The sequence below is a fragment of the Peribacillus sp. NPDC058002 genome (assembly GCF_042886655.1).
GTDB classification, from domain to species: domain Bacteria; phylum Bacillota; class Bacilli; order Bacillales; family DSM-1321; genus Peribacillus; species Peribacillus aracenensis.
On record NZ_JBHVQU010000023.1, the window covers coordinates 1 to 43,597 of the forward strand.

Sequence of the window (43,597 nt, forward strand, 5' to 3'; positions counted from 1 at the left end):
AAATAGATGTTCTCCAAAGTTGGAATGGATTAACATTGGAAAAGCTTTTTAGGGAGCGGTGGAAGGCCCCAAAGAAATTAGTCCATGAATGGAGGATGAGTAAAGAAGTGACAGTGAACGGAAATTCCGTCGCATGGTCAACTGTTCTTAATGAAGGGGATACGATCAGCATCCCTTTATTGGATCATGCTGAAAATGAAACAGTTCAAGCGACAGACTTAGGAATTTCCATCATATATGAAGATGATGTGTTGTTGATTGCCAATAAACCGGCTGGAATGGATACCCACCCTTCTCAACAGGGTGAGTCACACTCCCTCATCAATGGAGTGGCGCACCATCTTCAAAAAACTGGCCAGTCCTGTATGATCAAGCATATTCATAGGCTTGATCAGGATACCACCGGTGCGGTCCTTTTTGCCAAAAACCGCCTCATAGGGTCCATGCTGGATAGAATGTTGGAAGAAAGGGAGATCAAACGGACATATCTAGCTTTAGTCGAAGGAAACATTAAAAAGAACGAAGGCGAAATCAAAGAAAAAATTGGCCGCGACCGACACCATGCCACGAGACGAAGGGTTTCCTCTACAGGCCAGACGGCAGTCACCCATTTTCAGGTACTCAATCGCGATCCCAAGAAAAACTTGACGCTTGTCAGCTGTACACTGGAAAGCGGCCGAACCCATCAAATCAGGGTGCATTTCAGTCATTTGAATCACCCCTTGGCCGGAGATACCTTGTATGGCGGAAAAAAGACATTTCCGCGTCAAGCCCTGCATGCAAGGAAAATCGAATTCATCCACCCCATTTCAGAAAAAAAAATGAGCATTGAAGCTCCTTTCATGGATAGACCTGAAATATTCGATGTCACCATTTAAACTGAATAAACACCGTTCCATTGGGAACGGTGTTCTTATTACTTCCATTGGTATGAAATTGTTGCCCATATTTTTTTTGTGCACCACCTGCAGGACTTTCCACGATTGGGGCGAATTGGTTTAAAGGCATGCCAGGACGAAATCTGTCCATTTTTGCAAAAAAAAATAGCTGGCCACTTGGGCCAGCTTAATCTTTGCATTTATGAAGCTTTTCTCATGCCTTTTAAGATAAGGCTTAAGACGAAAACAAACACGATAGCACCAATCAATGCTGGAATTATAGCGAAATCCGCTACTGAAGGGCCCCAGTTCCCAAGAATTAATGAACCTAACCATGCACCAACAAAACCAGCGATAATATTACCGATAATTCCAAATGGTACGTCACGTCCAACGATCATACCTGCTAACCAACCAATGATACCTCCGATAATTAATGACCATAAAAATCCCATAATATATTTCCTCCTTAGTATTAGTTATTTTTCAATTTCTGCAGCAGACTCCAAGAAATCAAATCACTTCCATATTGTCATGCCTTTTTTCAGTAATTTTAACTTTTACATTCAAATGGTATGATGCCGATAATGCACAATATCTAATGAATGTGAATGTTTTAGTTATTGGGTAGATTTAGCTAGCTATAGCCCTTGAGTAACTGATTGGACAATCCTCATGTTAGTGAATTTTTTCTTTTTGTTTGCCGCTGTACTCATTATTTTCCCCGTTTAATTAATCTAAAACCTAATTTTTTTAAAAAATATTTGGCAACGAAAACAGGATTATTAGACATATTAAACGGGTATACCATAGGCTTAACTTTGTCACATAGTTAGTATAAGCAATAACTGTCTCAATTATGTTCATGAGGAAAAATAAAAAAAGGATGCCCCATTCGGGACACCCTTCTATCAGTATTTTTTAGAACAAAAGTTCATCGGGATTGCTGCCGAACCGTTCATTTTTGTTCAAGGCATCTATTTGATTCATTTCATTCAGGCTTAATGAAAAGTCAAATACCTCTGCATTTTCCTCGATACGGGACGGCGTAATCGATTTAGGTATTACAACTAGATCATGTTGCAGATGCCACCTAATCAACACTTGGGCTGAGCTTTTCCCGTGCTTCTTCGCTATATGATTAATTGTCGGCTCTTCCAATAGGTTCCCTCTGCCCAGCGGGCTCCAAGATTCTACCTTTATTTCATGTTTTGCACAGTAGTCACGAATTTCGACTTGAGTCAAAAGTGGATGCAATTCAATTTGATTGACGACCGGTTTCACTTCACTGTTTGCAAGTAACTTCTCCAAATGATGAACATGGAAATTACTTACACCGATTGATTTCACCTTTCCATCCTTATAAAGCTTTTCCAATGCCCTCCAGGTTTCCAGATATTTATCTTTTCCCGGCCAGTGGATCAGGTATAAATCCAAGTATTCCAAACCAAGGCGATGTAAACTATCATCAAATGCCTGGAGCGTCGTTTCGTATCCTTGCTCTGTATTCCACACTTTAGACGTAATGAACAATTCTTCACGTGGCACTCCGCATTCCCGAATCGCCTGGCCAACACCTTCTTCATTTTCATAAATGGCCGCCGTATCAATCGCACGATAACCAACTTCGATCGCTTTCTTGACGGATTCAACCGTTTCATTGCCATTTTTCACTTTAAATACACCGAAACCCAACTGTGGCATTTTAACTCCATTATGTAAGGTGATCGTTTCCCCAATATTTGAAATCATTCCATCATTCCCCCTTACTTTTATTTACCAATTATACATCCCTCCACCCCCTATTTCTAACCATAAGCCTCGGAATTTATAGAGCCTTCTTAAGCGAAAACTCCCCCTTACATACCATTTATATATATTAAAGGGATCATTTTATCTTTTAAATCATTCACTAAGTTAAATATTTTGTAAAAAAATGACGAAACATCTATCCTTATAGGTATGAAATTCGTTACAATTGAATAGTTCGGCTTAAAACCAAGTAAAAAAGAAGGTGCCAAATTTTAAGAATAATCAAATGTAAAACTCCCATTCTAATATTGAGGAGTTGCAAACTGTCCTGCCCATTCATTGGCGACAATCCATATACACTTTACATACTTGAAATCAAGGGAGTCCTCCATGTATGAATAGCCTACTCATCTTAACCGCGCTAATTATTATTTTTGCTTTGGTCTTTGACTTTATCAATGGCTTCCATGATACTGCTAACGCCATCGCTACAGCAGTATCAACCAAGGCGCTTAAACCACGTCATGCAATCATCATGGCTGCGGTCATGAATTTATTAGGAGCACTGACCTTCACCGGTGTAGCGCATACCATTACGAAGGATATCGTTGATCCTTTCACATTGAACAATGGTTCTTATGTAATCCTTGCCGCCCTGCTTTCGGCAATAATATGGAATTTAATCACTTGGTATTTTGGCATTCCAAGCAGTTCCTCCCATGCGATCATTGGTTCAATAGCGGGAGCTGCCATCGTGGCTAGTGGATTCGATACGATTAAATGGAGTGGATTCACTAAAATTGTACAAGCATTGATTCTATCCCCTATCCTTGCCTTCACGCTTGGATTCATTGTATACAGTATCTTCAAGGTAGTATTCAAAAATAATAATTTAGGAAAAACCAATAAACGATTCAGGAGAATACAAATTCTCACGGCGGCCATACAGTCTTATACACATGGAACGAATGATGCTCAAAAATCCATGGGGATCATCACGATGGCTCTAATCGCAAACGGTTATGCCTCTACCTCTGAAGTTCCTTTCTGGGTACAACTATCCTGCGCAATAGCCATGGCGCTTGGTACATCAATCGGAGGCTGGAAGATCATTAAAACCGTTGGCGGTAAAATCATGAAAATCCGCCCGGTTAACGGTGTGGCTGCCGATATGACTGGAGCATCCATCATTTTCGGTGCAACCTTCCTGCATATGCCGGTCAGCACGACACATGTCATTTCTTCTTCAATACTTGGGGTCGGTTCTGCACACCGCATCAAAGGGGTAAAATGGGGAACCGCAAAAAACATGTTGATCACTTGGTTCATTACATTGCCAATTTCCGCTTCCTTAGCTGGAATCATTTACTATTTAATTGCTTTATTTTTATAGAATCTTTTGCCTTTCCATATTGGAAAGGCTTTTTTTCTACAGATTACCCCTTATAATTGTAGGGTTTTTCCCATTTTTTAATTTTCATTGTGTTTTTATATAAAGTTTTATTAAGATTTTGTAAATTTTCGTCGAAAAACCTTCCCGAATACTACATGAATTCGTTACAATCAATTTGTTAATACTAAGCGTACGACTAAAGTGCGTAAATTTGCATGACTAATTGGGAGGCTTTAACATGGCTTTTAAATCAAAAAAAGACAAATTCGCAGTAATGCTTTTTAACATCGCTCAAAACCTTAAAGAAGGTGCTGACTATTTCGCGGATTATAAACTCAAAAACATCTCCGATCTCAAAGTATTTTCAGATACGATGAAAGACTATGAGCATAAAGGCGATTCAATGGTTCATAATGTGATTAAAGAGCTGAACAATGCCTTCATCACTCCTATCGAACGGGAAGATATACTTGAATTGACCATGAGAATGGATGATGTCATAGACGGTTTGGAACACTGTGCAGCATTATTCGAGATGTACTCAATTGTCAATGCAGATGAGTATATGCTTAAGTTTGTGGATGCAATCAAACAGTGTACGTATGAGATTGAAAATGCTGTCGATACACTATCCACTAAGAAATTACCAATGATTCGTGAAAATGCAATCAAGATTAAAGATCTTGAATCAGTTTGTGACGGAATCCAACGTCAATCAATCAAAAACTTGTTTACAGTTGAAAAAGATCCAATCAGGATCATTCAATATAAAGAAATTTACGAAAGCCTTGAAGAGATCGCCGATCACTGTCAAGCAGTGGCCAATACACTTGAAACAATCATAATGAAAAACGCCTAAGGAGTACCCCAATAAATGGATACTTTATTAATTTTAACAATATTAATCGTTTTCTTTGCTTTAGCATTTGACTTCATCAATGGTTTTCATGATACAGCCAATGCAATTGCGACTGCCGTTTCAACAAAGGCCTTGAAGCCTAGGCATGCCATCATCATGGCAGCCATCATGAACTTCGTCGGAGCTATGACATTCACTGGAGTAGCGAAGACCATAACGAAGGATATCGTGGATCCGTTCACGCTTCCGAATGGTTCGTATGTAATCATGGCTGCTCTGCTTGCCGCTATCATATGGAACCTTCTTACCTGGTATTACGGAATACCAAGCAGTTCCTCCCATGCATTGATTGGTTCGATTGCAGGTGCCGCCATTGCTGCAGCAGGCTTCTCCGGCATTAAATGGGAAGGATTCATGAAAATTCTTCAAGCTTTGATCTTCTCCCCGCTAATTGCTTTTGCAATCGGGTTTATCGTATACAGCATCTTTAAAGTAGTATTTAAAAATAATAACCTGACAAAAACAAACCAAAAATTCCGTACTATACAGATTGCTACTGCGGCACTTCAATCGTATACCCACGGAACGAACGACGCACAAAAAGCGATGGGTATCATCACGATGGCCCTCATTGCGAATGGTTATGCATCAAGTACCGATATCCCCTTCTGGGTTCAATTCTCCTGTGCGCTAGCAATGGGGCTTGGAACTTCCGTCGGCGGATGGAAAATCATTAAAACCGTTGGCGGTAAAATCATGAAAATCCGTCCGGTCAATGGTGTTGCAGCCGATTTAACCGGGGCTTTCATCATTTTCGGCGCGACAGTCATACACATGCCAGTCAGTACAACCCATGTTATTTCGTCTTCAATCCTTGGTGTTGGATCTGCGCATCGTGTCAAGGGCGTTAAATGGGGAACGGCAAAAAGGATGATCATCACTTGGTTCATTACCATTCCCATCTCGGCAACATTAGCTGGTTTGCTTTATCTTTTAATTAACTTCTTATTCTAAAATAAAATCCCTTCCGGTTTCCACGGTAGGGATTTTCTGTTTTTAACAAAGGATTTATCTATGCTTATTAATAGGAAACGTTTAAAATTCAAGAAGAAGGAATTTTTTTTAGCGAGGGGCAAATAAAAATGAAGGAATTCGAAAAAAATAGAGATATTTTTAAAGACCTTTATGGAGATATGATGGAATTTGCCGATAGAATCAGTTCTGTTTTGGGTTGCCCCATTACGATCGAGGACGGTAACCACCGCTTACTTGCTTATAGCACACACGATGATACTACGGATCAGGCTCGTATCATGACTATAATCGGAAGACGTGTCCCTGAAAAGGTCATCAACAGTTTATGGAAAGATGGCTTCATCCCCGCATTATTGAAAGAAGATGCCCCCATTAAAATCGGGGCCATCAGTGATGTCGGTCTCGGTAACAGGGTTGCGGTTTCCATCCGGAAAAATAATGAAGTACTTGGATTCATTTGGGCTTTGGAAGTAAATGAACCTTTCTCCGGAGAAGATATGAAATTTCTGCAATTCGCTGCCAAGGAGGCGAAGAACCAGTTACAGCAATTGCAATTGAAAAAGAAAAGGAAAGAAGCAGGTCATCAAGAGTTCCTTTGGCGCATGTTGACCGGGCACTACCAAGAAGAATCGGAAATAATTGAACATTTCAAGAAATTTTCCATCCACGTTCCAGTGGTTTTTTCCATATTGGTATTCGAATTTCCTAAAGAGATCAATCGCGAGGTGGAGCGCTACATTTCATACATGTTAACGACCACTCAGAAGATAAACAGTTCCTTATTTGCCATTGACCATAACAAGCTCATTCTTTTCGCGGGAGGCAACCAGGAAAACAGCCCATCTTTCACTTCATCGATTTATGAGTTCATTCCTTTTTTCATTCTGGAGATGAAACAGCGTTTCGGTGTTGAGCATATCCTTGGAACGGCTGGCAATATGTATAAAAACTTAATGGATGTTAAATCAAGTTACGAAGAAGCTCAATACACCCTTAAAATGAAGAGTATTTTCCCAGATGACATGAAACTCATTTTACATTATGAAGAACTTGGCATGTTTCAAATGATTGAATCACTCGCAAGCAACAAACAGCGTCGTGTTCATCCATCCATCCTTAAGCTAAAAGCATATGACATGAAAAACCAGACGGAATTGCTGCGAACGCTCACTGTCTATCTAGAGAAAGACTGCAATCCAAATGAATCTTCAAGTAATCTTCATATCCATGTGAATACATTGAATTACCGATTAAAAAGAATCTCTGAAGTGGGAAATATTCGACTAAAAGACCCGATTCAAAAAATGTCCCTCTTCCTTAACATTAAACTTAATCAATATGATGAATTTCACAAGAAAAATTAATGATATATTCCCTGATATGGAATACTAGAAGTGTGGAAAGGTTGATCATATGAAACTTGAAACAAAAGAAGAGCTTGAAAACGAATTAACAATCATTGAAAAATGGGAAAAAGATCAGAAAGGACTATGGTTTTGGGAACGGATCGGACGGATTCCCTTCAAGCTATTGGATAAGTTGACACCGGATTTCATTCAGAAAAAATTGGGTGTCATGCTTGATGAAATCGGCAGCTACATTCAGAATGGCGGAAAATATTTAACGAAAGAAACTCATATTCTAGGTCAGCTGCAAGCCAAGGTTCCAGAGTTGGAAATTAAAGCCCTGAAAGATGTTTCAGTCATCCCCCTCAAAATCATGGATAGCGTGAGTCAGGATATTAAAAATTCAGGCAGCAAATTGGCAACGGTTCAAGGTGCCACTACAGGGATTGGCGGAATTTTCACTTTGGCCATCGACATCCCCCTTCTTCTCGGCATGTCGATCAAAACGCTTCAGGATATCGCCATCACATATGGCTTCAATCCTAGAGACCGCCAAGAACGTATTTTCATCGTCAAATGTCTGCAATTCACAACATCGGATGTTGTCGGCAAAAAGGCTCTATTAAATGAATTGTCGAAAATGGACCAGACCGATTCCCAATCAAAAAGGGAAATAGCATCCGAACTGCAAGGTTGGCGGGAAGTCGTTTATACATACCGTGATCAGTTTGGCTGGAAAAAACTTATGCAAATGGTTCCTGTTGCCGGGATAATCTTTGGCGCCCTTACAAATCGTTCCATGATTGCCGATATAGCCGATACGGGAATCATGCTATATAAGAAAAGAAGGATTTTAGAGCGTATTCAAGAACCTATTGCAAAGAATTGAATTCAGCTTTTTAAAAGGTCTTGTTCCTGGCTAGCCCATATTTTTGACACTGCGTTTGTGGAATTCCACAAATACACCTTTTTCAATTTTCTGATTTCCACATACTAACTATTTCTTTTTCCAACTATACTTGTTATACAAATAGTAAAAACATATTATTGGAGGGATTAAGATGAGAATAGGAATTCCAAAAGAGATTAAAAACAATGAAAACCGTGTAGCTATCACTCCAGCCGGGGTTGTGGCATTGGTCAATGCAGGTCACGAAGTATTAATCGAAATGAACGCAGGTCTAGGAAGCAGCTTTACAAATGAATCATATCAAGAAGCTGGTGCTGTTATAGTCGAGGACGCTGCTAGCGTTTGGTCAAGCACAGAAATGATCATGAAAGTAAAAGAGCCTATCTCATCTGAATATAAATATTTCCGAAAAGATTTAATCCTTTTCACATATTTACATCTTGCGGCTGAACCGGCATTAGCTCAGGCCCTAAAAGAAAGCGGTGTCTTGGCCATTGCTTATGAAACGGTTGCAGTAAACCGCACACTACCATTACTGACACCAATGAGTGAAGTTGCAGGACGCATGGCTGCACAAATCGGTGCTCAGTTCCTTGAAAAAAATAACGGCGGCAAAGGAATACTCTTAAGCGGAGTTCCTGGAGTTAAACGTGGTAAAGTCGCTGTTGTCGGCGGAGGTATGGTTGGAACGAATGCTGCTAAAATCGCAATTGGATTAGGAGCAGATGTTACCATTCTTGACTTAAGCCCTGACCGCCTTCGTCAGCTTGATGATATTTTCGGAAATGAACTGACTACACTTATCTCCAACCCTTATAATATTGCGGAAGCAGTCAAAGATGCCGATTTAGTGATCGGTGCTGTATTGATTCCAGGTGCAAAAGCTCCTAAGCTCGTTACTGAAGAAATGGTTAAATCGATGTCTCCTGGTTCAGTCATTGTCGATGTTGCAATCGACCAAGGCGGTATCTTTGAAACGGTCGACCACATAACAACACATGATAACCCTACTTATGTTAAACATGGAGTAGTGCATTATGCAGTGGCGAATATGCCAGGAGCAGTGCCTCAAACTTCTACAGTTGCATTAACTAACGTAACAGTACCATTTGCACTTCAAATTGCAAACAAAGGTGCCATCAAAGCGATCCTTGAAAATGATGCACTTGCAAAAGGCGTCAATGTAGCGAACGGTGAAATCACGTTCGAAGCAGTTGCCACAGACCTCGGCTACAACTATGTAAGTGTTGAAAATGCCTTAAATTCAAATAACATTAACGCTTAATAAAAAACAAGACTCCAGACACAACCTTGTCTGGAGTCTTGTTTTTTTGTACGAGAATCTCGTTGAAAGCTGTACTTCAGGCGATTTAGCTAGATATAGGTCGAATTATCAGATCGGACGGACCATTTTCCGATTATAGCCCGAATGAAAGACGAAAATCATTTTTATGCGAATATATGTTTAAATTCCGTGATATATAATTGGCATTTTCGCCTTGTCCCCATATAATAGACAAGATTTCCACTATATTTTATATGGGATCAAGTCTGTTTGTTGTTATTACTAATCTACAAAATAGTATATTCCTCTTAATCTATGAAAATCTTCCCAGGATTCATTATTCCTTTCGGATCCAATGCCTGTTTGATCGTTTTCATCACTACGTAAGCTCCTCCATGCTCCCTTCGCTGATACTTCGATTTTCCAAGTCCTACTCCATGTTCACCCGTACATGTACCGCCTTTTGTTAATGCATATTCGACGATTTCTTCATTTAACCTCTTCGCTTCTTTTACTTCTTCAGGATTTTTCAGATCGATCATGAACAATACGTGATAATTCCCGTCACCTACATGTCCTACAATCGCACCCTCCATTTTGGATTGTTCGACTTTCTTCCTTGTATCCAGTATGGCATTAGATAATTCATGAAGGGGCACACTTACGTCGGTCACCATCAGCTTCTTTCCAGGTGCGCTGTGAATGAATGCGTAAGCGAGGTTATGGCGTGCTTCCCATAAGGCATTCCGTGCTTTTGAATCGGTTTCAAACTGAATATCGCCACAGCCAAAATCACTTACGATTTCCTTGGCAAATTTGACGTCCTGTTCCAGTCCGGCAAAATTCCCATGAAACTCGAGGAATAAAGTTGGCTTGACATCATAGGATTTGTCCATGAATTGATTAACCTTTTTTATGGACTCGGCATCAACCAATTCAATTCGTGCAATCGGAATTCCAGCAAGCATGATCCCATTAACCGCAGATACTGCCTGTTCGACGGTTGGAAATGAGGCCCTTCCAGCCATTGTGACTTCAGGAATGCCATATACCTTTAATGTCAGTTCAGTAAATACACCTAGCGTACCTTCAGAGCCGACAAACAAGCCATTCAAATGAATGCCTGAAGATGACTTTGTCGCTAAACTTCCGGAATGAATGACTTCACCGTTTGCTAAAACCACTTCCAGATCCCTGACTTGATCCCGCATTATCCCATATTTGACCGAGGTCGTACCACTTGCATTCGTAGCTGCCATCCCTCCCAATGTAGCATCCGCACCAGGATCGACGGAAAAGAACAAACCGTAATTTTTTAATTCTTTATTGAGTTGCGTCCTTGTCACACCTGGTTGGACCTTCACAAGGAAATCATTTTCCCTGATTTCCAATATTTGATTCATCAAGGACAAATCCAGGGAAATTCCACCCTTGACAGGAACGACATGCCCCTCCAAACTTGAACCCAATCCAAAAGGAATGACCGGTATTTCATGCTCATTCGCAAACCGCATGACTGCGCTTACCTCAGCAGTATCCCTTGGGTATATGACCATATCCGGTAAATGCGGGGTATGGTAGGATTCATCATGGCTATGCTGTTCCAATAATGTTTCATTCACCGTTACTTGTTCTTCCGTCAATATCTTCCTTAATTCTTCTATATAACCATTCATTATGCTGCCCCCTCTTTTTTTACCAAACATTCTGAAAATATCACACAAAATGAGATTGCCTGCCAATAGGCAATCCATCTTTCTTCACTTACTGAAGCCTTTCGTTTTATCCGTGCAGGACTTCATTGCTTGCAGAATGCTGGATCTTAGCTGATTCTCTTCTAAAGACGCTACCGCAGCTATCGTTGACCCTCCCGGCGTGCAGACATCATCCTTTAAAGCAGCAGGATGCCTTTCCGTTTCCAGTACCATTTTAGCAGCCCCCATTACAGCTTGTGCTGCCATTCGGTACGCTTGTTTCCGTGGAATGCCATCACGGACCCCCCCATCAGCCAGCGCCTCGATGAACATGTATACATAAGCAGGCGACGAACCGCTGATGGCCGGTACTGCGTCCATCAAATCTTCATGGAGGATTTCCGTTTTACCGAAACTATTCAGCAAAAAAGTCACATCCTCTATATCAGCATCGGTAATTTCAGCATTGATGCTCATGGCCGTCATGCCTTCACCGACAAGCGAAGGAGTGTTTGGCATCGTCCGGATAACCTTCACTTTTTTTCCGAAGCTGCTCTCCACTAAAGATATAGTGATCCCAGCTGCCATGGTAATGATTACAGCTTCTTCTTTCACATGATTCTTCACTTCTTCAAGCACTTGTTTATGCATGGCAGGTTGGATCCCTAGAAAGAGAATGTCTGCAAAACCAGCAACCTCTATATTATCCAAAGTGCCTTTAACGTTATATTTCGTGGTGATTTTAGTTTTGGTTTCCGCACTCGCAGTACTGACCATGATCCCTTCAGGTGAAATGACCTCTGCAAGCAACATGCCCTCAAGCATTGCCTCACCCATTTTGCCGCATCCAATAAACCCGATTTTTTTATTCATATCTTACACTTCCAATCATAAGTTCATCTATATTCCTTCTTATTATATCGGATATCATAAATGGAAACACGTTGGAAATATTAATCAGGAAGGATTTGGTGGTTTCTGGTCGAATTACTTAATTGTTATGGATGAATCTTGATATCAACTTCAATTGAAATTTTCAGTGAAAAAACCGTTGACTAAATGGTCATTTCGGATTTATAATTTTGACCTATCAGTCACAAAATGAATAAGGAATAAAATTCCAGGAATGGAGAAATCATATGCAAACGGAAAAAAAAGCAGTTAATACCAAGCTAGTCTTAACAGGATTGATCATAGGAATGTTTTTCAGTTCATTGGAACAGACGATCGTCGGTACGGCCATGCCGACAATTATCGGGGAATTGAATGGTTTTACCATCTTTGCATGGGTGACGACTGCCTATTTAATAGCCTCAACGACTGTCGTACCCATTGTTGGAAAGCTATCTGATTTATATGGCAGGCGTTCCCTTTATCTGCTTGGTACGATCATTTTCACGATTGGTTCTTTTTTATGTGCCACAGCCACTTCGATGGAGCAATTGATCATTTATAGAGGGCTGCAGGGAATCGGCGGCGGGATGATCATGCCTTTATCCCAAACGATCATCGGCGATATATTCTCTGCAGAACAAAGAGCCAAATGGCAGGGTGTATTTGGAGCTCTTTTTGGTTTAAGTTCCGTCATCGGTCCTTTTCTGGGCGGCCTGATCGTTGACCATATCAGCTGGCATTGGATCTTTTTGATCAATGTACCGACGGGCTTACTATCTGCCATTTTGATTTATGTGGGATTGAAACATGAAGCCATAAGGAAAGCAGAGAAGGTGAATATCGATTACCTGGGGATTTTCACCTTGATTCCTGGTATTGTGCTGTTACTGCTGGGCTTGACTTTCGGTGGTGATAAATTTGAATGGTTATCACTGGAATCTTTCTTGATTTTCGGTAGCACCATTGTCTTCATTACTCTATTCATCATTTTTGAAAGAAGAGCAGTCGAACCGATCCTTGATTTATCCCTTTTTAAAAATAGAGTTTTTTCCACCACGAATATTTTGGGATTCCTGCTTGGCCTTGGCATGTTCGGGGCAATCATGTTCGTCCCGCTTTTCATGCAAGGCGTACTGGGAGTTTCACCAACAAAAGCGGGATCGACCATGACTCCGATGATGGTCGGCATGATTCTTTCCAGCATCATTGGCGGGCGGTTACTATTGAAATTCCGTTTTCGTACCGTGCTTACCTTTGGAATGGCCTTTGCAACGCTTGGCTTCTTCCTAATGAGCATGATGGACAGCAGTACGACTATATTCACTGCGTACTCATTCATGGCCATCCTTGGAATAGGTATGGGTCTTGTCATGCCGACATTGATGATTGCCGTTCAAAACGAGTTTCCAAAATCCCAGCTAGGGTCGGTTACAGCGGCTTCCACATTCTTCCGATCTATAGGAGGAACGATGGGCATAACGATCTTGAACGCTGTCATGAATCATAATCTCCAGCAAAATATGGATGATGCGGTCGTAAGCCAAAAGGACCCTATATTGCATGCGGCACTGAAAGCATTGGCCGATAAAACGGATGCGTTATTCAACATCATGCTTTATCCGGAAAACCTTAAAATGCCGGCAGAAGTCAGCAATGTCCTTGTAAAAACGATTGAAAATGCTTGGATCGATGCATTCTCCAGCGTTTTCATCACCGGTATCATTTTTGTTTCCGCGGGGATATTAGTGGCACTTTCCGTGGGTTCAGGCCGTATCAAAAAAGATCAAGAAACGGAAAAAGAATTAGGCTAAAAATATGATCGGGGCCGGCTGATATATTCAGCCGGTCTTTTTAATCCCTTGATGTTTTTTTTTCATTGATAAGGGAATTTTACCTGTATGAGACTAGATGGAGTGATACTATGATAAACCATTCAATTTTACCCGCAGATTTTTATCAGCAGCCCACGCTTGAACTGGCAAAATCCCTTCTTGGCTGCCTCATTGTAAAAGAAACAGCGGATGGAACCGCTTCTGGATTCATTGTTGAAACAGAGGCCTATATCGGACCTGGGGACAAGGCCGCACATAGTTTTGGAAATAGAAGGACAAAACGGACGGAAGTGATGTTCGGTAATTCCGGATTGATTTATACTTACGTCATGCATACACATACACTGGTCAATGTCGTAAGCGGCGGGCCTGAAAATCCGGAGGCCATTTTAATTCGAGCTGTTGAACCCTATTCAGGGCTTGAGTTAATGCAGGAAAGACGCGGAATTGCCGATATTCGAAAATGGACCGATGGACCTGGGAAGCTAACAAAGGCACTAGGCATCACCATGGATGATTATGGTCGACCTTTTACGGATCCCCCGCTATATCTTGCTGCCGGAAAAATGCCTGAACACATATCCAGCGGCCCCCGCGTCGGAATCGAGAACTCCGGGGCAGCAAAAGATTATCCTTGGCGTTTCTGGATTACCGACAATCCGTTCATATCCCGTAAAAACCTAATTAATAAGGCTGTGCCGAAAAATGAACCATGATTTTATCCCCTCAATGTTGTGTAAAATTCCGTGGATATTACACAACTTTGAGGGGATTTTACTTTGTCCGTAAGCATCCCTAAATCCATATCAACAAGTCGTGTATGAAAGCATTATGAATATCGCTAATGTAAGCTCTAGCCTCAAAAGGAACAAGGCTTATTGAAGTACTACTTATTCCTGCCAAACTTATACATTAGATCATTCAAGTCCCTCAATATCCCATAAGTTCCTTACCCCTTCAACTTCCAGCCTATTACCCAAGTAATAATAAATTGACTTCCTTCTATTACGAAACTAATATAGTTAAGTCAGCAATATGGAAGGTGGTTTATGATGAACGTTCAGGCCCTTTTGCAAATGAATACAATTTTTATTAGTATCCTAATTGAATCCCTTCCCTTCATTTTACTGGGAGTCCTTATATCTGGAATCATCCAAATGTTTGTGTCAGAAGAGATGATTGCAAAAATCATTCCGAAAAATCCGATCTTATCTGTTCTAACCGCAATAGGTGCAGGAGTCTTTTTTCTTGCCTGCGAGTGCGGGATTGTCCCGATCACCCGCCGTTTGATCGCTAAAGGGGTTCCTCTTTCAGCGGCCATTGCCTTTATGCTTTCTGCACCCATTCTCAATCCGATTGTCCTGTTTTCCACCTATATAGCGTTTGGTAATAGCTGGAGCATGGTTTTCTATCGTGGTGGAATTGCATTCGTGGTCGTACTGATCATTGCATGCATCCTGTCTTTTCAGTTTAAGACAAATCAGCTTAAACAGGAACATATCGAACATTTACATCAACATAAGCTTACATTTAAAGACAAAATAACGGGAATGTTCAAACACTCGATTGAAGAGTTCTTTTCTGTTGGAAAATACTTAATCATTGGTGCATTGCTGGCAGCTGCCATTCAAACTTTTTTGAAAACATCCCTATTGCTTGAAATCGGTCAAGGAAAACTATCCGGGAATGCAGTCATGATGGCTTTGTCCTATGTCATGTCCTTGTGTTCCCAAGCGGACGCCTTTGTTGCAAGTTCTTTTAGAAGTACCTTCTCGCCCTCTTCACTAGTTGCTTTTCTTGTATTCGGGGCCATGTTTGATATTAAAAATACAATCATGCTTTTAGGTACCTTCAAAACAAAATTCGTTTTATGTTTGATGGCCTATATATTTATTTCCGTCTTAGGCCTAACTTTATTGTTTATTTCTTAAAGAGGGTGTTTTATATGGGAAGATTATTCATATTACTTGGACTTACTTTTTTATTCATGCATTTACACGCCTCAGGGAATATATCGAAATACATTAATATGGAATATTCATATGTTTCACAGATTGCCATCTATATACTGGCAATATTCACGTTAATGGGATCTTACTTATATTTTAAAGAAGATAATCAAGAAGAAGGTGATGATTGTCAGTGCGGACATGATCACTCCCAGGAAAATAAGAAATGGAAAAGGAACCTTACTTACTTCCTCTTCTTCATTCCCATTTTAACCGGTCTCTTTTTGCCTGTTGCCACTATGGACTCCAATATTGTAGAAAAAAAGGGGTTTCATTTCCCAGTATATGAAGACTCAGATGAATATAGCCAGCATCAATTCTTGCAGCCGGATACGAGTCTTTATTATGGCAAGGATGACTATTTAACTTTAATGGATAACTCTCTCAAAGGCTTGGTTGATCGTGATAGTCTTCAATTAACAGATGAAAACTACCTAAACGATTTAGAAGCCATCTATTACTCTCCTGGAAAGTTCACTGGCAAGCAAATAACGTTAACCGGATTTTCGTACAATTCAAATGAGCTAGCCCAAAACCAGGTATTCTTGTTCCGGTTTGGGGTCATTCACTGTGTCGCGGACTCTGGGGTATTCGGTATGCTAATCGAATTTCCTGAAGGAATGCATCCCAAAAATGATGAGTGGTATTCCGTGACAGGTGAATTGGAATCCATTTATTATCAGCCATTCAAGAAAACCATTCCCCTGCTCAAAGTATCATCACATAGTAAAATCGCTGAACCGGATGATCCCTACGTTTATAGACAATATTAAAGAATGAATCATGGAAAGGTAAGGATATTCCATTCTTACCTTTCTTTTTAATTACTTCAAACTTCCATTTTATGAAATGCTCTTTTTATCCATTTATGCGAAATTACAGTATGGCCCTCTTAAACTCCATCTGAATCCCATAAATCCCCATTTACCTGAAGCAAGATTACCTGAAAAATGACGAAAAAGTTGAATTTTATTTATATGGGTCATGTTTTTTATATTCCATACCCTTATAATATAAATGCTACATATTTTTTTACCACATCAGGAGGAACTTTCCTAAATGAACAATTCTAAAAACTCTTTCATTCTTGCAGGTACTATTATAGGTACCCTAGTGGCAGGCACTTCCGCTTATGCTGGTTCTTATCAAGTTAAATCAGGGGACACCCTTGATGGAATCTCTAAAGCTAATCATACAACTGTCCAAGCATTAAAGTCTCAAAACCATTTGACTAGTAACCTTATTTTTCCCGGCCAAGTCTTGAAGGTTAATAACCTTAACAACCAAACAGATAAAAATATAGATAAAACCGAAAAATATGTGGTTAAACTGGGGGATACTTTATCAAAAATTGCTAAAAAGTATAACCTTTCCCTTAGTGCCCTGCTTAAATTAAACACTGATATTTCTAATTCGGATCGCATTTATATTGGCCAATCCATCCGGGTTTCCGGAAAAGCCCCTGCATCTAGCTCTGCGGCTAAAAACAGTCCTTCTAATGCTACATATAGGGTCAAATCCGGTGACACCCTGGATAAGATTGCTAGAGTCAATAATATGACTGTCAAACAATTAAAGTCTAAAAACAATTTGACTAGTAACCTTATTTTTCCCGGCCAGATCTTGAAGGTTAATACCCTTAACAACTATACGAATACGAATAATAGTAAAAATACAACTGAAGTTTATGTAGTTAAATTAGGGGATTCCTTATCAACAATCTCTAAAAGATATAACCTTTCCCTTAGTGCCTTACTTAAAATGAACCCTACTATTTCCAATTCAAATCGTATTCGTATCGGCCAATCCATCCGGGTTTCCGGACAAGCCTCAGCATCTGCAATTAAAAAACAGTCCAAATCGACCAAGGCGGATCAAGTTTTGGCTGCTGGCGCTAAATATATGGGCGCGAAGTATGTTTACGGTGCTAGCACTTCACGCACTGATGTTTTTGATTGCTCTTCATTCACATTAAGGGCATTCCAAAGTGCAGGTGTTTCCTTGCCTCGAAATTCAGTGGCACAATCACACGTTGGTACAACGGTATCTTCAAAATCCCTCCAAAAAGGGGATTTAGTATTTTTCGATACTAACAATGATGGTGTAATCAATCATGTGGGAATTTATGCCGGTAATGGTCAAATGCTGAATGCTTCCACATCTAAAGGTGTCTCCTACGCTGACATCAACAGTTCTTACTGGGGACCTAGCTTTGTAAAGGCAGTTCGTGTACTTAACTAAACATTGATGTCAATAACCGATTGTTGGCTAAAAAACACTATATGCCTTGATAAAAGAACAAAAAAGCGTGTTTTGATAAACTATCATACACGCTTTTTTGCGTATTATAATGTCGAATAGCTGCCAACTGGTGCTATGGCTTATAACCATTCTCATTATCTTTTTGGAATCCATCCTATTACTTTTCCAACTTGCATTCTTGTCCTTGATCGAGCCGTATAGATATATCGTAAGTACAGTATCCATACCAAAAAAGAGGCCTTCATAAACAGAAGACCTTTCTTTAAAAATCTGTTCCAGCTGTTTTCAGAAATCCTCTCTCTTTTCGCTGGCTTCTCATCAAAGCAAGCAGCTGAAGGGTTTCGGCTAGCCAGTTATTCGGTAGTAGTGTCGCATATTTCTTCCATCCAATGAGTATTAGAGTAAAAACCATAAAAGCTGAAGCACTATATTCGACCATTCAAGATTTTTTTTGACCTTCACCTTACTATTCGGACTTCGAACACCATTTTGCGCCAAACTCTATGAAAACTCAGTTTGCCTGCAGTTTTTTATTTAAAAAGTTCAGTTGATTTCAGAAATCAGCTCCCTTTCCCTAAAAGGGTTGCTATCTGAATTTTTTAAACGAAGTTGATTGGAGCAGCTGTTCGAGACTCCTGCTTAGAAAAGCGTGTCCAAGGGAGACCCCACAGGCGCAAAGAGCGCCAAGGAGGCTCCCGGACCGCCCGCGTGAGAGCATTTCGAACATGGCATTACTTTAGTTGCTCTTGTTTTTCAAGATACTGCCTCATTTTTTGCAAATATTCCGGGGCATCCATTTGATCTTTCACGACCAATTCTATAAGGCAAAGCTTATCGGCGTTCTGAGCATTTGTAATGGCATCATCCAGTTCACCATTCGTCTCGACCTTTGCTGTAAATGCCTCTTGCCCAAACGCTTCAGCCAGTTTTGTATACTCCCACTCTGGTATTTCATTGTATTTCTGTTTTTCTATATCGACTTTTACGTTCAAGAATTTTTCTATCGTGTAACCGTTATTGTTGAGAATAAACACGATGGGCTTGCAGCCGATCTCCAGCATCGAGCTTATTTCCTGTGCTGTCAGCTGTATCGATCCGTCCCCGGTGAACAAAAGAACACGCCGGTTTCTATCCGCTATGCAAGCACCGAAAGCTGCGGGCGTGGCATATCCGATGCTTTGCCAGCCTCCCTGTGCTATGTAGGTCGCCCCTTTCGGCAGCCTGACCTGTGACATGCCATAAGAGAATGTTCCTGTTTCCGTGACCACAATGTCATTTTCTTTTAACATTTGCTGAATTCGAGGATAATAAGAAGCCGCCTTCAATGGTGCTGATGGGTCTTCAACCATTGTGTCATAAGGAAATGAGATGTTTCCAACAGATTCGTTCTGCCGGTAACCAATGTCCTGGAGTGCATTTAGAATTTCCTCCGCCTTGACATTCATATAGCTGGCTTCCCCCACTTTTACTGTATCAGGTTGAATTTCCACCATTTTCAACGGGTTAAGCTTTGCTGTACCTTTGGAGGTATTGACGTCTGACCAAACAGCTCCAACGGCTATGATGAAATCCGCTTCTTCAACAGTCTGAGTGACATCCTTACTACCGAAAGCTCCGCCGTATACACCGATATACTGGGGATGGCTCTCATCAAACCCGCTTTTTCCCTGCATTAACGAAGCAACTGGAACATTTAACTTCTCAGCGAGCTGCAGTACAGGTTTCTGCAGGTTATAACGAAGTGTTTTCACGTCGACAAGCAGAACCGCTTTGTTTACATGTTCTAGCGTCCCTTTTATATGCTTCACTGCTGACTGCAGCGCATCGACATTCGTTTTGGCCACATTTTCAGAAGCCTCACTGTGAGAAACCAACGGTTTTTCAACAAGATCGATAGCCACTACCAAATAAACGGGCTTTTTCTTTTCTTTCGCGATTCTGATTGCAGCCGGTATCTCCCTTGCTGCATTTTCTGGTGTAAGAATTGCCGTATAACTGGTGATATGCTCATAAACCTTACGGAAAACATCAAAATCTCCATTCATAAACGTATGATGGGCAAGCTCCTTCTCCTGTTGCATCATGGACTTTGGCGAGCCGACAATATGTATGAGCGGCACATTCTCACTGTACGCGCCAGCGATTGCATTACATGCGCTCATTTCACCGACACCAAAGGTGGTGATGAGTGCCGAAATTCCCTTCACACGGGCATAAGCGTCCGCAGCGTATCCTGCATTGAGTTCATTTCGTCCATTTATGAACTCAATCCCATCGTAATCTTCCAAAGTATCTAGCAATGAGAAATTATAGTCTCCAGGCACACCAAAAATCTCTGTAATGCCTTCTGCTTTTAAGCAGTTGTATAAATATTGTCCCAAGGTTCTTTTTTCAGTCAAGTCAATCACTCCTTCAATCGGTCACTCTCTACTTTATTTATACCCAAACATAAGTAGGTTAACCGTAAATATCCATATACTTAAGGTGGATTCGCTACTCTATTACTCTAGTTTTAGCTTTGATGAATGAAATGAGTGAGTGAGACTATCTCAGGCATGGCTCTTATAAAAAATGATTCAATTCCAAATCGAAATATCTGAAAATTCTTGATTTCACCTCTATTTTTGATTTATATTTGAATCACCGGAACAGTGGATAAGGGGGAAAATGATGAGTGATAATAATGTCAAAAGAGTTTTGGAATGCATCATCAACACATCCAATAATAATATTACCGTGACCGATGAAAAAGGATTCATTTTATTCACGAATCCTAACCATTGGTGGATATATGGAATCGAACCGGAACATTATCTTGGAAAATCAGTTTACCAGCTCGAAACGGAAGGAATCCTTTCACCGTCGATTTCCGCCATGGTATTGAAAGAGAAAACACCTGTCCAGATCATGCAGCATACAAAGACGGGGAAAATCGTCATGTCGACTGCCTATCCCATCTTTGATGATGATGGTGAATTGATTCGTGTCGTCAGCTATGCCCAAGATCAAACTGAAATCAGGAACCTCCAGGATCAGTACGGTCAATTGGAGAGAAAGATTCAAGAATACCAATCGGAAGTCGAGGAACTTAGGGAACAGGAAGAGCTGATCTATCGCAGCAAGGAAATGCGGCAAATCGCCAAAACGATACATCGTGTTTCCAAAACGGATGCGACAGTCATGCTTCTTGGTGAATCCGGTGTAGGGAAGAGCGTATTCGCCCGCAGGCTGCACAATCAGAGTTACCGCAGCAAAGAGCCATTCATCGAAGTCAACTGCAGTACCATCCCTGAAAGTCTCTTTGAATCTGAAATGTTTGGATATGAAGCGGGATCCTTCACCGGAGCGCAGAAGCAGGGGAAGCAAGGGCTAGTTGAACAAGCAGATAATGGAACCCTATTTCTGGATGAAATCGGAGAGCTTCCGCTGGATATGCAAGTGAAATTATTAAATGTCCTGCAAGAGAAGACTTTTAAAAGGGTTGGCGGAAAAAAAGAGCATAAGATAGATTTTCGGCTTGTAACGGCAACCAATCAAAACCTTGAGGAAATGGTGGAAAAGGGAACATTCAGGCTCGATTTGTATTATCGCTTAAATGTGATTCCCATCCAAATACCGCCATTACGAGAAAGAAAAGAAGATATTGCCATCTTAATCAATCATAATCTCGAAATCATCAACAAGAAATACAAGTCAGATAAGAAATTGCACCCTTCCACTTATGAAATACTGATTCAGCATAAATGGTCAGGAAACGTGCGTGAATTGGAAAACCTGATTGAACGGCTCATTTTGACCTCGGAAGACTCCATCATTTTCCCTGGCTTTCTCCCCTCCCATTTCCATGGACAAGAATCTTTTGAAAAAATAGATGATACCCTATTGATTGACGATGTGATGGTTGATGATAGTGATCTCAATACCGCTCTCGAACAAGTGGAAAAATGGATGATGATGAAAGCGAGTAAACAATGTAAGTCCACATATGAAATGGCTAAATTCTTAGGGATCAGCCAGCCTTCCGTCGTCAGGAAAATGAAGAAATATAAAGGGCATCTGCCCATTAAGTAAAAGTGAAATGAAAGAAGACATAAAAAATAGGAGACCCTCACAATGAAGGTCTCCTACTTCTTACTTATTTGACACGCCTGCAGATTCAAATGTTGCCATTTCTTTAATGACCAATGTCGCTGCCTTAAGAATGGGGTATGACAGGGCAGCCCCTGTTCCTTCCCCGATTCTCATTCCCACATCGAGGATCGGCTCCTTGCCAAGCAGTTCTATGGCCGTTCTATGACCAGGTTCTGCAGATCGATGTCCAACAAACATATAATCGGCTGCACGTCCGGAAATCAGGTTGGCCAATACAGCAGCCGTGGTTGTAATGAAACCATCAACAAGAATGGGTATACGGTTATTAGCTGCAGCAAGCATGGCCCCTGCCATACCTGCAATTTCGAACCCGCCGATTTTCATCAAAATATCGATTGGATCATCCGGATTAGGATTTCTTGATGAAATCGCTTCTTCAATTATTCTCCGCTTATGTATAATGCCTTCTGACTTCAATCCTGTTCCCTGCCCCACTAGTGATTCAACGCTTTTCCCGCTTACGATGGAGATGATGGCGGTACTGGAAGTCGTATTTCCGATTCCCATTTCACCAAGGATCAGGCAGTTCGCACCACGGGCAATCATTTTCTGTGCACGGTCATATCCAATTTCAAGCGCTTGAATTACTTCTTCCTTAGTCATCGCCTCTTCTTTATAAAAGTTTCTAGTTCCATTGCGGACTTTTCTTGAAGTTAACCCCGGTGCTTCGATATCTGCATCGATCCCTATATCGACAATGTCCAAGTAAGCATCTATCGCGCGGCTCAATACATTGATGGCAGCACCGTCATTCAGGAAATTAAGTGCCATTTGTTCCGTCACTTCTTTAGGATAAGCCGAAATCCCTTCTTCCGTAATTCCATGGTCGGCCGCAAACACGATCACCCCCGGTTTCGAAATGTCCGGAAATGCCAATCCTGTCATCTTGGCCAGTTCGATTATCCATTCTTCAAGCCGGCCAAGGCTCCCCAGAGGAACAGTCAGTGAATCGACATGTCCTTTAACCTGCCTGCCCATTTCTTCATCCAGCATCGGGATGGAGATGGCAGCTAATCCATTGGTCATATTAATCCCCCTACAATCCAAAATGAAAAACCTTAACCACAGGAAAAGGTTCTTATCCATCATCTGCTATAAATACAACTTAGTCCATATAATAATAATCCTCTTGGCTTTCCATTTACTTCGGCACTTCCATTTCATTTAATGGGTAGATACGAAATTTCACTTTGCCCACAAGTGATTTTTCAGAAATAAAACCAAATCTTCTTCCATCCCAACTATTCCTTCGATTATCCCCCATGACAAATAAATGGCCGGCAGGCACCCTGGATTTTCCAAGTAAATCATTCAGGGTGAAATTCTCCGTCAAATTTTCTTCAGGTGGAATTTCCCCTTTTTTTGTTTTCAAATATGGTTCTGTATACTTTTTCCCATTGATAAATAAGACATCATCTTTCATTTCGACGCTGTCACCTGGTAAACCGATCACCCTTTTTATATAATTCTCTTCCGCATCCGGAGCATAAAATACGACCATATCGAAGCGCTCCGGCTTTCCGAATTTAGCTACCACTATCCGGTCATCATTTTCATAAGTCGGTTCCATTGATTCACCCTTTACTGTAACTGGTGTAAATAAAAACTGTTGGCAAATGAACACGATCATTACAGCGAATAAGATAGATTTCAACCACGAGAACAATTCACTTTTCTTATTCTTCATAAAGACTTCCTCCCATCCATTGTAAACGGCCAACGATAATTGCTGTATTTTTTGGCTTGCAGCTCCAAAAATAATTCTTTAGCACGGTTTATCCCTTATGCTTTTAGTTTGCCGGTGATTTTCAGAAGAGATATCCCGAAAGAAATATGTGGAAAAATTGTAACATATCCTTATATCGCTTGCGAGAATAATCATTTTTAGGAGTAAAGAGCAAATCTCAAATCATGAAAAAAAGGATAGCGAGTTTTAGCTATCCTTTTAACATAGTACAAATATTGTTCCAAAACCTTAGTATTTATTCCAGGTCAATACAGTATCAAGTGGCAAACGGACTTTTTCAAATCCTGCTTTAGTTCCTTTTCCAATGGAAATTAACATGACAGGTTTGAAATTTTCCGGTACATTGAATGCATCCACAAATTTGGCTTCATCGAAACCACCCATTGGGACTGTATCGTATCCTTTTGCTTTTGCAGCTAACATGATCTGCATGGAAACCAAGCCACCGTCAATCATGGCTACACTTAAAGCCTTTTCAGCGGAAAAGTTACCGTAATTATGCAGAATAGATGCTACATATGGCTCTTTGATTTCATTCTTCATGATCCCTTTATTGACTAATTCACCATAAATCAGCTCTGCATTTTTGTAGCCTTCTATATCCGCTAAAACGGCAATGACGGCAGATGCATCGACGATTTGTTGTTGGTTATTTGCGATGGGGAGCAATTCTTGTTGGGTTTGCTTATCTTGGATCACAAGGAATCTCCATGGCTGTAAGTTGGAAGAAGACGGTGCTTGGATCGCAATATCCAGGATTTCGCGAATTTCCTCTTCAGTCATCACGTATTCAGCATCGTACTGGCGAACAGATCTCCGTTCTTTTGCTACCGTAATGAAATCCGTATCATTAAGGACTTTAGGCTTTTCAAACGGTATATTCAATTCTTTCGATTTATTTAGGTACTCTTCTTTACTCATTATATTTTTTGTCATTTATTAATGACCTCCATTTAACTGTAATTAATACAGGAACAGTATATAACGCATACTGTTCTTTTGTCAAATACAGTTTATGAAAAACGAAACCATTTCAGTTTCGTTTTTCAAATTATGATTTTGAAAGTAAATCAGCAATCGTTTTCTGCTCCAAGCCTTGTATAATCCAGCTCTCCATCTCGTTTTTCAATCCGCATAAAGCTTCGCGTGAAGATGGTTGAAAGCATTTCTTATCATTCACATCAAGAAAGCCCTTTGAAAAAGGTTCGGATTTAATTGCAGCGTATATATCTGCAAGAATGATTTGGTCGGGATTTTTGGCAAGTGAATAACCTCCATCCCTGCCTTCCTTTGCTTTAATCAGCCCTGCCTTCACTAAATTACTTAATATTTTTCTAAGAAAACCTGACTCCGAATCAAGCTTATCAGCCAATTTATTACTATTGCATAATCCATCATGATCAGCAAGAACAAGCAAGGCTTGTACTGCAAGACTAAACCACATTATACTGGAAACCTTTTCTGACATTTCTTTCACCTCTCCCCTCTACTTTAAACTATTTTTCGATGAATATACAACGATGCATCGAACAAATCTGCCAAAATCTCTTGTTAATGAACATAATCGGGAAAATCCTTTTTGGAACGATGAATCCTTCCAATACATGCTTTTCACTATTCCAAAAATAAACAGACAAATTACTTGTCTTACAAATTATTTCTTTAGGAATACGGTAAACTTACTTAATAGAATAGCTTAGGAAGTGGATGAATGATTTTGAAAAAAATAAATGAACAAATGGATAAAATCATGCCCCTCATCACTCCGTTAAGCGTGGTGATTGGGGTATGATTGGCCGAACATCTAATGGATTACACCTTTCTTGTTCCATGGATATTCGCCTTCATTACATTTTCCGGAAGTTTAGGCTCCAACTTTAAATCTTTGCAACAGGCCGTCACCCACCCTTTACCGGTTTTCATCGTATTGCTCATCCTTCATATGCTCATGCCTATTTGGGCTTTTGGTCTCGGCCACTTAGTGTTTCATGGTGCTTTCACTATTACCGGACTAGTCCTGGCTGTAGTGATTCCAACCGGTGTCACCAGTATGATCTGGGTATCCATTTATAATGGGAATGCCATACTTGCCCTCACCATCATCTTGATCTACACCCTTCTCTCGCCATTCATCGTTCCTTACAGTGTTTCCCTTCTTGGAGGCGGTTCGATCGAAATGGATTTGGGGTCGATTGTGAAAGGATTAATCGGAATGGTCGTTCTTCCCTCCATGCTTGCCATGTTCTTGAATCAGGCTACAAAAGGGAGAATACAATATACACTATCCCCCCGCTTAGCTCCATTTTCCAAGATAAGCGTTGGAATCGTAGTCATATTGAACAGTTCAAAAATCGCTCCTTACTTAACCCATTTCGATAAGAAATTAATGATCATGGCCTTCCTGGTTTTGTTCATAGCAGCTTCAGGTTATGCCCTTTCTTGGATGGTCGGTGCATTTTTAAGATTGGAAAAGGCCGATATCATCACCTTGACATTTACAGGCGGTATGCGAAACATCAGTGCTGGAGCCGTTCTTGCACAACAACCTATTTTCCTGCTGCCGTCGCTGTTCCCGTTGTACTTGGCATGCTGTTTCAACAAATGCTTGCCTCCTTTTTTGGCTATGTCATGGAGAAGCATTTCCATCGTGGTGTGAATGAAGGGCGATCCGCAGAATGATTATATCTCAAGCATCCTTTTTCCCTTTCATCTATATTCCAATTATAATAGGTAAGTGAAACACATTTACATGATTATCCATTACAAATCCTTGGAGGTATTGAAGATGAAAGTTGTTGCAATAGTGGGAAGTATTCGTAAAGAGTCTTACAACCTTAAGCTAGCAAAATATATTCAAACTAGATATCAAGATCGATTTGATCTCGAAATCTTGACCATTCGGGATTTACCTTTTTATGATCAAGATATTGAAAATGACCCTCCATTAGTTGTAAAAGAATTTAAAAGCAAAGTGGCTGAAGCAGATGCAGTCTTGTGGGTAACACCTGAATACAATGGTACGATTCCAGGCGTATTGGGTAATGCAATCGATTGGTTATCACGTGTCGATAAAGTCTTGATCGGCAAACCTTCATGGATCATGGGTGCGTCAATGGGGCAATTAGGAACGGTTAAAGCTCAATTGCATTTACGTGAGATCCTATTCGCATTAGGCATCTCCTCCCCGCTCCTTCCCGGAAATGAAGTATATGTTGGTGCAGTTCATGACAAAATCGATAACGAAGGCAAGCTTACACATGAGTCGACTGTCCAGTTTATCGATACAGTCGTCGATAACTTCATTAGCTGGTATAATCATCATACTCGTTAATGCATGTTTAACAAGAATCCCAGCAGGAATGATCCTGCTGGGATTCTTATTGCATCAAATTAAACTACATTCATCCTCTTCCCGCTTGGAATGCAGGGTATTTTGTCATTCCCCCGTCAGCGAACAGAGTGATGCCCGTTACATAACTGGACTCTGAAGATGCCAGCCATGCAGCAACCGCAGCAATTTCTTCTGGCTTTCCGATATACCCCATCGGAATCATGCTTTCAAGATCTTTTTTCTTTTCGGAATCTTCAAGCTTGTCGGCATTTATTGGCGTGGCGATGGCTCCGGGACCAATGCTGTTCACACGGATTCCTTTTGGTGCATATTCAAGAGCCAAGGTTTCCGTAAGCAGCTTCACCCCGCCCTTGCTTGCCGCATAGTGAACGAATAAAGGCCAGGGAATCATTTCATGTACACTGGACATGTTTATAACATTCCCTTTAATATCGTTCTCGACAAAATACTTGATAGCTTCACGGCACCCAAGGAAATTTCCGGTTAAATTGGTATTAATAACTTTATTCCAGTCACTTAACGGCATCTCGTGAGATGGAACAGGATTTTCAATTCCTGCATTATTGATGAATATATCGAGTTTCCCGAAATTATTTACTGCTGATTGAACAAGGTTAATTACATCTTCTTCAATGGTGACATCGCCTTTAACTGCAATGGCTTCCCCACCACTTGTTTTGATTTCTTCCATTACACTATCTGCTTCCTCTAATTTAGTACGATAATTAACCACGACCTTTGCCTTTTCCTTAGCAAAGCGAATGGCCATCGCTTTTCCTAAACCAGTGGATGAACCCGTTATAACAACGACTTTACCTTCTAAATCTGTATACATTTAATCACCCTCCAATTATTAACTTTTTGCCAGCCCGAGCATAATCCCAGCTATGATGATCAAGATAATTCCAATTACAATTCCAATTAGTTGGCGCTTCGTTTTCTTTTCTCGTAAAATGATGATCCCGCCAATAGTTGAGATGACTATGCCCATTTGTGAAAGGGAAAAACTAGTAGCCACGCCTACTCGGGGCTGGGATATGAATAAAAACATGTTCCCTGCAGCCCATATCAATCCCGGAATGATATTGCGAATCGTATATTTGTTAAACGGTTTATGTTTAAAAGTCAATAACAGACCGCCTATCACCATTCCTATCGCTTGAGGGAACAACGCTGACCATCCGTCAACATCAAAAAGACGGGCCACGACCACATAAACCAGATAACCGAATGTCGAGATGAGGAGAATAACGATTCCTTTCTTCAAGTTTCCCGACTTGCCCTCTTTCGATTCTTTATCTTCCAAGGAGGTCAAGACGATTCCTATAATAATGAAGACTAAAGCCAAAACGCCTAAAATAATCGCTTTCTTTGTAGACCATTCGTTAAAAACGATGACCCCGAATAAAGTGGTTGCTATGAGCTGCAATCCTGTTGATATTGGCATGGTTTTGGAAACTCCCATTAGATCAATGCTCTTAAGCTGATTAGCTTGTCCAACGGCCCAAAACAATCCAGATACGACTCCGACTCCAAACACCAGGAGTGACAACTTAATATCTGCAAAAATATAAACACCAATTGAAAAAATCAAGGCGCCAATCGTTGTACCTAGTGTTTGGCTATAGGGTCCTCCCCCGAGTTTCACATTAAATAAAACGATGCTTCCCCAGAATAATGCCGGTAAGAGAGCTAATAATATATCCATTTACAACCCCCATATATGTATGTTCAAAACTAAGCAGGAAATTTCAATTTGTCTTCTTTTAATATGTTCGCATTATTTGAATTGACCCTTGGAAATTTTATGAAATGTTTCCGCCAACACAAAAAGGGCTGCAGATGCAGCCCTTTTTGATGATAGTGACATTATTGCAGCTACCCACCATGTTGATGATGTTGCATGTCCATTTCCGAATCATCACCGACCTTGAAATAATCACTTTCCCAAACAGCCGTCGTTCCGATAATGATGATGGAGAACAAGAGGGTCAGATAGAAAGGAGCAAATCCCCTCCTTTTTAGTTCTTTTACATCCTCTCTTTTTATATAAAAAGTCACAAAGAATATACTGGCAAGGTAGATCAGATCCATCGAAACTAGCATGAAAGTTTGTGAATCAAGAGGCAGCATGACCCCAAGCATGGCTCCCATCATTGCCCCCATCAGAGTTGTTGATAAAGATTCCATAACCGCTGTTAAACCGAAAGGCCTTCCGATGATTGCTGCTGCCACTGCACATATTGCGATAGCCAGGACGGTTAAAACCGCCAGCCTGCCGGGCAACAGGAATGACAGAATTAAACTCAAGGTTAAACTTGTGGTCATGCTTAACATCATGACCATGCATTTTCCCAGGCTAACACCAATATGCTCTTTTTTCTGATGAGCTTTTTTAGAAAAGTAAACTGTATATGCCATGACTATCATAAAACTGGTCAGCAGCAGCATGCGATTCATTTCCCCCTTCACGAGCAATAGTGAAACGATTCATTTTTAATGACAGGAAGAATTACCGCCCATCTGGCAAGCTGAATTCTTTGGTTTTGAGGGAGGCACGTCAAGAGCTGGATTCCGATTGAAAAAGCCCGTCGGTTTCAAAATGAAGCTAATATAAGCGGTAGGCATGACTGGCCAATCTTCAGGTCGGGTTATATGATGGTGGCCCATGTTATACCAGACCACCACATCTTCATTTTCAATGGAGCGCTCGGCTTTAACCCACTCTTCCAACCCTTCCCCACCTGCATGTTGGTTTGGGTATCTCCCTGATGCAAACTGTTCTTCAGGGTCGAATGGAGTCACCCAAAAATGATGTTTTAAAAATCCAGCCCGTTTTAATAAGGGCGAATCATCATGGGCGAACGGGAAACAGTTCTCCCCGGCAAACAATTTATAACCAACCGGCTCTCCCAATATATTCGTTTTTGATGGATTGACGATTTTCCAGAAGCGCGCTGTACGCAAATCAAGGTCCCGAACCGCCTCGGATTCATTTTTAAGCAAAGTCGAAACTGGGTAGAAGCCATTTCCATATGGGTTGCCCGGTCCTTTTTCCATACTTTTTGTATTGACTTCATAAACCGAATTTTTAATTCCATCAACCATCATATCAAGCCTCATATTAAAGAAATGCTGATGGTGTGCAGCAAATAATTGAGGTGCAACCAAATTGCCATGAGGGTGCTTCCGGTCAGGTTCGATGGCTTGTGTATGCAATATGCCTGTCAATTTCACTTCAAACTGTATCGTCCCATCCTGAAAGAAATACCAATAAAATCCATATTCGTAATTTCCAACTGTCGAAATGCTCGATAGGACCAATCTTCTTGAACGGCGAACTTCAACATGACCTGTCCTCCAATCCGTATGTTTCCACCCGATTCCAAAATCCTCCTCATGTAAACAAATTGCATTTTTAATATGAATTACATTCCCTTTACTATCCACCAGATTCGCGTCAAAGTACTTTATCTCACCTAGGCAGTCACACCCGAGTTCAAGTGAATTCGCCAACATGCCAATGCCGTATTCACCTGCATCGAAAGCATTGTTCCTGTTCACCGGATCTGTTGGATCGCCATAAGGGACCACCATCTCGGATAAAGAAGCTCGATACAGGATTGGCCGCTGCACTCCATCATCATTGTAACTGACCGTATGAAGGACAAGACCTTCACGGGAGTTGAAACCAAAACGGATTTTCCATTTTTGCCAATCTATCACATGGCCTTCCGTCGTGAAACTTGGTCCTTTTGGTTGGACTATTTCCAAAGGTTTAACATCCTGCCTCATGTTACCTACTTGATCAGGTGTATAATTTCCATCAAGCGGCGGAAATGGTATGACACCTTTATCCACAATCTTGATGACTTCCATCTTATTTAAGTCTACAAGGACATATAATCCTGAAATGGGACGAGCATACCCATTATCATATAATGATGTACGGTAATAACATAAAGCCCTGACGATTCGTACATCCACTTCCTCTTCGATTCCAAAATTCCCTGCTGACCATGGATCGACCATGATATCATCCATATTCGTAAGCCCTCTTTTGGCAAAGGCTTTCATCATCTCAGGGTGGCTTTTCACGACTTCCTGACACTCCATGAATTCATCAGCCATTATGGAGGGCTGCACTCCCGGAATAAGTTTCCATGACCTTATGCTGCCTTCCGTTAAGGAAACTACAGCCTCATATGTTTTTCCCTCTTTATTATGAAGGATGATACAGAATGCTTCTCTATTGATTCGTTTTTCTTCCCGATAACCCAGAACAATGGATTTTGCAGGTTCCAGTAAGCTGATGTTAGCAAAGCGGTAATGGTCATCCAATCCTTTATCACGTTTTAAAATCTGGACCGTCACTTTAAGTTCTTCGGCCGTTAATGGATCAAGCGGGTGATTTTCCCTCTTCACTTTCATACTAGACATCTTTTCCATATTAACCTCTCCCTTATAGTTAAAATATCATTCTATCTATTAAGTGAACTTTCCCTCGAAGTGACTCGTGTATAAAATGCAAATTTTATTTGCCTACCGCATCATCTTTCCCGACAACTGGCATGGACTCTTTTCCTTCCTTTACACTTTCTTTTGATTCTGCAATGAATATCGATAGTATTAATAAAACAGTCGCAATGATATCGACGTTTCGTAATTTATCGCCCAGGAATAACACGGCATATAGCATTGCAGTAATCGGGATGATTGCCGTTGCCATCCCGATGGTGCTTGCTGGAACCTTTGAAATTCCTAAGTACGTGAAAATATAAGCAAATACCCACCCAAGCAAGGTATAGGCTATGACAGCTCCCCATAAACCAAGCGTCATTTTTCCCCAATCAAAAGATATCGCCTCATGAATGGCCATCGGCAGCGTAGTTAGAAACCCCATTAAGCACAGTCCTGCTGCCATTGTCACCGGTGGCACATCCACTGCGAATTTCTTGGCATATACAAAAAACAAGCCCAATGACACAACAGCCAATATCATGAAAGCAATCCCTAATGCACTGGATTCCCCCTCAGTACTCGCACCTGCGAGCTCCATTACCAGAACAGCTGAAACAGCTAGCATGATGGCTATGCCCTTACGGATGTTCAATCTCTCTCCCAATAATATGAAGGAAAGAACCAGCGTTACGGCTGGCACCATACTATTTATGATTCCAGCCGCTATCACACTAGAATATTTCAAACCATATAACAGGAAGACCGTATATAATGTAACGGTAAAAAGGGATTGCATGAATATCCCGAAGTACGTTTTATATCCTATCCCTTTCCACTTGATTCTTTCGTATATTTTCGCTGCTGGCAGTAAGATCATACAGGCGATGCCAAGCGTCATGGCCGTAAACAGCCATACGGGGATGGTTGCCATTGCTACACTGCCGGCCGGGATTGAAAGACCTAAAACAATCATATTCAATATGATGAAGAGATAGCCAATATTCAGTAAACCCACCCCAATCATACGGATTTATCAAGCGGATAGCAGGAAATCCAACTTAAGCCAGTACCCGTGAGAAGAGCTGATCAAATCCCTGCCCTTAAACTCCATACCAGTTCAAGCCTTGCTCATTCAAATCAATCCACACATTTTTTGTTTCCGTATACATATCCATCGCTTGGATGCCCAGTTCCCTTCCAAAACCGCTTTGCTTCCTGCCGCCAAAAGGGGCTGTGCTATCAAGCATGCTAAACGTGTTCACATACACCGTCCCCGCTTTTAACCCCCTTACCATACGGTGCGCCCGTTTTAAATCATTGGTCCATAAACCTGAAGCCAACCCATACAAGCTGTCATTTGCCTTGTTCAATGCATCCTCTTCATCTTTGAACTTGATGACCGACAAAACCGGTCCAAAAATTTCTTCCCGGGCAATTGTCATATCATTGGTGACATTCTCAAAAACGGTGGGCGTGAAAAAATAGCCTTTTCCTGCCATCGTGTTTCTTTCGCCGCCCATGACAAGATTAGCTCCCTGTTCAAGTCCGGCCGCTACGTACTGTTGAATTTTGTTCAGTTGCTGTAAAGAAACTTGCGGTCCCATTTGGGTCGTTTGATCTAAAGGATTCCCTACACGGATGGATTGTGCTTTCTTCACGAATGAATCCATGAATCGATCATATATGCTTTCCTGCACAAAAAGTCTTGTACCCGAGGCGCATACTTGGCCTTGGGCGAAGAAGATACCAAACATGGATCCATTCACTGCATTCTCGATGGAAGCATCATCAAAAACGATATTTGGTGATTTCCCCCCTAATTCAAGGCTGATTGGTTTTAAGTTCTTACTTGCTGCCTGCATGATTAGGCGGCCAGTATTCGTTGAACCCGTAAAAGCGATTTTATCGACGTCCGGATGTGATGAGAGGGCATCCCCCGCTATCTTCCCGTATCCCGGAATAACATTGATGACTCCATCTGGAATACCGACTTCTTGAAAGATTTTAACCATTTCCAGAATGCTTACAGGAGTTTGCTCAGCTGGTTTGATCACGATCGTATTGCCTGCCGCTAAAGCAGGGGCTAGCTTCCACATCGTCAGCATAAGAGGAAAGTTCCAAGGCACTATGGCTCCTATGACACCGATTGGCTCCTTCAAGGTATAATTGAACCGGTTATTAGGAGAAGCAAGGGTACTTCCCTGGACTTTATTTGCTAACCCCGCATAAAATTCGAGTACATCTATCATGGCTGGCATCGCAATGAATTTTGTTTCATTGATTGGCAGCCCGTTATCTTGTGATTCGACTTCGGCCAGCATATCAGCTTTCTCCCACAGTGCCTGTGCCACTTTATTCAGTAACCTTCCCCTATCCCCCGGCGCCATTTCGGCCCATGGGCCAGATTCAAACGCCCTTCGTGCAGCTTTTACCGCTAAATCAACATCTTCCGGACCAGCCTCGGCAACTACAGCATTCACTTCATCTGTTGCAGGATTAAGTGATTCAAATGTTCTTCCGGATAATGAATCAACCCATCGCCCCTCAATGAACAATTGATATTTTTTCCCCATCCATCGTTTCCCCTTTCTAGTGGAATCTCAACAATCGTATATCTATTAAAAGAATAAGGCTGCGCATTATTTTTTTATTGTAAAAAGCGGAACATTCAGAATATTTAAGCTATGGATTAAAACCAAACAAAAAAAGATCTCGTATGAACGGGATCTTTCCAATGTAATCACTATATATCAATAACTTTATATTGGGTTTGACAATTTCCTGAAACGGCATCGATGAATTCATTAGGAGTCATATAACCAAATTTTTTAAATTCATTAATTAAATGTGATTGATCAAAATATCCATTCTCATTAATCACATCCCAAACTGTAAAGGCCCGTTTGTTCAATAACATATGCAGGGAGTTTTGGAACCTCACTATTTGGCTGAATAATTTGGGCGGCATCCCTACATGGGCATCGAATTGCTTTCGCAAGTACCTTGTAGAGTATCCGGTCTCAGCGGCTAATTGATTCATATTTACATTTCCTTTAGAAGAGTATATTTTGTCCAAGGAATATTCTATAATGGCAGGCAACTCATTACACGCAAAAATATTAATCCCTATTTCTTCTTTGAACAGCTTTATTCTTCTACGAAAATCCCGTTCATTTATTAACCTTTCCATAATGGTAGGTCCAATTTTCACCATATCGGCTAAGGGGATTTGGCGATTGATTACCTCCTTCATGGAATATTTAAAATGCTGGGTTTCCTGCTTAGGCAAAAACCTCACACCGAAATATTCACAATTAGCCTTAAAGTTTATCGTTTTGTACTTGAGGACACTCCCGCATACATCTGCGGAGGGGCTATCGGGATCGCAATAAAATAATATGTCGATGCACCCATCGGGAATGACGGACATTGGATTCATTAAATCCCGATTGATTTTAAATTGATAGAATAATGTAGTTGAATGGTCAGAATTTCTTTGTTTATATTCTATATAGTAATCCGATAGAATCTCAAATTCCGGCTGGAATGGAAAATAGTCGAAGGTATTGAAATTCTGAATGATGTTCAACTACCATCACGCTCCTTTTATATTGCATTGTCACCCAGTCCCTTTACCCTTGAAACTTTTGCAAGCAGTGATAATTTCGCAACATTGATACAATGACTTTCATGCTTTCCCTTAGCTTGGCTTGCAATTAGGGATTTACTACATCCACATTTCTTCGCGTTTCCGGAGAGCCGTTCATCATTCTTCCCATGCCTGGCTATTATCAACATGAGCGTTGTTTTTATAATTTTCGACAAGTATTTCCAAAATCCTTTTGACTGAACAAATTTAAATCATTATGCCTTATCCCCACATCTTACTGCAATCCTTTTTCTTGTATGGGTTTCATTAGCATTAATCGTTATTGTGAATTTAATGAGTTTTTAATTAATGTTCTCCTTCAAGAAAAGAGTCTGTAGGGACTGTCTTTTTATTTATAAGATTATAAAAAAAGAAAACCATATTTAGGCTTCCTATCAGTTTGTAGACATAAGGAGTTAGGAAAACGACTCTTTCATCAAATGAAGGAAACAACTGCCCCTAAGCAACACCTTCAAATCCCCAGGTTTGGTTTCTAAATTAAATGTATAACCAAGTTGATTGGAGTGGGTGTGCGAGACTCCTGCGGGAAAAGCGCATCCATAAGGGAGACCCACGAAGGCGCAAGCCGAGGACGCTTCAGGACCGCCTGCGGAAAGCGAGTGCCTGGAGCTGAAATAAACGCCCAATATGTACAAGCTATAAAAAAACACCCCATAAATGTTAGTTTGGTGTCTAACATTTACGAGGCAGTTCAAGTTTGCCTGCAGTCTGGGCTTCTATATTTCTTACATACTGTAACTTACTTCTTCAAATGATATGGCACAGTCGTAACAACCACATTCCTTCTATAAAGTAAGTAGGCACGGATCAGTAAACTTGATTGGTTATGAAGAATATTGTGCCAGCCCTTTTTCGGAATGAATTGGGGGATGATCACCGTAACTTTATAATTGGATTCACTCGCCTTATGTTCAACCGTATCCACGAATTTTGTTAATGGCTGAATGATACTTCTGTAATAAGAATTCAGTGTAACCAGTCGGACATCCGGCTGCCACTTTTTCCATTTTTCTTCGAATTTCTTTTCATCTTCTCTTTCAAAAGCAACATAAACGGCAATGACTTGATGCGCTGAAAGAGATTTTGCATAATTTAAAGAGTTCTCGACCACATGAGTTATCCCGGCAACAGGTACGATAATGATATTTCCTTCAATTGGCAAGATCGGCTCACATGTTGTAATCCTTAGTTGGTCACCAACTGCTTCATAATGCTTTCTGATTCGATGAAAAATTAACAGGATAATAGGTATAAAAATCAAAACAGGCCAAACCTGAGTAAACTTGGTCAAGAAGAATATCATCGTGACGATAAAGCTAATAATGGCACCAATTGAATTAATGGTTAATTTCAACATCCAGCCTTTTGGCTTTTCGCGGATCCATTTAACAATCATACCGCTCTGGGACAGAGTAAATGGAATGAATACCCCTACAGCATAAAGCGGAATGAGATTTTCTGTATGTCCTTCAAATGAGACTATTAAGATGATCGAGGCAAGTCCCAGTATGATTATTCCATTGGAATACCCTAATCGGTCCCCTCTGATCGTAAACGCCCTCGGTATGAATTTATCCTTCGCTAGATTTACTGCAAGCAGAGGGAAGGCCGAATAGCCAGTATTGGCCGCAAGTATCAAGATCAAGGCAGTCGTACCTTGAATGAAGAAATACATGAAATTCCGTCCAAAGATCTCTTCAGCAACCTGGGAGACGACCGTTACCTCTGCGCTCGGGACGATACTTAAATAATAGGCTAAGAATACGATTCCCGAAAATAATACAGCTAATAAGGAACCCATCGCTATTAAAGTTTTCGCCGCATTATTCGGAGCCGGATCTTTAAAGTTCGGGATTGCATTGGAAATAGCTTCGACTCCTGTCAATGCGGAGCTTCCTGACGCAAATGCTCTTAGCAGTATGAATAAACTGATGCCCGCTACCGGAGTCCCGACGGGCGTGTGCAATTCAGGTGAAACTTCACCTGTAAAAATCTTGTAAATCCCGACACCAATCAAGATGAACAATGCTAAAACGAATAGGTACACCGGATAAGCCAAAACAGAGGCCGACTCCGTAACCCCCCGCAAGTTCAGGATTGTAAGCAGAATGACGAAAATGATGGCTATGATGACATTATATGAATGCAGGCCGGGAAAAGCGGACGTGATTGCATCCGTACCTGCAGAAACACTAACAGCCACAGTTAATATATAATCCACCAATAAGGATCCTCCAGCTATCAGCCCTGGATTGACTCCCAAATTGTTTTTTGAAACCACATATGCCCCCCCGCCATGCGGATAAGCGAAAATGATCTGTCTATAGGACAAGATCAAGGCGGTTAACAGGATCAATACTCCGATTGCGATAGGGAGGGAATACCAAAATGCTGCAGCACCGACAGTGATCAGAACGATCAATATTTGCTCAGGTCCATAAGCAACAGAAGACAAAGCATCAGAAGATAATATCGCCAAAGCCTTTGTTTTGTTCAGCTTTTGTTCACCAAGTGCATTTGATTTTAAAGGTCTCCCAATCAAAAATCTCTTTATAGAAGATAACATCAAGTATTCACCACCATATTAAATTTAAGTTACCCAGCTGTATCAAAATACAAGAAGAAATGGAAAAATGCCTACAAGTCATAACTAAATAGACCTGTAGACATCAATTTTTTTGTCTAACAAGCTCCACCTTCCTTCTCATATAACGCTTACGAGGTTAGCTGTCGGATTCGGACCTAAGAGTAGCCCTACCTTGAAAGGATTCACCCCTTGGATTGTAGTAACAATCCCAATACCGGGTCCCCCGCACCATAAGGTTTAAGCGATTTAGAAATATGAAACTGTTGATTATCATACTCCCGTGAAATGGAAATGTAAATGAAAATTTTGCACAGAAATATAATTTTTTTTTGTATGCGAGGTTTTATTCTTGACGTATATTACATAAGTCATGCAAACACATGGTTCGAAGGGAGGAACGGAGGTAAATAAACGTCCAAAAAGAAAAAAACAAGGAGTGAATGAACAAAGGATGGTCATAAAAGGAATAAATGATTGCCACTTGAAGAGTATGAAGGATGAAGTGAAACAGTTCTGCCCCCAGCTTGAGTCGTTATACTTGCATTGATTTCCTCTTTCCGATTCCACTTTAATTCCCGTCCAATCGGGGGCATTATCCCACTGCTCCTGCTCCATCCTAATTAGTTCCTGCCTTCTTGAATTGGCCTCAAATTGCTTTTTTTAAAGACAAAGTATTTCTGGCCAATATAGTTGAGAACTGTGTAAAAAATGGCTCCTATCATCACAGCCACATTTTGTTGTATGGGTAAATGAACGGATCCTTCCATTGATTCCGCAATAGCTTGGCCTAAAGAATATGCGGCGGAATAACAGATCAGGATGACGCAAAAGAAACGTGCAACTCCTCTCCGCCATTCTATATCACTTTTAAAGGTAAAAGTCCTGTTCAAAAGAAAACTCGTTACAGCTCCCGTACCATTACCGATAAAGGTGGAGAGCCAGTAAGATAATTCAAGAACATTCATGAGAAAAAGCATAAGGGAAAGTCCAAGCGCAGTATTGACTATCCCAACCAATAAAAAGCGAATAAAGGAGTTAGTGTGTTTTAGATAGTTTTTCAATATTGTTCCGTTCATTGTCTAGTTGCTCCCGTTTTTTTAAATCGAGCGGATTAAATAGGTCCAGATCAACTATATATTTAGGCCGGCGTTTGGATTCATTATAGATTTTACCGATATATTCCCCAATCAAGCCGACAGCAATCAACTGCAGGCCACCGATCAACCATATGGAGGTGATTAATGAAGTCCATCCAGTCTCGGTCTGCCCATAAAACTTTAACCATAAAAAGTAAGACCCAAAGAGTAAGCTAATGAAAAATGAAAGACATCCTAGCCATAATACAAGCCGAATCGGTGTAACTGAAAAGGAAGTAATGCCATCAAGCGCAAAAGCAACCATTTTCTTAAATGGATATTTCGTTTCCCCAGCCAATCTTTCTTTTCGATCATAATAAACAGAGTCCGTCTTAAACCCAATAAGCGGTACGATTCCCCGTAAAAAAAGATTCGTTTCATCAAATCGTTCCAACTCCGCGATCGCCCTTTTACTCATTAGCCGGAAATCCGCATGATTATAGACAAGGTTAACCCCCATCTTGTTCATCATTTTATAAAAACCAGTTGCAGATGTTCGTTTGAAAAATGAATCAAGGTCCCTTTTTTGGCGGACACCGTATACAATTTCACATCCTTCATTGAATTTCCGGATGAATTCAGGGATGACTTGAATATCATCTTGTAAATCTGCATCAATGGAAATCACACAATCCGAGGCTTCTTTAGCTGTAAACAATCCTGCCAGGAGTGCATTTTGATGTCCTGCATTCCGGGAAAGCTTTAGCCCACGAACAAATTCATTATTAATCGTTTCCTTATAAATGATCTTCCATGTTTGATCTTTACTTCCATCGTCAACCAATAGAATTTTACTTTGACCAGAAACAACGTTTTCTTCTACTAACCCCCTCACCAATCCACAAAGCTGGGAAATGGTATCCTGCAATACGCTTTCTTCGTTATAACAAGGTACAACAATCGTCAGTATCGGTGAATTCACTCTATTCCCCCCTTTTTACATGACTCTGTATAAATGAATTTTCCATACACTTCCTTTTTTTGCGAAAATCCTATCTAGTACCAATCCGTTTTCCTCCGCGTTGTTAATTGGTATGGCAGAAAATATATACTTGCCACCTAATCCTTTAAACGCATCCATATTAAGGTCTAAATTTTCCAGCTCTTTCTTCGAGCTTTTCTTGAACATATAATGCTTCCCAAGCTCATCGGCAAAGAGGTAACACCGTCCTCCCCATTCATCAAAGTAGATTCTGATGTCTTTATTCTTAGCCAATTCGTTTTCAATTATTTGACGAAATTGATGTTTGTAAGTAAGCGGATAGAAATTGTTATAGCTATCTAGCGTGTAAAATCCATTAAATTGTGCAATTGCAGGATGCAGCCCAATGCTGGCAACACGATATTCTTCCTGTGGAAGGCCAATATGATCTTTTATTTCCCGAAAAAGGCTTACTGAATAGAACTCTTTAAAAGAAGGTTTTTTATTATGAGTGATTTCCTCATTGAATCCCATTAAGATCATAATTTGAATGGCGATGAAAATAGAAAGGGTTTTCTTAGCATAATCACTGTGTTCCCAAATGATCTTTATCGCGAGGGCAAACCCCACGTAAATGACCATCGGCCTTAAGAAGTGAAATCTGGCAAAATTAAAGGTATCCAGGGTGTGAAACCTTTCCGTTAAAGGCAGCCAGCCTTTATAAAACCAAAATGCGTACCACGCTGAGAGGATAAAATTCAAGTAAAATAAAAAAACATATACCTTTTCCTGTCTCCACAGTTTTTTGGTCAGAATAATATAAAAGGCAAAAATGGTAATCGGCAGGATGATAAGCGCATGTACAGTCATGACATGCGTATGGCCAAGAACGAAATTTTTGAATGTAAGTTTAATGACCCACTCGAGGGGCAGCCTTGCGTGAAAATACTCATCTCTGCTGTTTGGCTCCGAATCAAAAATGAATGAAGCGACCAAACGATACTCCACCATTCCAAAAATGACCGTCATATACACGATTGAAAGTAGAAACGTTATATTCCATCCTTTTTTCCTGATCAAATCCGTTAGCCAAAGAAACCCCATTGCAACAAGGAAAAAGAAAAAGCCAAGCACGATGCTTGAATAAAGCGGTAAAAGTGTAAGGACCAAATAATTCTTCCAAGAATGGTCCTTGCTGCGAATATTCAAAAAAGCCCAAAGTGCAAGCGGCATTCCAAGTGTACTGAGCATTCCCGATGGCCAGAATGGGGTAAGGGCAAAGGCTAAGGATGTTCCAACCCTAATCCAGCCTGATCGGGATCCTGTAATCAAATGTTTCTTTAATAGGATATACATACCAAAGAATGCAATAAACCTTGTTAATGCCTGGCTCATTGCATATGCAACCATTGTCGGAAAAAGTGAATGAAGCCACACGATAATACTGAACTCACTCCCAAATGCATTTCGAGGAAGCCCATTCATAATCTGGGGAATTTTGGCGTCTATTGCACCGAATAACTCACCGCTCTCTGAAAGGACTTTATACCAGGCAAGGTTGGAATCCAAATTATCATGTACGCGAATATGCGCATTTTCCCCAAGGATGAATAAAGGAGTAAGATATAAAACAATGACGAGTAAGGCAAAAAGGATTTGAACTCTCTCTTGATTTTCAATTGGCAAAATATACACCTCTTGACTCAATTCATATATCCATAATATTTGCTTCAAAGGTAAATCTATTCTATTTCAAGGATTTATTTTAACCCATTTTGAAATAGGTCAACCAATGACCACATAAAATGAAGGGTAGAACAAAAAGCATATTAAAGAAACTTAAAGAGGGGCTGGGCTATGATAAAGAAAGCGGTGATTCCAGCAGCCGGTTTAGGAACACGATTTTTACCTGCGACGAAAGCTCAACCAAAGGAAATGCTGCCGATTGTCGATAAGCCGACCATTCAATATATTATCGAGGAAGCGGTACAATCAGGGATTACAGATATTATCATCGTTACAGGGAAAAACAAACGTGCAATCGAAGATCATTTCGATAAATCCATCGAACTTGAAATGCTTCTGCAAATGAAAGGTCAAAATGATCTGCTTAAAATCGTGGAGAACATTTCCAACATGGTGGATATCCACTATGTAAGACAAAAGGAACCTTTAGGCCTGGGGCATGCAGTTTTATGTGCCAAAACTTTTATCGGAGACGAACCTTTTGCCGTCTTGTTAGGGGATGATATCGTGGATAGCCCGGTTCCAGCTTTGAAGCAGTTAATGGAACGGTATAACAAGGTTCGTACGAGCATTATCGGATGTAAGGATGTATCACCTGCCGATGTATCCAAGTATGGGATCGTAAATTTCCAAGAACGATATGAGGATATATTTCTGGTAAGAAACTTGGTGGAGAAGCCAAAAGTGGAGGATGCACCATCAACACAGGCGATTATTGGACGATATATTTTATCACCTACGATTTTTAAAATCCTTGAAACCGCACAGCCCGATCGGAATGGGGAGATCCAGCTTACCGAAGCTTTAGACCTTCTGTTAGAAAAGGAACCAATATACTCGTACATCATCAAAGGAAATCGATATGACGTCGGCGATAAATTCGGCTTCCTCCAAGCTTCATTAGATTTCGCCATGAAACGACCTGAACTTCGTGATCAGCTAATAACATATTTAAGGCAGTTGTTCCCTTAATGAAATGAATATACCCCCGCCCAATTACCAAGAGGTAATTGGGCCATTTCCACATCGGGTTCACCCCTCTGGTTGTAAAATGATCCACTAACATATCCCCATACCATTATCTCTAAGCGAAATATAACGGTTTATTATAAACACTTCCGTGAAATGTAAAAGTGAGTGAAAATGTTCGCCATAGAAAGAATAATTTATGATCAGTGAGGTTATGTTGATAACGTATCCTTCATTATTGATCCTAACAACGATTTCCAGAAAGGGTTGTTGAAAAACACATGCACAAAAAAACTAATAATCCAATACTATCCGATGATTTTTTAGATCAAGTGGTTAAGGAAATCAATGCACAATTTGGCGGGCCCATTAATGAAAAAAATGATCATTTCCTGCATGGGGACGATGAAGAAAGAACTTGAAACCCACATCATCAATCCACAGCTTTCATGAAAGACTCTGGCTCTATTCATCCAGAGTTTTTTTTTGCTAACTTATGAAAACTTTATTTTTTCCATATAGTTATTTGCCCTTTCTTTAATGACTTGTCCAAACCGATTTAGCTTATCCTCATAGAATGATTATATGTAATTATTTTAAAGAAAGGGGAGTAACTACATTGAGCCACGCTGATGATGTCTTCCGCACATCTCCAAAGGTTCCAAAAGGAAGGCTGATTTACGGACATACAAAAAAGTTCCAAACT

At 40.7% G+C, this 43,597-nt stretch carries 36 protein-coding genes, 1 pseudogene and 1 riboswitch; of the genes and pseudogenes, 17 read left to right on the forward strand and 20 right to left on the reverse strand.

Features of this window, described 5'->3' with window-relative positions:
* Positions 1-2 precede the first annotated feature (2 nt).
* Positions 3-878 (forward strand): RluA family pseudouridine synthase, encoded by an 876-nt coding sequence (locus ACFVSH_RS07055; RefSeq protein WP_387705373.1) that lies wholly within the window; start codon positions 3-5, stop codon positions 876-878.
* A gap of 200 nt (positions 879-1,078) precedes the next feature.
* Here ACFVSH_RS07055 and ACFVSH_RS07060 read toward each other — a convergent pair whose 3' ends face one another.
* Both ACFVSH_RS07060 and ACFVSH_RS07065 read right to left on the reverse strand, forming a co-directional pair.
* Positions 1,079-1,333 (reverse strand): GlsB/YeaQ/YmgE family stress response membrane protein, encoded by a 255-nt coding sequence (locus ACFVSH_RS07060; protein ID WP_179086047.1) that lies wholly within the window; start codon positions 1,331-1,333, stop codon positions 1,079-1,081.
* A gap of 466 nt (positions 1,334-1,799) precedes the next feature.
* Positions 1,800-2,630, reverse strand: a complete 831-nt coding sequence (locus tag ACFVSH_RS07065) for an aldo/keto reductase (RefSeq protein ID WP_387705375.1) — start codon at positions 2,628-2,630, stop codon at positions 1,800-1,802.
* Positions 2,631-3,024: 394 nt separating this feature from the next.
* Between ACFVSH_RS07065 and ACFVSH_RS07070 the strand changes: the two genes are divergently transcribed.
* The 6 genes from ACFVSH_RS07070 to ald all read left to right on the forward strand — a co-directional run bounded on the left by ACFVSH_RS07070 (position 3,025) and on the right by ald (position 9,458).
* Entirely contained in the window at positions 3,025-4,023 is a 999-nt protein-coding gene (locus tag ACFVSH_RS07070) for an inorganic phosphate transporter (protein ID WP_260284398.1), read from the forward strand.
* Positions 4,024-4,261: 238 nt separating this feature from the next.
* Entirely contained in the window at positions 4,262-4,882 is a 621-nt protein-coding gene (locus tag ACFVSH_RS07075; protein ID WP_063235631.1) for a DUF47 domain-containing protein, read from the forward strand.
* 15 nt (positions 4,883-4,897) lie between these two features.
* A complete protein-coding gene (locus ACFVSH_RS07080; protein WP_387596816.1) occupies positions 4,898-5,896 on the forward strand; it encodes an inorganic phosphate transporter in 999 nt (332 codons plus the stop codon).
* A 128-nt stretch (positions 5,897-6,024) separates the two neighbouring features.
* Positions 6,025-7,281 carry a PucR family transcriptional regulator gene (locus tag ACFVSH_RS07085; RefSeq protein WP_260284396.1) on the forward strand — a complete coding sequence of 419 codons (1,257 nt, stop codon included), beginning with the start codon at positions 6,025-6,027 and terminating at the stop codon, positions 7,279-7,281.
* Between the two features lie 49 nt (positions 7,282-7,330).
* Positions 7,331-8,152 carry an EcsC family protein gene (locus tag ACFVSH_RS07090; RefSeq protein WP_387705378.1) on the forward strand — a complete coding sequence of 274 codons (822 nt, stop codon included), beginning with the start codon at positions 7,331-7,333 and terminating at the stop codon, positions 8,150-8,152.
* Between the two features lie 172 nt (positions 8,153-8,324).
* On the forward strand, positions 8,325-9,458 hold the full coding sequence (ald, locus tag ACFVSH_RS07095; protein WP_076367639.1) for an alanine dehydrogenase: 1,134 nt from the start codon (positions 8,325-8,327) through the stop codon (positions 9,456-9,458).
* Between the two features lie 308 nt (positions 9,459-9,766).
* Here the strand turns inward: ald and ACFVSH_RS07100 are convergent, their stop codons facing one another.
* Both ACFVSH_RS07100 and proC read right to left on the reverse strand, forming a co-directional pair.
* Positions 9,767-11,134: an FAD-binding oxidoreductase gene (locus ACFVSH_RS07100; RefSeq protein ID WP_387705380.1), complete on the reverse strand. Its 1,368-nt coding sequence runs from the start codon at positions 11,132-11,134 to the stop codon at positions 9,767-9,769.
* An 84-nt stretch (positions 11,135-11,218) separates the two neighbouring features.
* Complete coding sequence (gene proC / locus ACFVSH_RS07105; RefSeq protein ID WP_387705382.1) at positions 11,219-12,025, reverse strand: pyrroline-5-carboxylate reductase; 807 nt, start codon at positions 12,023-12,025, stop codon at positions 11,219-11,221.
* Positions 12,026-12,291: 266 nt separating this feature from the next.
* Here proC and ACFVSH_RS07110 point away from each other — a divergent pair, with 266 nt between their 5' ends.
* From ACFVSH_RS07110 to ACFVSH_RS07130, 5 genes are all read left to right on the forward strand, one after another.
* Positions 12,292-13,857, forward strand: coding sequence for an MDR family MFS transporter (locus tag ACFVSH_RS07110; protein ID WP_387596829.1), 1,566 nt, complete (start codon positions 12,292-12,294; stop codon positions 13,855-13,857).
* Between the two features lie 110 nt (positions 13,858-13,967).
* Complete coding sequence (locus tag ACFVSH_RS07115) at positions 13,968-14,594, forward strand: DNA-3-methyladenine glycosylase (RefSeq protein ID WP_387596831.1); 627 nt, start codon at positions 13,968-13,970, stop codon at positions 14,592-14,594.
* A 333-nt stretch (positions 14,595-14,927) separates the two neighbouring features.
* Entirely contained in the window at positions 14,928-15,809 is an 882-nt protein-coding gene (locus tag ACFVSH_RS07120) for a permease (protein WP_387596834.1), read from the forward strand.
* A gap of 14 nt (positions 15,810-15,823) precedes the next feature.
* Positions 15,824-16,660, forward strand: coding sequence for a TIGR03943 family putative permease subunit (locus tag ACFVSH_RS07125; RefSeq protein WP_387596837.1), 837 nt, complete (start codon positions 15,824-15,826; stop codon positions 16,658-16,660).
* A 286-nt stretch (positions 16,661-16,946) separates the two neighbouring features.
* Positions 16,947-18,128 (forward strand): C40 family peptidase, encoded by a 1,182-nt coding sequence (locus ACFVSH_RS07130; RefSeq protein ID WP_387705384.1) that lies wholly within the window; start codon positions 16,947-16,949, stop codon positions 18,126-18,128.
* A 752-nt stretch (positions 18,129-18,880) separates the two neighbouring features.
* Here ACFVSH_RS07130 and ACFVSH_RS07135 read toward each other — a convergent pair.
* Complete coding sequence (locus ACFVSH_RS07135; RefSeq protein WP_387705386.1) at positions 18,881-20,548, reverse strand: alpha-keto acid decarboxylase family protein; 1,668 nt, start codon at positions 20,546-20,548, stop codon at positions 18,881-18,883.
* A gap of 268 nt (positions 20,549-20,816) precedes the next feature.
* Here ACFVSH_RS07135 and ACFVSH_RS07140 point away from each other — a divergent pair, with 268 nt between their 5' ends.
* On the forward strand, positions 20,817-22,220 hold the full coding sequence (locus ACFVSH_RS07140) for a sigma-54 interaction domain-containing protein (protein WP_387596846.1): 1,404 nt from the start codon (positions 20,817-20,819) through the stop codon (positions 22,218-22,220).
* Between the two features lie 60 nt (positions 22,221-22,280).
* Here the strand turns inward: ACFVSH_RS07140 and cobT are convergent, their stop codons facing one another.
* The 4 genes from cobT to ACFVSH_RS07160 form a co-directional block, all read right to left on the reverse strand.
* Complete coding sequence (gene cobT, locus ACFVSH_RS07145) at positions 22,281-23,327, reverse strand: nicotinate-nucleotide--dimethylbenzimidazole phosphoribosyltransferase (RefSeq protein ID WP_387705388.1); 1,047 nt, start codon at positions 23,325-23,327, stop codon at positions 22,281-22,283.
* 115 nt (positions 23,328-23,442) lie between these two features.
* Positions 23,443-23,988, reverse strand: a complete 546-nt coding sequence (lepB, locus tag ACFVSH_RS07150; RefSeq protein ID WP_387705390.1) for a signal peptidase I — start codon at positions 23,986-23,988, stop codon at positions 23,443-23,445.
* A gap of 288 nt (positions 23,989-24,276) precedes the next feature.
* Entirely contained in the window at positions 24,277-24,984 is a 708-nt protein-coding gene (locus tag ACFVSH_RS07155; protein WP_387705392.1) for a nitroreductase family protein, read from the reverse strand.
* A gap of 115 nt (positions 24,985-25,099) precedes the next feature.
* Positions 25,100-25,516, reverse strand: coding sequence for an Rrf2 family transcriptional regulator (locus ACFVSH_RS07160; RefSeq protein WP_260284380.1), 417 nt, complete (start codon positions 25,514-25,516; stop codon positions 25,100-25,102).
* A gap of 339 nt (positions 25,517-25,855) precedes the next feature.
* On the opposite strand from ACFVSH_RS07160, the pseudogene ACFVSH_RS07165 reads away from it, so the two are divergent.
* Positions 25,856-26,727: pseudogene (locus tag ACFVSH_RS07165) on the forward strand (bile acid:sodium symporter family protein).
* A 106-nt stretch (positions 26,728-26,833) separates the two neighbouring features.
* Complete coding sequence (locus ACFVSH_RS07170) at positions 26,834-27,379, forward strand: NADPH-dependent FMN reductase (protein ID WP_192203455.1); 546 nt, start codon at positions 26,834-26,836, stop codon at positions 27,377-27,379.
* A 70-nt stretch (positions 27,380-27,449) separates the two neighbouring features.
* Here the strand turns inward: ACFVSH_RS07170 and ACFVSH_RS07175 are convergent, their stop codons facing one another.
* From ACFVSH_RS07175 to ACFVSH_RS07225, 11 genes are all read right to left on the reverse strand, one after another.
* Entirely contained in the window at positions 27,450-28,235 is a 786-nt protein-coding gene (locus tag ACFVSH_RS07175; protein ID WP_387596858.1) for a glucose 1-dehydrogenase, read from the reverse strand.
* A gap of 18 nt (positions 28,236-28,253) precedes the next feature.
* Positions 28,254-29,108, reverse strand: a complete 855-nt coding sequence (locus ACFVSH_RS07180) for a RhaT/GlcU family sugar-proton symporter (protein WP_387596861.1) — start codon at positions 29,106-29,108, stop codon at positions 28,254-28,256.
* Positions 29,109-29,278: 170 nt separating this feature from the next.
* Positions 29,279-29,860 carry a hypothetical protein gene (locus ACFVSH_RS07185; protein ID WP_387705394.1) on the reverse strand — a complete coding sequence of 194 codons (582 nt, stop codon included), beginning with the start codon at positions 29,858-29,860 and terminating at the stop codon, positions 29,279-29,281.
* A gap of 36 nt (positions 29,861-29,896) precedes the next feature.
* A complete protein-coding gene (locus tag ACFVSH_RS07190; RefSeq protein ID WP_387596866.1) occupies positions 29,897-31,849 on the reverse strand; it encodes a primary-amine oxidase in 1,953 nt (650 codons plus the stop codon).
* An 85-nt stretch (positions 31,850-31,934) separates the two neighbouring features.
* Entirely contained in the window at positions 31,935-32,885 is a 951-nt protein-coding gene (locus tag ACFVSH_RS07195; protein WP_387596869.1) for a DMT family transporter, read from the reverse strand.
* A gap of 76 nt (positions 32,886-32,961) precedes the next feature.
* Positions 32,962-34,434, reverse strand: a complete 1,473-nt coding sequence (locus ACFVSH_RS07200; protein ID WP_260284373.1) for an aldehyde dehydrogenase family protein — start codon at positions 34,432-34,434, stop codon at positions 32,962-32,964.
* Between the two features lie 170 nt (positions 34,435-34,604).
* On the reverse strand, positions 34,605-35,450 hold the full coding sequence (locus tag ACFVSH_RS07205; protein WP_387596874.1) for a helix-turn-helix domain-containing protein: 846 nt from the start codon (positions 35,448-35,450) through the stop codon (positions 34,605-34,607).
* Between the two features lie 820 nt (positions 35,451-36,270).
* Positions 36,271-38,097, reverse strand: a complete 1,827-nt coding sequence (locus tag ACFVSH_RS07210) for an APC family permease (protein ID WP_387596877.1) — start codon at positions 38,095-38,097, stop codon at positions 36,271-36,273.
* A 130-nt stretch (positions 38,098-38,227) separates the two neighbouring features.
* Positions 38,228-38,372: riboswitch (cyclic di-AMP (ydaO/yuaA leader) on the reverse strand.
* Between the two features lie 366 nt (positions 38,373-38,738).
* Positions 38,739-39,194: a GtrA family protein gene (locus ACFVSH_RS07215; RefSeq protein WP_387596880.1), complete on the reverse strand. Its 456-nt coding sequence runs from the start codon at positions 39,192-39,194 to the stop codon at positions 38,739-38,741.
* Positions 39,154-40,176, reverse strand: coding sequence for a glycosyltransferase family 2 protein (locus ACFVSH_RS07220; RefSeq protein WP_387596882.1), 1,023 nt, complete (start codon positions 40,174-40,176; stop codon positions 39,154-39,156). The genes ACFVSH_RS07215 and ACFVSH_RS07220 overlap by 41 nt, the downstream gene beginning before the upstream one ends.
* A 15-nt stretch (positions 40,177-40,191) precedes the next feature.
* Positions 40,192-41,856, reverse strand: coding sequence for a DUF6044 family protein (locus ACFVSH_RS07225; protein WP_387705399.1), 1,665 nt, complete (start codon positions 41,854-41,856; stop codon positions 40,192-40,194).
* A gap of 177 nt (positions 41,857-42,033) precedes the next feature.
* Here ACFVSH_RS07225 and galU point away from each other — a divergent pair, with 177 nt between their 5' ends.
* Positions 42,034-42,894, forward strand: coding sequence for a UTP--glucose-1-phosphate uridylyltransferase GalU (gene galU / locus ACFVSH_RS07230; RefSeq protein ID WP_387705397.1), 861 nt, complete (start codon positions 42,034-42,036; stop codon positions 42,892-42,894).
* 278 nt (positions 42,895-43,172) lie between these two features.
* The gene (locus ACFVSH_RS07235) at positions 43,173-43,313 is read left to right on the forward strand and encodes a hypothetical protein (protein ID WP_387596888.1); all 141 of its coding nucleotides are present in this window, start codon (positions 43,173-43,175) and stop codon (positions 43,311-43,313) included.
* Positions 43,314-43,597 lie beyond the last annotated feature (284 nt).

What these genes read in the sequence shown, in the direction of transcription:
- ACFVSH_RS07185 (WP_387705394.1), bottom strand. Translation starts at nt 29,860, where the DNA reads ATGAATCGCATGCTGCTGCTGACCAGTTTTATGATAGTCATGGCATAT.
- ACFVSH_RS07195 (WP_387596869.1), bottom strand. Translation starts at nt 32,885, where the DNA reads ATGATTGGGGTGGGTTTACTGAATATTGGCTATCTCTTCATCATATTG.
- ACFVSH_RS07085 (WP_260284396.1), top strand. Translation starts at nt 6,025, where the DNA reads ATGAAGGAATTCGAAAAAAATAGAGATATTTTTAAAGACCTTTATGGA.
- ACFVSH_RS07115 (WP_387596831.1), top strand. Translation starts at nt 13,968, where the DNA reads ATGATAAACCATTCAATTTTACCCGCAGATTTTTATCAGCAGCCCACG.
- ACFVSH_RS07075 (WP_063235631.1), top strand. Translation starts at nt 4,262, where the DNA reads ATGGCTTTTAAATCAAAAAAAGACAAATTCGCAGTAATGCTTTTTAAC.
- ACFVSH_RS07210 (WP_387596877.1), bottom strand. Translation starts at nt 38,097, where the DNA reads ATGTTATCTTCTATAAAGAGATTTTTGATTGGGAGACCTTTAAAATCA.
- ACFVSH_RS07170 (WP_192203455.1), top strand. Translation starts at nt 26,834, where the DNA reads ATGAAAGTTGTTGCAATAGTGGGAAGTATTCGTAAAGAGTCTTACAAC.
- proC (WP_387705382.1), bottom strand. Translation starts at nt 12,025, where the DNA reads ATGAATAAAAAAATCGGGTTTATTGGATGCGGCAAAATGGGTGAGGCA.
- ACFVSH_RS07200 (WP_260284373.1), bottom strand. Translation starts at nt 34,434, where the DNA reads ATGGGGAAAAAATATCAATTGTTCATTGAGGGGCGATGGGTTGATTCA.
- ACFVSH_RS07070 (WP_260284398.1), top strand. Translation starts at nt 3,025, where the DNA reads ATGAATAGCCTACTCATCTTAACCGCGCTAATTATTATTTTTGCTTTG.
- ACFVSH_RS07065 (WP_387705375.1), bottom strand. Translation starts at nt 2,630, where the DNA reads ATGATTTCAAATATTGGGGAAACGATCACCTTACATAATGGAGTTAAA.
- ACFVSH_RS07140 (WP_387596846.1), top strand. Translation starts at nt 20,817, where the DNA reads ATGATGAGTGATAATAATGTCAAAAGAGTTTTGGAATGCATCATCAAC.
- ACFVSH_RS07090 (WP_387705378.1), top strand. Translation starts at nt 7,331, where the DNA reads ATGAAACTTGAAACAAAAGAAGAGCTTGAAAACGAATTAACAATCATT.
- ACFVSH_RS07060 (WP_179086047.1), bottom strand. Translation starts at nt 1,333, where the DNA reads ATGGGATTTTTATGGTCATTAATTATCGGAGGTATCATTGGTTGGTTA.
- ACFVSH_RS07155 (WP_387705392.1), bottom strand. Translation starts at nt 24,984, where the DNA reads ATGACAAAAAATATAATGAGTAAAGAAGAGTACCTAAATAAATCGAAA.
- galU (WP_387705397.1), top strand. Translation starts at nt 42,034, where the DNA reads ATGATAAAGAAAGCGGTGATTCCAGCAGCCGGTTTAGGAACACGATTT.
- ACFVSH_RS07130 (WP_387705384.1), top strand. Translation starts at nt 16,947, where the DNA reads ATGAACAATTCTAAAAACTCTTTCATTCTTGCAGGTACTATTATAGGT.
- ACFVSH_RS07120 (WP_387596834.1), top strand. Translation starts at nt 14,928, where the DNA reads ATGATGAACGTTCAGGCCCTTTTGCAAATGAATACAATTTTTATTAGT.
- ACFVSH_RS07215 (WP_387596880.1), bottom strand. Translation starts at nt 39,194, where the DNA reads ATGAACGGAACAATATTGAAAAACTATCTAAAACACACTAACTCCTTT.
- ACFVSH_RS07235 (WP_387596888.1), top strand. Translation starts at nt 43,173, where the DNA reads ATGCACAAAAAAACTAATAATCCAATACTATCCGATGATTTTTTAGAT.
- ACFVSH_RS07125 (WP_387596837.1), top strand. Translation starts at nt 15,824, where the DNA reads ATGGGAAGATTATTCATATTACTTGGACTTACTTTTTTATTCATGCAT.
- ACFVSH_RS07160 (WP_260284380.1), bottom strand. Translation starts at nt 25,516, where the DNA reads ATGTCAGAAAAGGTTTCCAGTATAATGTGGTTTAGTCTTGCAGTACAA.
- ACFVSH_RS07175 (WP_387596858.1), bottom strand. Translation starts at nt 28,235, where the DNA reads ATGTATACAGATTTAGAAGGTAAAGTCGTTGTTATAACGGGTTCATCC.
- ald (WP_076367639.1), top strand. Translation starts at nt 8,325, where the DNA reads ATGAGAATAGGAATTCCAAAAGAGATTAAAAACAATGAAAACCGTGTA.
- ACFVSH_RS07080 (WP_387596816.1), top strand. Translation starts at nt 4,898, where the DNA reads ATGGATACTTTATTAATTTTAACAATATTAATCGTTTTCTTTGCTTTA.
- ACFVSH_RS07180 (WP_387596861.1), bottom strand. Translation starts at nt 29,108, where the DNA reads ATGGATATATTATTAGCTCTCTTACCGGCATTATTCTGGGGAAGCATC.
- ACFVSH_RS07190 (WP_387596866.1), bottom strand. Translation starts at nt 31,849, where the DNA reads ATGGAAAAGATGTCTAGTATGAAAGTGAAGAGGGAAAATCACCCGCTT.
- cobT (WP_387705388.1), bottom strand. Translation starts at nt 23,327, where the DNA reads ATGACCAATGGATTAGCTGCCATCTCCATCCCGATGCTGGATGAAGAA.
- lepB (WP_387705390.1), bottom strand. Translation starts at nt 23,988, where the DNA reads ATGAAGAATAAGAAAAGTGAATTGTTCTCGTGGTTGAAATCTATCTTA.
- ACFVSH_RS07100 (WP_387705380.1), bottom strand. Translation starts at nt 11,134, where the DNA reads ATGAATGGTTATATAGAAGAATTAAGGAAGATATTGACGGAAGAACAA.
- ACFVSH_RS07110 (WP_387596829.1), top strand. Translation starts at nt 12,292, where the DNA reads ATGCAAACGGAAAAAAAAGCAGTTAATACCAAGCTAGTCTTAACAGGA.